This window comes from Rhodanobacter sp. IGA1.0, from assembly GCF_040208325.1.
In the GTDB taxonomy this organism is placed as follows: Bacteria; Pseudomonadota; Gammaproteobacteria; order Xanthomonadales; family Rhodanobacteraceae; genus Rhodanobacter; species Rhodanobacter spathiphylli.
Window position 1 is genome coordinate 3,118,291 of sequence record NZ_CP157948.1, and the last position, 57,671, is coordinate 3,175,961.

General features: G+C 66.0%; 43 protein-coding genes (1 of these 43 running past the window's edge). 15 read left to right on the forward strand and 28 right to left on the reverse strand.

Annotated features, from left to right (window positions below):
- Positions 1–750 precede the first annotated feature (750 nt).
- The 6 genes from ABNK63_RS14090 to ABNK63_RS14115 all read right to left on the reverse strand — a co-directional run bounded on the left by ABNK63_RS14090 (position 751) and on the right by ABNK63_RS14115 (position 9,293).
- Positions 751–1,866: an acyltransferase gene (locus tag ABNK63_RS14090; RefSeq protein WP_350015980.1), complete on the reverse strand. Its 1,116-nt coding sequence runs from the start codon at positions 1,864–1,866 to the stop codon at positions 751–753.
- A 195-nt stretch (positions 1,867–2,061) separates the two neighbouring features.
- Positions 2,062–2,484, reverse strand: coding sequence for a hypothetical protein (locus tag ABNK63_RS14095; protein ID WP_157582081.1), 423 nt, complete (start codon positions 2,482–2,484; stop codon positions 2,062–2,064).
- A gap of 167 nt (positions 2,485–2,651) precedes the next feature.
- On the reverse strand, positions 2,652–5,885 hold the full coding sequence (locus ABNK63_RS14100) for a DUF4915 domain-containing protein (RefSeq protein ID WP_350015981.1): 3,234 nt from the start codon (positions 5,883–5,885) through the stop codon (positions 2,652–2,654).
- Positions 5,878–7,245 carry an ABC transporter ATP-binding protein gene (locus tag ABNK63_RS14105; RefSeq protein WP_350015982.1) on the reverse strand — a complete coding sequence of 456 codons (1,368 nt, stop codon included), beginning with the start codon at positions 7,243–7,245 and terminating at the stop codon, positions 5,878–5,880. The genes ABNK63_RS14100 and ABNK63_RS14105 overlap by 8 nt, the downstream gene beginning before the upstream one ends.
- The gene (locus ABNK63_RS14110; RefSeq protein WP_350015983.1) at positions 7,235–8,065 is read right to left on the reverse strand and encodes an ABC transporter permease; all 831 of its coding nucleotides are present in this window, start codon (positions 8,063–8,065) and stop codon (positions 7,235–7,237) included. Before ABNK63_RS14110 ends, ABNK63_RS14105 begins: the two co-directional genes overlap by 11 nt.
- Positions 8,066–8,126: 61 nt before the next feature.
- Positions 8,127–9,293: a PLP-dependent aspartate aminotransferase family protein gene (locus ABNK63_RS14115; protein ID WP_007807584.1), complete on the reverse strand. Its 1,167-nt coding sequence runs from the start codon at positions 9,291–9,293 to the stop codon at positions 8,127–8,129.
- Between the two features lie 251 nt (positions 9,294–9,544).
- Between ABNK63_RS14115 and ABNK63_RS14120 the strand changes: the two genes are divergently transcribed.
- Positions 9,545–11,941 (forward strand): CmcI family methyltransferase, encoded by a 2,397-nt coding sequence (locus ABNK63_RS14120; RefSeq protein WP_350015984.1) that lies wholly within the window; start codon positions 9,545–9,547, stop codon positions 11,939–11,941.
- Complete coding sequence (locus tag ABNK63_RS14125; RefSeq protein WP_350015985.1) at positions 11,938–12,822, forward strand: class I SAM-dependent methyltransferase; 885 nt, start codon at positions 11,938–11,940, stop codon at positions 12,820–12,822. Before ABNK63_RS14120 ends, ABNK63_RS14125 begins: the two co-directional genes overlap by 4 nt.
- A gap of 28 nt (positions 12,823–12,850) precedes the next feature.
- On the opposite strand, the gene ABNK63_RS14130 is transcribed toward ABNK63_RS14125, so the two are convergent.
- From ABNK63_RS14130 to ABNK63_RS14155, 6 genes are read right to left on the reverse strand one after another with little or no spacing between them, the layout of a single operon-like run.
- On the reverse strand, positions 12,851–14,941 hold the full coding sequence (locus ABNK63_RS14130; RefSeq protein ID WP_157582078.1) for a GSCFA domain-containing protein: 2,091 nt from the start codon (positions 14,939–14,941) through the stop codon (positions 12,851–12,853).
- Positions 14,938–15,636 (reverse strand): hypothetical protein, encoded by a 699-nt coding sequence (locus tag ABNK63_RS14135; protein ID WP_007807576.1) that lies wholly within the window; start codon positions 15,634–15,636, stop codon positions 14,938–14,940. The genes ABNK63_RS14130 and ABNK63_RS14135 overlap by 4 nt, the downstream gene beginning before the upstream one ends.
- Positions 15,637–15,671: 35 nt before the next feature.
- A complete protein-coding gene (locus ABNK63_RS14140) occupies positions 15,672–18,068 on the reverse strand; it encodes a glycosyltransferase family 2 protein (RefSeq protein WP_007807574.1) in 2,397 nt (798 codons plus the stop codon).
- Positions 18,065–19,696 carry a class I SAM-dependent methyltransferase gene (locus ABNK63_RS14145; RefSeq protein WP_007807573.1) on the reverse strand — a complete coding sequence of 544 codons (1,632 nt, stop codon included), beginning with the start codon at positions 19,694–19,696 and terminating at the stop codon, positions 18,065–18,067. The genes ABNK63_RS14140 and ABNK63_RS14145 overlap by 4 nt, the downstream gene beginning before the upstream one ends.
- Positions 19,686–21,068 carry an ABC transporter ATP-binding protein gene (locus ABNK63_RS14150; protein WP_157582075.1) on the reverse strand — a complete coding sequence of 461 codons (1,383 nt, stop codon included), beginning with the start codon at positions 21,066–21,068 and terminating at the stop codon, positions 19,686–19,688. Before ABNK63_RS14150 ends, ABNK63_RS14145 begins: the two co-directional genes overlap by 11 nt.
- Positions 21,046–21,900 (reverse strand): ABC transporter permease, encoded by an 855-nt coding sequence (locus tag ABNK63_RS14155; protein WP_202946800.1) that lies wholly within the window; start codon positions 21,898–21,900, stop codon positions 21,046–21,048. The genes ABNK63_RS14150 and ABNK63_RS14155 overlap by 23 nt, the downstream gene beginning before the upstream one ends.
- A gap of 173 nt (positions 21,901–22,073) precedes the next feature.
- On the opposite strand from ABNK63_RS14155, the gene rfbB reads away from it, so the two are divergent.
- The 5 genes from rfbB to ABNK63_RS14180 are packed head-to-tail and all read left to right on the forward strand — an operon-like array spanning position 22,074 to position 26,946.
- The gene (gene rfbB / locus ABNK63_RS14160; RefSeq protein ID WP_350015986.1) at positions 22,074–23,144 is read left to right on the forward strand and encodes a dTDP-glucose 4,6-dehydratase; all 1,071 of its coding nucleotides are present in this window, start codon (positions 22,074–22,076) and stop codon (positions 23,142–23,144) included.
- Positions 23,141–24,031, forward strand: a complete 891-nt coding sequence (gene rfbA / locus ABNK63_RS14165; protein WP_007807565.1) for a glucose-1-phosphate thymidylyltransferase RfbA — start codon at positions 23,141–23,143, stop codon at positions 24,029–24,031. Before rfbB ends, rfbA begins: the two co-directional genes overlap by 4 nt.
- Positions 24,028–24,585 (forward strand): dTDP-4-dehydrorhamnose 3,5-epimerase, encoded by a 558-nt coding sequence (rfbC, locus tag ABNK63_RS14170; RefSeq protein ID WP_007807564.1) that lies wholly within the window; start codon positions 24,028–24,030, stop codon positions 24,583–24,585. Before rfbA ends, rfbC begins: the two co-directional genes overlap by 4 nt.
- Positions 24,582–25,517, forward strand: coding sequence for a dTDP-4-dehydrorhamnose reductase (gene rfbD, locus ABNK63_RS14175; protein WP_350015987.1), 936 nt, complete (start codon positions 24,582–24,584; stop codon positions 25,515–25,517). The genes rfbC and rfbD overlap by 4 nt, the downstream gene beginning before the upstream one ends.
- Positions 25,518–25,533: 16 nt before the next feature.
- Positions 25,534–26,946, forward strand: coding sequence for a mannose-1-phosphate guanylyltransferase/mannose-6-phosphate isomerase (locus ABNK63_RS14180; protein ID WP_350015988.1), 1,413 nt, complete (start codon positions 25,534–25,536; stop codon positions 26,944–26,946).
- A gap of 238 nt (positions 26,947–27,184) precedes the next feature.
- Here the strand turns inward: ABNK63_RS14180 and ABNK63_RS14185 are convergent, their stop codons facing one another.
- The 4 genes from ABNK63_RS14185 to ABNK63_RS14200 all read right to left on the reverse strand — a co-directional run bounded on the left by ABNK63_RS14185 (position 27,185) and on the right by ABNK63_RS14200 (position 33,434).
- Positions 27,185–28,750, reverse strand: coding sequence for an NAD(P)/FAD-dependent oxidoreductase (locus tag ABNK63_RS14185; protein WP_350015989.1), 1,566 nt, complete (start codon positions 28,748–28,750; stop codon positions 27,185–27,187).
- Positions 28,751–28,941: 191 nt separating this feature from the next.
- On the reverse strand, positions 28,942–30,996 hold the full coding sequence (locus ABNK63_RS14190; protein WP_040673176.1) for an FAD-dependent oxidoreductase: 2,055 nt from the start codon (positions 30,994–30,996) through the stop codon (positions 28,942–28,944).
- A gap of 5 nt (positions 30,997–31,001) precedes the next feature.
- The gene (locus ABNK63_RS14195; RefSeq protein ID WP_007807555.1) at positions 31,002–32,315 is read right to left on the reverse strand and encodes an amino acid permease; all 1,314 of its coding nucleotides are present in this window, start codon (positions 32,313–32,315) and stop codon (positions 31,002–31,004) included.
- A 48-nt stretch (positions 32,316–32,363) separates the two neighbouring features.
- Positions 32,364–33,434, reverse strand: coding sequence for an aromatic ring-hydroxylating dioxygenase subunit alpha (locus ABNK63_RS14200; protein WP_350015990.1), 1,071 nt, complete (start codon positions 33,432–33,434; stop codon positions 32,364–32,366).
- 278 nt (positions 33,435–33,712) lie between these two features.
- Here ABNK63_RS14200 and ABNK63_RS14205 point away from each other — a divergent pair, with 278 nt between their 5' ends.
- A complete protein-coding gene (locus tag ABNK63_RS14205) occupies positions 33,713–35,731 on the forward strand; it encodes a sulfotransferase (RefSeq protein WP_350015991.1) in 2,019 nt (672 codons plus the stop codon).
- A 77-nt stretch (positions 35,732–35,808) separates the two neighbouring features.
- Positions 35,809–38,331, forward strand: coding sequence for a TonB-dependent receptor (locus tag ABNK63_RS14210; RefSeq protein WP_350015992.1), 2,523 nt, complete (start codon positions 35,809–35,811; stop codon positions 38,329–38,331).
- Positions 38,332–38,414: 83 nt separating this feature from the next.
- Here the strand turns inward: ABNK63_RS14210 and glmS are convergent, their stop codons facing one another.
- From glmS to ABNK63_RS14235, 5 genes are all read right to left on the reverse strand, one after another.
- Positions 38,415–40,244 (reverse strand): glutamine--fructose-6-phosphate transaminase (isomerizing), encoded by a 1,830-nt coding sequence (gene glmS, locus ABNK63_RS14215; protein WP_007807548.1) that lies wholly within the window; start codon positions 40,242–40,244, stop codon positions 38,415–38,417.
- A gap of 110 nt (positions 40,245–40,354) precedes the next feature.
- Positions 40,355–41,725, reverse strand: coding sequence for a pyridoxal-phosphate dependent enzyme (locus ABNK63_RS14220; RefSeq protein WP_007807546.1), 1,371 nt, complete (start codon positions 41,723–41,725; stop codon positions 40,355–40,357).
- Between the two features lie 155 nt (positions 41,726–41,880).
- A complete protein-coding gene (locus ABNK63_RS14225; protein WP_007807544.1) occupies positions 41,881–42,108 on the reverse strand; it encodes a YdcH family protein in 228 nt (75 codons plus the stop codon).
- Between the two features lie 325 nt (positions 42,109–42,433).
- Positions 42,434–43,075 carry a hypothetical protein gene (locus ABNK63_RS14230; RefSeq protein ID WP_325127951.1) on the reverse strand — a complete coding sequence of 214 codons (642 nt, stop codon included), beginning with the start codon at positions 43,073–43,075 and terminating at the stop codon, positions 42,434–42,436.
- Positions 43,072–43,632 carry a DUF4398 domain-containing protein gene (locus ABNK63_RS14235; protein ID WP_350015993.1) on the reverse strand — a complete coding sequence of 187 codons (561 nt, stop codon included), beginning with the start codon at positions 43,630–43,632 and terminating at the stop codon, positions 43,072–43,074. Before ABNK63_RS14235 ends, ABNK63_RS14230 begins: the two co-directional genes overlap by 4 nt.
- A gap of 85 nt (positions 43,633–43,717) precedes the next feature.
- On the opposite strand from ABNK63_RS14235, the gene ABNK63_RS14240 reads away from it, so the two are divergent.
- A complete protein-coding gene (locus ABNK63_RS14240; protein ID WP_007807540.1) occupies positions 43,718–44,830 on the forward strand; it encodes a PilT/PilU family type 4a pilus ATPase in 1,113 nt (370 codons plus the stop codon).
- A gap of 213 nt (positions 44,831–45,043) precedes the next feature.
- On the opposite strand, the gene maiA is transcribed toward ABNK63_RS14240, so the two are convergent.
- A complete protein-coding gene (maiA, locus tag ABNK63_RS14245; protein ID WP_350015994.1) occupies positions 45,044–45,706 on the reverse strand; it encodes a maleylacetoacetate isomerase in 663 nt (220 codons plus the stop codon).
- Between the two features lie 171 nt (positions 45,707–45,877).
- Between maiA and ABNK63_RS14250 the strand changes: the two genes are divergently transcribed.
- Together ABNK63_RS14250 and ABNK63_RS14255 are read left to right on the forward strand one after the other, a co-directional pair.
- Positions 45,878–47,062, forward strand: coding sequence for a phosphoglycerate kinase (locus ABNK63_RS14250; protein ID WP_007807536.1), 1,185 nt, complete (start codon positions 45,878–45,880; stop codon positions 47,060–47,062).
- Entirely contained in the window at positions 47,062–47,700 is a 639-nt protein-coding gene (locus ABNK63_RS14255) for an HAD hydrolase-like protein (RefSeq protein WP_350015995.1), read from the forward strand. The genes ABNK63_RS14250 and ABNK63_RS14255 overlap by 1 nt, the downstream gene beginning before the upstream one ends.
- A 62-nt stretch (positions 47,701–47,762) precedes the next feature.
- Here ABNK63_RS14255 and tkt read toward each other — a convergent pair whose 3' ends face one another.
- Entirely contained in the window at positions 47,763–49,772 is a 2,010-nt protein-coding gene (gene tkt, locus ABNK63_RS14260; protein ID WP_007807532.1) for a transketolase, read from the reverse strand.
- Between the two features lie 222 nt (positions 49,773–49,994).
- Here tkt and ABNK63_RS14265 point away from each other — a divergent pair, with 222 nt between their 5' ends.
- Both ABNK63_RS14265 and ABNK63_RS14270 read left to right on the forward strand, forming a co-directional pair.
- Positions 49,995–50,642, forward strand: coding sequence for an outer membrane beta-barrel protein (locus ABNK63_RS14265; RefSeq protein WP_350015996.1), 648 nt, complete (start codon positions 49,995–49,997; stop codon positions 50,640–50,642).
- 176 nt (positions 50,643–50,818) lie between these two features.
- Entirely contained in the window at positions 50,819–51,418 is a 600-nt protein-coding gene (locus ABNK63_RS14270) for a porin family protein (RefSeq protein ID WP_007807528.1), read from the forward strand.
- 101 nt (positions 51,419–51,519) lie between these two features.
- Here ABNK63_RS14270 and ABNK63_RS14275 read toward each other — a convergent pair whose 3' ends face one another.
- From ABNK63_RS14275 to ABNK63_RS14290, 4 genes are all read right to left on the reverse strand, one after another.
- The gene (locus ABNK63_RS14275) at positions 51,520–52,524 is read right to left on the reverse strand and encodes a class I fructose-bisphosphate aldolase (protein WP_007807526.1); all 1,005 of its coding nucleotides are present in this window, start codon (positions 52,522–52,524) and stop codon (positions 51,520–51,522) included.
- A gap of 143 nt (positions 52,525–52,667) precedes the next feature.
- Positions 52,668–53,114, reverse strand: coding sequence for an energy transducer TonB (locus ABNK63_RS14280; RefSeq protein ID WP_007807524.1), 447 nt, complete (start codon positions 53,112–53,114; stop codon positions 52,668–52,670).
- Positions 53,115–53,208: 94 nt separating this feature from the next.
- A complete protein-coding gene (pyk, locus tag ABNK63_RS14285) occupies positions 53,209–54,678 on the reverse strand; it encodes a pyruvate kinase (protein ID WP_350015997.1) in 1,470 nt (489 codons plus the stop codon).
- Positions 54,679–54,757: 79 nt separating this feature from the next.
- A complete protein-coding gene (locus ABNK63_RS14290) occupies positions 54,758–55,570 on the reverse strand; it encodes a S1/P1 nuclease (protein ID WP_350015998.1) in 813 nt (270 codons plus the stop codon).
- Between the two features lie 221 nt (positions 55,571–55,791).
- Between ABNK63_RS14290 and gap the strand changes: the two genes are divergently transcribed.
- A complete protein-coding gene (gene gap / locus ABNK63_RS14295) occupies positions 55,792–56,793 on the forward strand; it encodes a type I glyceraldehyde-3-phosphate dehydrogenase (protein ID WP_350015999.1) in 1,002 nt (333 codons plus the stop codon).
- 72 nt (positions 56,794–56,865) lie between these two features.
- Here gap and ABNK63_RS14300 read toward each other — a convergent pair whose 3' ends face one another.
- On the reverse strand, positions 56,866–57,671 hold the 3' end of the coding sequence (locus ABNK63_RS14300; protein ID WP_007807515.1) for a cbb3-type cytochrome c oxidase subunit I. The gene runs 1,504 nt beyond the window's last position; only the last 806 of its 2,310 coding nucleotides appear in the window; its start codon lies off the right edge, out of view; it ends in the stop codon at positions 56,866–56,868.

Here is a 57,671-nt window from a genome sequence, read left to right on the forward strand (position 1 = left end):
TCGATCTGAGTCCGCAACACTTTTCCGAATGCCAGGGCACCCGCGTGGCTGTCCATGTCAGGTGGAGCGTCCCGGCAACGACTCCCAAACCCATAAGCATCTACGTGAATGGGGTTGGCTTGCCGGAGACGCTGTGGACCGGCGGCGGAACCAGTGGACAAGCCGATACAGGCAAGTGGATGTTTGACGGGTCATCCCTTTCACTTCGAGACGGCAATGGCGCGCTCCTGGCGAGAAGAACCATGACCACGGAACCGTGCAGTCAACGTAGTCAGGGGACGGCCACGCCCGATTGATCAGCGCTCAATCGCAACAAGCCCCCTGGGGGAAGGATGCCTGCGACCACAGATGCATCCGTCTGCGTGAAATGGAATCTTTCCGCGGGCCGACTTCGTCCGGCATGCTCCTTTCGAAGCGTCGTCAACCGTTCCTTTTGACGCTCCTGCCTCCAACCCCGCAAGGTCGCATCCAAATTCGACGGCAAGGAAGGGTGACTGGGAAGCCACGCTGTGACAAATGCAAAGCCAAGCCACAGCGCCGTGGCAGGTCGATTCGAGCCCCTTCAACCATGCCGGACCAGCTCGATCCGGCGCTGATTGCGCGACGCCGCAGAACGACAACTTCCGCAAATCCCCCTGGTCCTGGCTGCGAAGGCTCGCAGGCTACGTCGATGTCAGCTGGAGCGACAGAGTCCGTTCGCGCAGCCCGGCGGAAGTTTCGGTCGGTTCCGACAGAAGCCCGCTGCGAGCATCATTTCAGGCGCAGCATTTGCTTCTCAAGCAACGTCCACGACCCGTATCCCATTACCGTCGCCATTGCCAACGACGAACCCACGTGCAGAGTCAGTCCCGCGCCCGGGAAGATATGGGCAACTGCCTGCTGGCACGGCCAGCCCCAAAGATAGATTCCATAGGACGGATCACCAAAGCGTTCCAGCCAGCGCCACGGGGGCATCAGATAGGCAATGAACCCCACCACACCAGCCAGGGCCAGTGCGAAAACCATCGGGTAGGGCGGCAAATGCCGCACCAGCACCGCGGCCAGCACAAGCGCTACCACCAGTTCCAGGCTGACCCGAATGCTGGCGCGATGCAGATATATGCATACACCCAGCATGAAGTACCCCGCCAGCCGGAGCCAGGTCTGGTTCAACGGAAAAAGTTCCGGGTGGACCAGCCCCGTCAGAAACAGCGCCGCCAGCACCAGGGTAGCGACCCGAACTGACGCAAACAGGCCAATCGCGCCCAAGATTCCAAGCAGAACATACATCCGCACTTCAGCGGGCAGGGTCCATTGCGCACCATTGATGGCGGCTGTCTTTGCGCCATCCTCAAACACGCCAGGCAAAGTCCAGACCATGTTGGACGACATCTTCAGGTTGGTGGCGATGTAATTCCACACGCCGCCATGGTGCAGATACTCGGCGGATGGCAAGCTGGTAAACATCAATCCGTACACTGTGGCCAGCAGCACTACATTCAACACGAATGCGGGATAGACCCGGAGAATGCGCGCTTTCGCAAACTTGTAGAAGCTACGCTGGCGGATGTAGCTGCCAGTCACAAGAAAGCCGCTGATCAGAAAGAAGATGTTTACAGCGATGTCGCCACTGTAGATCCCCCAGCCCAGCCTTACGAAAATGTCTCTTGTGCCAACCGATGGCGCAATGGCGGACGCATGCCCGTAGATGACGGCCGCTGCCGCGGCGATGCGCAGCACGAGGAAATTGTCCTGGCGGCGAGCCAGACCCTCTTCCACGGTGATTGAACTGCGAAGAAAGGCCCACAGCCGATCGAAGTGACGAAACATCCAGCGGCCCCGCCGCTTCGTCATGAAATCAGTACCGCTACCCACAGGCGTATCCACATTCTTTCCTTGACGCTGCATTATCGATGAAGCCATGCACGAGCGTCGCGGCACGCGCATTCGCCCGAGCAGGCATGCATGGGCTCCGCGCCGCGGCCCGGCTGTACTGACTCATGAAGCAATGCTGGGCGGTCGTCATGCTCCGCCCCCGTTCCTCCGGCGTTCGATATCCGATGATGAGCAAGCGCTCATTCCTCAGTTCGCACAGTTCTTCCCGGTCTTCACCGTATAGGAAACCAGCTCCACACCGGTTTGATCGTCGTAGACATGGAACCTGGTGCCTGCAACGACCCAATTGCCGGCCCGCGAACTGCCGCCAAACCCCGCCTTGGCAAAGAGCTTTTCCTCGGGGTTTGCAGGATTGTCGGTAGTCACCCTCGTGCTCCTGATCGAGGGATCGATTCGTTGCCAACTGACCACGGGGTCGATGGTCGCTCCGACTTCGCAACTGTCCACCGTCCCCGGAACCAGCTGCAACGTCGCCCTGGGCGGCGCATCGCTCTTTGCAACTTCGGTCTTGGTGCCCATGGATCCGGGAGCAGGCGATTGCTCCTGGCTGCAGCCCATCAGCGCGACCGACAACAATGCCCCGAAAGCCAACACGCCAATTCTACTCATCATCCAATCCTCGGTAAGTTCTCGGTCAAGGCCGACGTGCAACGAAAATTGCGCCAGAACGCCCTGTCAGCGACATTCTGGCGCGCTGATCCAATCACCCATGCGCAATTCAGCCGGAGAAGTTCTGGCCAGGCCGTCATCAGGCAGCTGGATGTGCGCGCCGGGGGTCACGCATTACCCGCACCACCGGGACGACCTTCGCCGTACCCCTCCAGCTTGTCCCTCAGCAGCGTGGTGCTGGCCGCGATGAGGCTCGCGTACTGGGTGTTTTGAAAGCCCCACAGCGTGGAATGAAGCTCTTCCTTGTGTCCAACGAGGAAGGGCAGCGTCGTGACGATCCTTATTGATCGGGACCGTTCCAGATATCGGTCAATCGTATTGGTGGCCGCATCCCTGTTGCCCTCGTCCCATGAAGCGATGGCATCGTAGGTGCTTGCGTTGTAGACGTTGAAGACCATGCTGATCAGCCTGTCCGTCATGACGAACTGCATGCCATTGCGCTCATAGGCTCCCAGGATTTCCAGATCCGCATGCACGTCGGCCATGAGGCCGGAGAAAACGTCCCAATCATCAGGGGCCGCACGCAAATGCTCCTGGATGGCAGCCCAGCGTGAATCGAAGCCCTGTGGAAATTCCACGTCATCCTCGCAGATCGCCACGGACGGCAGGCCCTGTTGCCTTGCAAGCATGATCATCAGCTTGTAGCTCATCGCACAGCCCAGCCAGCCCTGGCAATGACGCAGGCCCGTGAAGCGCACGAATCCGAAGCGATTGTCACGATCGAAGCTTTGGGATCGCCGCACGAACTCCGGCAGGCTCAGGCAGATCCTGTCGCCCGGCAGATTCATGTGCCGGCCGGCGACATTCCAGAACTCGTCGAAAGTGATGTTGTCCGTCGCAAGCAGGAAGCGATAGAACTGGGCATCGAACTGATTGGGCAGTCCGCGCAAAATCTCCTCATTGCGTTGCAGCCGCTGCTGACGCAGCTCTTCGTTGCTCAACCAGAAGCGGACCCTCTCCACCATTCCGGCGCAGTCATCCACATCGACGAAATCGACCACATCAGCAAGTTCGCCGTGCTGATCCATGTCGACCGAGCGCTCCGACACGACCAGCTTGCCCAGCGAAAGGCATTCCCACAGACGGGTAGTCTCAAGAAGCGCTCCCGCGTAATAGTGAATGTTCACTACCAACTTGGCTCGGGCCAGCTCGTCATGCAGGGCATCGCCAAAAAGATCGTTGATCACCTTGACCTTGCAGACCCTGCTCAATTCCGCGATGAACTCGCGGCGACGCGCGTTCTGGATGTCCCCGTAGAAAATCACGTCGTAGTCTGTGGACGCCGCCGTCGAATCGCTCCGATACTGGTCCAGGTACCCAATCGGCACGTGGTACATCTGCTGCGCATACAGCCCCATGTTCTGGAGCTTGGCGATATTCGCCAGCGAATAGTCGAAAATCGCAAAAGAGTTTTCCAGCCGGCGCACGTATTCCTCGGTGAACCAGCGCGAGCTGACGGACTGCTCCATCTGAAAGGAAACATACAAGCCCGGAAGCTGTTCGAACATCTGGGGACAGACGACAAAATGGGGCACATCGTCGTAGCCGGCCTCCGGCATCTTGTAGATGATGCGAGACGGTATCTCGACCCGCCGCAGGGCTGCCGCGATTTCTTCGGCCACGTAGGTACAGTGCGCCGTGGTGAGGATCACGATGGGCGAATCGCTTCCGCGAAGGTCGAACACCGGCCTGCGGGCAGACACCGGAACCGAAATTTTCGCCGCATCCGAATGCGCACCCGGATCCATGGCTTCGGGCACCCTTTTCAGCTTCCATCGACGTCCCGAAACCTCAGCATCCTTTCGAGCGACCGATGTTCGTTCGCCCTTGGCCGATTTGCGCGCGCTGCGCGCGTCGAACGCGAGCTTGATGGCCCGCGCCGGCCAGGTCAGCTTCCACGAACGGGAAGATTCCATGTCCGCCACGCGCGCCTGACTCCACTGCAGCTCGTTCTTCAACGTCAGCATCCTGGAATAGGCGGCATCCGCCTCTCGACCCATCTCGCTGATCCGCTGCGCCTGGGCGTCCACCTCTTCACGAAGCCGTTGAACGACTTCTGCCTGCAGACGCGCCTCCTCCATCAGGGTGGCGATTCGACTTTCATTGCGCTGGATCGTGTTCGACGAATCGAGCCTGAGCTCGACCAGCAGGCTCTCCAGCCGCCGGATTGCCTCGTCACGCGCCCGCACTTCCGCATCCCTGTTGCGAACTTCCTCGTCACGACGCTGGATCTCGATATCCCTGGCCTGAATCACATCTTCCCTGCTCTGGAGATGGAGATCCTTGCCATGCACGGTTTCGAGCAGACCGTAGATCTTTCGCTCGTTCTCGCGGATCGCCTCATCGCGACTGTCGAGCTGCCTGTCCTTGTCGCATATCAGCGCGTCCCGTGCAGCCAATTCCAGACGCAGCTCCTCGGCCCGTCGCTCGCCGACCTCAACCGATCTCCTGAGGTGCGCGCCTCCAGCTTCGAGCGCCGCCACCTGCTCGCCAAGGAAGCGGCTCGCGTGGGATGCAAGGCGGGCAAGGATCGCGGGCAAATCGACCGGGTCCACATGCTGGATGCTGAAAATTTCGTTGGCCGGCAGCGCATGGCGGGCCAGCTCCTCCCAGGTTCCGGCGTCAAGAGCGACAACGACGGCGTGGGCTATCGGACCCAGTTCCACATTCCTGGACCTGCTCAGCCCCACATAAAGGACGTTCCCGTGGAGAAGCATTCCACGCGTGTATCCATCGAATTTCTTCGAGCGCAGCAGATGGCCGCTGTCGTCGTATTCGCGGATTTCGAAATTCTCGGAGTTCGCCAACAGCAGCTTGTCTCCAGCGGCCAGCAGGCTGTGCGGTTGACTCAAGCCCGTGATCAGCTTTTCCCCGGTATCGAGATCCTGCACGAAACCACTTTCCCGGGACCGCTGCTTGTATTCCTTGTGCAATCGCAGGTCGCCGAAAGCGCTGAAGACAAGGCGGCTACCCCAGCGCGTCAAGCAGTTGACATGCCACGAGTCCCGCTCCCCAGGAAGCGTCCACCGCTGCCGTTCCTGCCCCCGTTCATCCAGTTTGACGATCTCGTTGTCGTCGGTTTTCACCACGTAATGAAACTGCTCTTCCAGCAGCACATCATGAATGTCACCGAAGTCTTCTCCGGACGTCACGCCGCATTCCTCACCGTCCGCGTATCGCACCAGTCGCGCGGGCTGGAGTCCCCGCAACATCTGCCTCCCACGAATCACGAAGCCGGTCGTGTCCAGGCCATCGAGCTTGTATGTCGTCCCTTGATGGAGGAGAAACAGGCCTCCGTCATTCGGGCAGGCGATCAGGAGATTGGTGAATGCGTCATACATGGAACGTCACTCGCGGCTCGACATTGAAGTCAACCATCTCCGTCGACTTGTTGTCCTCTACGGGAAGAACCCGAAACGCGATGGCGTCCGCGATGCGGTGCAGCAGCGTCTCTGCCTCTTCTTCCACACCAAACACGCCCGCATTCATGAAATAGACACCGGGATTGAGCATGCAATCAAACAGGAATTCGACGACGGCATGCTCTCCCACGCGTTCAACCATCACCCCATCCTGGATGGTGGCCTCGGATAGGGTGCCGCATATGTGAAGGCCGGTGACGCTCTTGATCAGGCAGCCAAAACGGACCTTGAACAGCGCCTTGCTGAAGCTGACCTTGTAACAGAACCGATAGCGCCTGCCGCGCACCAGTCCGTTGACCTGGCGCCCCGCCTCCGTCAGCAGCATGGCATCGCTTATGTGAGCGCCGCGCGGCGCGAATTCCACCGTGCTCGAAGGTTTCAGGTCAGCGTCGAAGGTTTCCTGCGCACGCTCCGAAACGACAACTTCCGATGACCCGCCGCCAATCGCGCCACGTGACTCCGGCGCATGGCTGTTGCGACGGATTTCCTCGCGTATCGCTGCTGCCTGATCCGTCGGCGAATACAGGAGCTTGTGATAGCGATTGATGATCTCCTTGGGTCGGCCCTGCGCCAGCATTTCGCCGGCATCCATCAATACGGCGCGATCGCACAACTCGATGACCGCTCCCGCCGAATGGGAAACGAAGAGGATCGTGGCCCCCTTGTCGCGTATCGCTTCAATGCGGGAAAAGCACTTCCGCTGGAACAGCTCGTCACCGACCGAAAGAGCCTCGTCCACGACCAGTATCTCGGGCTCGACACTGACCGCTACCGCGAATGCCAGGCGGATGTACATGCCGCTGGAATAGGTCTTGACCGGCTGCTCAATGAACTCGCCGATGTCGGCAAACGCGGCGATATCATCGAACCTGGCGTCAATCTCTTCTCGGCTCAGACCGAGCACCGTGGCATTTAGATAGGCGTTTTCGCGCCCCGTGAACTCCGGGTTGAAGCCCGAGCCGAGCTCGAGCAGCGCGGCAATCCGGCCACGCACGTCCACACTACCGGCTGTCGGCGTAACGGTCCCGCAGATGATCTGCAACAGCGTTGATTTGCCCGAACCATTGCGCCCGACGATGCCGACCGTCTCGCCACGACGCACGTCGAAATCGACGCCACGCAGTGCCCAGAACTCCTTGAAATAGGCGCGCTCGGGCCGGCGAAATTGCCGCTGCAATGTTGGCAGCGTCATCTGCTTCAGGCGATCGACCGGTTGGGCGTAGATCTCGTAGCGCTTTGTCAACCCTTCGACATGGATGCTCAATTCATCAGAGGACATCGGCGAACCCCTTGCGAGTACGCTGGAACCACACGAAGGAAGCCCAGGCGAACAGGCCTGATGCCAAGGCATACAGTGCGAGATAGCTCCACATCGGCGGCTTGCCCCAGATCAGGACATCCTGGGATGCCTCCACGATCACCGTCAGCGGGTTCAGATACAGCAGATCACGATATTGCGGCGGCACCAGTTCCTTCGGGTAGAGGATCGGGGCCAGGAACATCAGCGCCGTGGTGATGATCCCGATCGCCTGTTTCAGATCGCGCAGGAATACGCCGAACGACGCCAACAACCAGACGGTACCGGCAACAAACGGCAGGAAGACCGCGACGATGACCGGCAGGAACACCACGGTCCAGGGAATGAATCCGTTCACGAAGATCGCGATGACCAACAGGGCGATCGTCGAAATGAGCAGGTGGAAAAGCGCCGCCCCGACAACGCTCCATGAAAGGATCTCCAGCGGAAAGACCACCTTCTTGACGAAGTTGGTGTTGCTGATGATCAGGGTCGGGGCACGGTTGGCGCATTCGGCGAACAGGGAGTTGATGTTCAGCCCGGAAAACAGCACCAACGCAAAGGCAAAGTGTCCGCCGAGCTGGGCGCTCCAGCGAGCCTTGAAAATCACCCCGAAAACAAAGGTGTAGATGAGCAGCATGACCAGCGGATTGACAAATGACCAGAACAATCCCATCAGCGACCCGCGATAGCGATCGGAAACATCGCGGCGCGCGAGCTGCATGATCAGGTTGAAATGGCGCACGAGCGCACGGTATGGCGACAGCGGGTCTGCCAGCCGGTATCTGTTGATCATGATCATGCGGGGCGGGACTCTCCGGCCCGGTTACCAGGATTGCTGACGAAACCCCGCGCAGAAACCGTCAGGCAAGGCATCGCTGCAGTTCCTCGCGCAGATCCACCAGGTCCTCCACGCCCACCGACAGCCGGATCAGCCCGTCGCTGATGCCCAGCCGCTTGCGGTTGGCTGCCGGCACCGAGGCGTGGGTCATGATCGCCGGATGTTCGATCAGGCTTTCGACGCCGCCCAGCGACTCGGCCAGCGCGAACAGTTCGCAGCGCTCCAGCATGCGACGGGCCTTCTTCAGGCCACCCTTCACCTCGATCGTGATGATGCCGCCGAAACCGTGCATCTGGCGCTTCGCCAGCGCGTGCTGCGGATGGCTTTTCAGGCCCGGATAGATCACCCGCTCCACGGCGGGATGCTTTTCCAGCCACTTGGCCAGCTCCAGCGCGCTGTCGCAATGCGCCTTCATGCGCAGGTGCAGGGTCTTCAGCCCGCGCATGGCGAGGAACGCATCGAACGGGCCGGCCACCGCACCGACCGAGTTCTGCAGGAAGCCCATCTGCGTGGCCAGTTCCCTGTTGCCGGCGACCACGATGCCGCCGACCATGTCCGAATGGCCGTTGAGGTACTTGGTGGCCGAATGCAGCACCAGGTCGGCGCCGTATTCCAGCGGCCGCTGCACCATCGGCGAGCAGAACGTGTTGTCGACCACCAGGATCAGGCCGTGCTTCTTGGCGAATGCGGCAACCTTGCCCAGGTCGACCAGCTTCAGCATCGGGTTGGTCGGCGTTTCCGCCCAGATCATCCTGGTGTTCGGCTTCAGCGCCGCCTTCATCGCCGCGGTGTCATTCAGGTCGACGAAGCTGAAGTCCAGCCCCGCCGAGCGCCGGCGCACCTTCTCGAACAGGCGGTAGGTGCCGCCGTACAGGTCGTCCATCGCGATCACGTGGCTGCCCGAATCGAGCAGGTCCAGCACGGTCGCCGCGGCGGCCAGTCCCGACGCGAAGGCGAAGCCGGCGACGCCGCCTTCCAGATCCGCCACGCAGCGCTCATACGCCATCCGGGTCGGGTTCTGCGTGCGCGAATACTCGTAGCCCTGGTGCACGCCGGGACTCTTCTGCACGTAGGTCGAGGTCGCGTAGATCGGCGTCATGATCGCGCCGGTGCTCGGATCAGGATGCTGGCCGGCGTGGATGGCGCGGGTGCCGAGGCCGTGCGGGGCTTGCTTGCTGCGTTTGTTCATGATGATCCGTGATATCCCCGGGGCGGGATCTGCTGGCAAAGCCGCTATCTTACTCGTCGCGGCGCACCCTGCCGAACCTCGACGGGTGCATCCATTCATCGAAGCTTACGGATGGGAATGCGTGAATTTTGCGTCGAGCATGCGCTCGCGTATTGCACATCGCACCGGGACACGCGATCTTTGGCTTTCGCAGCCTTCCTCGTCGACCTGACTCGTCGAGGGGCTTTCGTTCCAGTCGAGACCCGTTGATGATGAACAGCCCAATCACTTTCCCGTCCGCATTGCTGCTGGAGGGGGTCGTGGACGGCGTCACCAATCACACCGTGCACGGCTGGGCCTGGTTCCCGGATGATCCGGTGCGAGCGGCCAGCATCGAAGTGCGCGCCCACGGCGCCGTGCTGTGCCGCGGCGAGGCCGACACCATGCGTGCCGATCTCGTCGCCGCCGGGAAGCGCAACGGCTATTGCGCCTTTGCGCTTCGTCTGGAGGCGACGCTGCCCGAACCCGGCACTGCGCTGGAAGTCGTTGCGGTGGAGGCATCCGGCGTCCAGCCACTGGTCGGCAGCCCGGTGGTGATGCCTGCAGCCGCGCCTGCCGAAAACAGCGACATCCTGCCCATCCCGTTGCACCGACCGGGCCTGCACGGGTCGCTGGATCAGTGCGGGCCCGCGCGTATCCGCGGATGGCTGCGCTGGACAGACGGCACCCAGGCATCGCCGAACCTGGTGCTTCGCGAAGGCAGCCGCGAATGGATGCGTTTTGCGGCCAATCAGTGGCGGCCGGACATTGCCGAACTGCATCAGGGCGACGGTTGCTGCGGCTTCGATCAAGCGCTTCCCGACGAACTTCGCGACGACCGCCTGCACGAGCTGCGGTTGTGCCTCGCCGACGAAGAGGCGTCGCCGTTGGCCATGCCGTTCCGGGCGATGACCTCGCCAGCTTCGCCGGAGAAACTCGCCACCCGCGCGAAATTGCCGCCTCCGCTGTCGCGCCAGGTGGTCGCGGAGCCGCTCACGCTGTCCGTCGTCGTCAACTTCTACAACATGCAGCGTGAAGCGGCGCGCACGCTCACCTCGCTGACCCGCGCCTATCAGGCCGATTCCGCGGATCTCGATTATGAAGTTCTGTGCATCGACAACGGTTCGCAACCGCCGCTCGACCCCGACTGGGTGGCCAGCTTTGGCCCGGAATTCCGGCTGGTGCGGCCAAGCCGCCAGCACGCCTCGCCTTGCGGTGCGCTCAACGAGGCCGCGTTGGCGGCGCGTGGCAAGTATCTGGCGGTGATGATCGATGGCGCCCACGTACTCAGCCCCGGCATATTTCGCGAGGCGCGCCAGGCCTGGCGCGAGCATGCCGGCGCGGTGGTCGCGGTGCGCCACTGGTTCATCGGCGGCGACCAGCGCTGGCTGACCCTGGTCGGCTACAGCCGTGAGCAGGAAGACAAGCTGTTCGAACGCATCCGCTGGCCTCTGAACGGCTATGACCTGTTCCGCATCGGCACGCCGATGAGCGAGAACCCCGAGCCCTGGTTCGACGGCCTCAGCGAGAGCAACTGCCTGATGCTGCCCACGGAGCTGTATGACCGCATCGGCGGCTTCGACGAGGCTTTCGATCAGCCTGGTGGCGGGTTCGCCAACCTCGACCTGTGGCGTCGGACCTGCACGGCTGCCTCCGCACCACTGGTCGCACCCATCGGCGAGGCCACCTTCCACCAGTTCCACGGCGGCACCACCACCAATGTGGATGACGTCGAAAAGGACTTGCGCGTGCGCGCCTATGCCACGGCCTACCGCACGCTGCGCGGCGAAGACTTCGCCATGATCGAGCGGGGCCAGCTCACCTTCCGTGGCCAGCTGCGTTCCGAGTTCGCCACCGGCATGCGCCAGCGCACGCTGATGCCGATGCGACTGGGCGTCACCGACGAAGTGCGCCCGGGCAAGCTGGCCGCCCACTTCGATGACGGCGCCCAATCGCACCTGCTGTCCGTGTATGCCGAATGCGGTCTGCAGCGCGATGTGCGCTGGCTGGGCCAGCCCACCGGCATGGCGCCGGCCGACCTGAACAGCTTGCAGGACATCATCCATCAGATCCGGCCCGATGCCGTGATCGGCGTGGGCGTGGAGCGAGGCCTGATCGCCTATCTCGACAGCGTGCTGCAGGCCGCCGGGATCGGGGGCGCGCGCATCCTGCACGTGGCGGACGACGCGGTGGCGACGTCCGCCCGGATCACCGGCATGGTCGGCACGCCTGCGGATGCCGCCGCCCCGACCGCGGCCCGGCTCTGGGCCGGCACGGCCGAGACCGTGCTGGTGCTGCACGCCGCCGGCGATGCGGGCCGCTTCAACGGCGACACCTTGGCAACGTGGGGGAAACTGGTTTCCCATCGCTCGTACATGATCTGCGTGGGCACGGTTTTCGGCCAGCCCTGGCTGGGCTACTCGACGCGGCAGCACTACAAGACCCTGCGCGAGTTCAGCGAAGGCAACCCGATGTTCGTCATCGACCGCAGCTGGACGCGACAGCTGATCACCACCTGCCCCTATGGCTACCTGCGCAAGATCGGCGGCGGCGTCAACGCAGCCAGCTACGATGCCGCGCTGGACGAGCTCGGCACCGACACGCCCCTGGATCTGGAGAACATGCAATGAATCGTTTCTGGCAGCGCTACATCCGTCCGATCTTCGAGACGGTGCAGCCCCGGCAGATCATGGAGATCGGCGCCGAATACGGCTGGAACACCCGCCAGATCCTGGCGTTCTGCCGTGACAACGGCGCGCATGCCGACATCATCGATCCGGCGCCGCTGCCGAGCCTGCGCGAGGAACTGGCCAGGTTCGGTCCAGCGGAATACCGCTTTCTCGCGCTGAAGAGCCTGGCCGCCATTCCGCAACTGGAAGCACCCGACATCGCGCTGGTCGACGGGGATCACAACTGGGCTACGGTGTTCAGCGAACTCAACCTGCTGCAGGCGCGCGCCGAGCAATGCGGCAAGCTCCCGCCCATCGTGCTGTGCCACGACGCGGCCTGGCCGTATGCGCGACGCGACATGTATTACAGCCCGGACGACCTCGACGGCTGGCAGCGGCACCCTTACAGCTACAAGGGCATGCTCCCGGACCAGTCCGAACTGACCGAGCAGGGTGTCAATGGCTGGCTGGCGAATGCCACGCATGAGGGCGGGCCACGCAACGGCGTACTCACGGCCATCGAGGACTTCATCGCCAGTTCGTCCACCGAATGGAGCCTGCGCAAGCTGCCGTTCTTCAACGGCCTGGCCATCGTGGTGCCGGCGCCGCGCATGACGCCTGCGCTGCAATCACTGATCGACGGCTTCTTCGGCGGCGACGCCATGCTGGAAGCCAGCAAGGCGCTGGAATCGGACTGCATCCAGTTGCGCGCGATGCTGTGCCGGGCAGAGGCCTGCCTGACCCGCCGCACCGAGGCGCTGGAACGCGCCCGCGCGCTGATCGATGCGCAGCAACAGCGCATCGCCCAACTGGAGAACCGGGCGGTCGCCGGCATCGACTGAAGCGGCGACCGGTCAGGCCATGCCGCGCCTACAGCCGGAGCGGCACCTGGTTGGCGGGGTACGCCGTGGGCGCGAAGAACCATGACTCGATCGCGTAGCGATCCCGGCTGATCGCGGCCGGGATGCCGGTACGGTGCACGAAGAAGTGGTCGAACAACAGGGCGTCGCCGGGTTCGAATTGCGGACTCCTGGTGCCACCGGCCCCGGCAACCTGGCGGACCATTTCCGGCCCCACCGACCAGTCGAAGCTGGCGCCATGGCTGCCGGTCGGCAGGATGCGATCCACGCGCTGCGGGAGCACCTCCAGGCCGGAAGCCTCGACCCCACAGGGCGACAACGCCATCCAGATGTTGAGGCTCCTGATCTCGGTGCCCATGAACGCGCCGTCCTGGTGCCAGTCCGATGCCCGGATGGTGCTGGGCACGCAACGCAAGGTGGATTTGCCCACCGACATCATCGCGGGCTCGCCGAAATAGTCGGACACCACGCGGGTGATGCCCCGGCGCTCGAGCAGCTCGGTGAGTTCATAGAGCATGCGCGGGGAGTCTGCCAGCCAGACGCCGCCGTTGCCCTCGACCCAGGGACGGGCCACGCCGAGTTCGCAATCGGCGGGCAGCGCCAGGCGGGAGTACCAGGTGTCGGGAAACTCGCCCTGGCCTCCATCGTGCCAGGCCTGGCAGGCATCCAGTGACCGCTTGACGCCTTCAGCCAGCATCGCGGCTGTCGCCGTATCGAACAGGCCACGCACCAGCAATGCGCCGTGCTTGCGGACGCCGGCTGCCACCGTGCGGGCGTCGAGCTCGCCGGCCTGCACTTCGGGAATGCCCTCGACGTGCTCGAAGCGGTCCGCGGCATCTCCGGCCCAGCGATCGGGCACGGTGGAAACAGGCACCCCGGCCTGGTAGGCCTCGAAGCGGCAGGTCGCGAGGAGACGCTCCAGGCGTGCATCCTGATGCCGGCGACGGGCAGCGGTCAGACAGGCGATGGCCTCGTCGTGATGTCCCTGCGCCCGGCATGCATCGGCGAAGTTCAACGCCGCATCGGGCGAGTCAGGCGCGTTCATCGGGAGTTCTCCAGTGGACGGATCCAGTCGTTGTTCGTCGCAGAGGACATCGACTAACCGCCGGCTCTGCGACAGGAAGTCATCCTCTTCGGGCGGCACGGCGGGCGAACCGGTGCCGTCCAGCACATGTTGCGAGAAGAGTTCCATGACCCGCCGCACGCCCGGCTCAAGAATGGTGCGGCGGTCCGGCGCGAGGTATTCGCCGCCACCTGCAGTGATGATTTCGTAGGCAGGAAAGTAGTAGGCCCCGTCCTGCCGCGCCAGGGTCTCCGCCGCCACCCGCAGCACGGATTTGGAATACGTCGTCGCTGCCAGTACATGCTGCGACTCGGCGGTGGCCGCCAGCGGAACCGGCGAGACGGTCAGGATCAGGCGCAGGCGCGGATTGATCGCGCGCACCTCGCTGATGAAGGCGCGGAGATCCTCCACTACCTCCTGCACACCCAGATTGACCAGCACGTGCCGTTCGGCGTCAAAGCGCCCCGCGGCGACACCGGGGCACACCGGATAGGCCGCACCATCGAGGCGGGAAACCCAGCACTCGGTGAGCCCCAGCGTGAACACGAAGACGTCCATTTCCGAGAAGGCGCGGCGAACCGCGGCAAAATGCTGCCGGCGATCCTCGGTGTACTCGCGCATCGAGCTGAACCCGCCCGGCTGGATCGTGGGCCGGAACGGATCGAACCAGCCACCGTCCTGCTGCCAGCAATCTTCGACCGGTTGCATCCGTCCGGTCGCCCGTCGCCACAACTGCAGCAACTGGCGCGAGGTGTAGATGTTTCCGTAACGCGCGGCGTAGACGCCATAGCCATACGCCTCGGCCAGCCTTGCCGGCATCAGCGGATGCGCCGGCTCCGTCTCGAACAGGGGGTAACCCTGGTCGCGCAGGTGACGCGCCACGTGCTGGGCGAAGCAACTGCCGGCCGTGACGATCTTCGCATCGCTGCCGATCCGCCAGGGCGGCGGCAAAACAGGATCGATGACGGCAAGCTCGCGGCCGGCCATCGCCCGACTCCATCGTTGCCGATCCGGTGCGGAAGCATAGGGATGGGTCACGCCCGTTGCCTCATCTGCGCCAGCACCAGTTCACCGTAAGCATCATTCGCATGTGCACCGTCGCCATAATAGCCGTCAAGCATGAAGCCGTCGGCGTCACTCGTCCCGGCCGGTGCCTCGACAAAAGTGACGCCGTTGCCGCTGCACCATGCGCGGAGAATCTGCGAGTGCAGCCGCCACAGCTTGTAGCGCAACGCCGCGGGTGAAATTTCCCTGCAGCGGTCCGGAAACATCACCCACGGCACGTCGGCATGCATGCGCAGGGCGTCGGCCGAGGGCGGTGGCGGCTCGATGTGGAACATCGCCCCGCTGGCCAGCCGGCGAACCTCGCCCATCAGGGTCAGATATTCGTCGGTCATGGATTGCAGAATCCGCCTGACCGCGGTGGCCGGCAACACTTCGGCCGCCGGGTCGAGGGCCAGGTCCGGCTCGTCGGGCAGCACGAAATCGAAACGCCGCGGATGCACCAGCATGCCAAGCACCACGTGCGCCCCGCCGCCCACGAAGGAGAACACGGGACCGGCGTGTCCGATCAGCGCCTCGCGGATGTCTTCGGCGAATCGCGGCTGGCCGCCATCGTTGACGATCGCTCCGGGCAAGTCCCAGAAGTTGAACGCGCGCAGCGGGACCCCCGCAGTGACGGCGGCGCGCGTCACGCACGCAAGATGGCTGTGGCCTATGCACAGCAGTGGCATGGACTCCTCCAATCGACAGGCTCCCGACCCGGCCATCAGTGCACCGGAGTACCGGCGTGCGCCCTGGGCTGGTGCGCGGCCTCGCCAGGAAGCTGCACCCCGGGCTTCGCCTGGCGCCAGTCCCGTGGCGGGAAGGCCAGCGTGAACGGTTCGCCGCGCAGGGTCAGGTTGGGGTTGTACGCCGGGTCCCGTTCAAGCTCGACACCCCAGCGCTGGCGCATGAAACCCACCTCGCGCTCGAAGCGTGCCTGCTTCTGCGGCGTGTCTTCGTGTCCCCGCGAGGCGGACTCGTGATGGTACAGCTCGGCATGAGGCGTCCACACGTTGCTGAAACCGGCCCGGCGCAGGCGCAGACAGAAATCCACGTCGTTGAAGGCCACTTGCAACGTGGCGTCCAGACCACCCACCTGCTGGTAGACCTCGCGTCGCACCATCAGGCAGGCGGCGGTCACGGCGCTCATCGTCTGGGTCAGTCGTGCACGCGCCATCTGCCCCGAATGCCCGCGCGGCATGCCGCAGTAAGGATGCGCCGCAACTCCATGCACCCCCGTCACGACCCCTGCGTGCTGGATCGTGTCGTCCGGGTAATACAGCATCGCGCCGACCGCGCCCACGTGGGGGCGCATGGCGTGGCTGGCCAGTTCCTCCAGCCAGTCCGGGGTGATCACCTCGATGTCATTGTTGAGCAGGCACACCAGCGTGGAAGCGCACTCGCGCACCGCCTCGTTGTTGATGACCGAATAGTTGAATGGCCGGTCATGCGCGCGCACGCTTACATTCGGCAGCGCCGCGAGCCGGGCAAAGTAGGCGATCGAGGCCGGCTCGACGGACTGGTTGTCTACCACCACGATTTCATAGTCCGGATAGGTCGTGCGCTGGAGAATCGATTCCACGCAGCGGCGCAGCAGGTCGATCCGGTCCCGCGTCGGCACGATGATGCTGATCCGCGGTGCCGGCTCGGGCAACGGATGGCGAACCCGGAAGGCGCCATGAATGCCTTCGATCTCGTGCACCTCGGCGGCCAGCCCCTGCCGCGCAAAGTGCTCCTGCACTGCGCGCAGCCCCGCCGTGTGCGCGTAGCCCTTCTGATCCACGCCCTGCGCCGTGGAGCCGTCGATGGCGCGCCAGTGATACAGCACCATCGGGATGTGCCCGATCTGGTCGGGCCGCAGTTGCTCGCTGCAACGCAGCGCAAGATCCCAGTCCTGACTGCCCTCCAGGCCCTCGCGGAACCCGCCCAGGTTGGTCAGCAGCTCGCGTGAATAGACGCCCAGATGGCTGACGCAGTTGTGCCCGCACAGCAGGTCGGGATTCCAGTCCGGCTTGAAATACGGATCGTAGCGCCGGCCCTCGGCGTCGATCTTGTCTTCGTCGGAGTAGGCCATCTGCCACTGCGGATGCTCGCGCAGCGCCTCGCTGACCGTGGCGATCGCCTGCGGGTGCAGTTCGTCGTCGTGATCGAGCAGGATGACATGGTCGCCGGTCGCCAGCGCCAGCGCGCTGTTCGAGGCCGCCGAGATATGCCCGTTGCATTCGCGCCAGTGGATCTGGATGCGCGGGTCGCGCGCGGCGTACTCCTCCAGCACGTTGCGAACCTGGGGCTCAGCGGAGGCATCGTCGGCCACGCACAGCTCCCAGTCGGGACTGGTCTGCGCCAGCACGCTGTCGAGGCAGCGGCGCAACCAGACTTCCGCCGTGTTGTAGGTCGGCAGCAGGATGGAGATCAGCGGATTGCCGGCTCGCGAAGCAGGCGCTGGCTGCCGGTCGTAGAGCCGAAGCCAGCGCTCGTAAGTCGGTGCCTTGCCGCCGCGCCGGGTATAGCGTCCATGCAGCCAGCTCGCGAAGGCGCGACGGCCACCGCGCTGGCGCAACTCGGCCCAGGCTTCGCGCCGGAGGGCACCAACCTGCCCGCCCTGCGCTTCGTGTGCTTCGGCCACCGAACGCCACATGTGCCAGCTGGCTGCAATTCGGCCCAGTCGCACCAGGCTCATGTTCCGCGCGCGCAGCCTGCATGGTTCACTGGCCGGATCGAGCCGCAGGCGATGGATGTCGTGCGTCAGCAACACCACGCCGCTGTGCCGCCTCCGGCCGGGGTCGAAGAAGCCCAGGCGCAGCGACCAGTCCTCATGCATGCCCCATCCATAGTCGAAGTACAGGGTCGGCTCCAGCCGGTCGCCATCCAGATCTTCCAGCTCGATGGACAGCAGGTACCAGCCCGCCCGGACCGGGAAGCGCTGACTCACGCACTCGAACTGGGGGTCGTTGCCGTCGGACTGCCAGCCGCCCTGCACCTCCTCGATCGGCTGCAGCTGATGCAGCGGGCGCAGCGCAACGGCTGGCCCGTGCAGATGCCGCGCCGCGCGGCGCAGGCGCCGCAAAAGCCTGCGCAGCAAGCCGCCGCGCTCGATCCGGGGTTCGCCGCCCGAAGTCATCGCGCGCGTCCCAGCAGCCTGCGCATCCGCGCAACGAAGCCCCGCGCGGCAAGCGCATCCACCCCCTGTTGCAGGCGTTCGAGCGCCGCTTGCGTGTCGAGCTGTTGCCGGGCCGACTGCTTCACCAGCACTTCGAGTTCGCTCCTGACCGCTGCTGCCTCGTCCATCCGGACCTGCTGCTGGGCCTGCTGCTGGGCCAGGCTGGAGGCAAGCCCCTGCAGCTGCTCGCGCTGGTGCGAGAACCCCAGCAGGAGGTGCTGCAACTGCTGCCGCCGTTCGGCCAGTTCGGCGGACTGCTCCCGCAGGGCCTGGCCTTGTTGTCCGAATTCGCCGCTCATGGCCAGCAACTGCTCCCGCTGGCCGGCAAACTCGCGCAACAGGTTCTGCACATCGATCCGCTCACGCGACAGATGCACCATTTCGACGATCGATTCCGATTGCCGCTCGAGCAGGCGATGAAGCGCCGGACGATCGATCACCACTTCGTACTCGACCCGGATCGCGACCTCCAGCCATTCGCCGGGAAGTCGCTGCGGCAGCGCGCTGCCGATCTCGAATTCAAGATGGGGATCGCTGTCAAAGCTGGCCAGACGCACGCCATGTGTCGCCTGCGATGGCAGCAACTCGCCGTGCACATGCCCCAGCCGGCCGGGCAAGCCGCTCAATTCATGCCACGCTTCGTCAGCTTGCGCGCGCCACGCGACACGACCCAATCCGTAGATGCCGGGATGGTCCGCCGGATCGATCCGCAGGTAGTCCGGCGTGGTGTCCGCGGGCAGCCGGAATTGCAGGTCCAGCACGCCCTCGAGCGCATCCGGTGCCATTGAGACCATGCGGCTTTCGTCGTAGCTCTCGTCACGCCGGCGGTAGTACAGATGCGTGCCGGGTGGCGGCGCCTCGACCGGCGTTCCCTCGACCGGATGGCCATCCGCGTCGACCAGTTTGCCGCCCAGCGCGGCAAAGAATCCCCGCACGGCCTGCGGTGCTTCCGCTGCCCTGCGCATGAACGCGGCGAATGACGGCGGGATCCGTGCACCCACCGCCACCACGCCGAGGCCATGGCTGTGTTCGAACGCGAAAGACGGGTAGCGCGCGGCCAGTTCGTCAAAAAAGCGCCACACGCCGAAGTCGCGCCCACGTTCCCCGGTATCGTGCAACAGCACCACCGCGCGTTCGCTCAGCCGGGGCAGCCAGGTCTCGAAATCGTGACGCACGGCATCGTAGGTATGGAGCCCATCGATGTGCAGCAGGTCGATGCTCCCCTCGGCAAACTGCCCGACCGCATCGTCGAAGCGTGCACGCAGCAACCGCGAAAAGTCGCCGTAGAGCGGATCATGCCGCGCGCGCAACGCCTGATAGACCTGTTCTCCATAGTGCAACGCATGGGCGTCGCCCTGCCAGGTATCGACGGCGCTGCAACGGCAGTCCAGCTCAAGCGCCCGCACGGCCTGGCAGAACGCCATGTAGGAGTTGCCCGAATGCGTGCCGAGTTCGACCAGGGTACGCGGGCGCAGCAGGTCGACCGCCAGGAAGGCGAACGGAATGTGGCCAGCCCATCCATACGGTGGCACCAGACGCGGGTTCAGCAGAAGCAGTGGATGCTCTTCGAGGAGAAAGTCAGGCGTCATCAGTCAACCGTTCAACACGAATGTCCAGCATCGGTATGCCGATCAGTCCGGCTACCATGGAACCACCCTCGGCGGTAAAACGCAGCGCTTCATGCAGCCAGTGCTGCACGACGTGCTGCTCCTGCGTTCCCTCGGAAACACCTGCGGCCACAAAATATTCCCCGGGTATCAGCCGCGGCATCACGAACTGGAAGTTGGCGCAAAACCGCTGCCCCGCGCTGACCGCGAAGTCGCCCCCGTGGCTGATGGCCGTATTGTCGCCGAACATCAGCTGCCCCAGACGGTTCTTCACGTAGAACCCGGTGATCGCATTGTCCAGGGCTTCATCGGCGATCAACTCGATCCGGAGCGTCACACATTCACCGGCCAGTACCAGGGCGACATCGCGTCCCTGCTCGTTGCAGATCGAGACATGCACGATGCGGACCTTGCACTCGCCGAAGCCGTCCTCCTCCGGCTGGAAGGGGAATATTTTCATGTCGTTGCGCAACGCGGAGCGGTCGATCAGCTCCTGACGCGGATCGACCTGGCGTCGGGTCGAAGGCTGGGGGCGTTCCTGCAGCTTATGCCCCTGCGCCCCGATCCCGTGCTGCCGTTCGACCAGCGAGGCCTCGATGTAGGCTTCCATCACCTTGCGTGCCGTGCCGATCTGCTGCACCCGGCCGTGTTCGAGCCAGATCGCGCGGTCGCACAGGCTGGTCACCGCGCTGCCATCGTGGCTGACGAACAGCATGGTGCCCCGCTTGCGGAACTCACGCAGGTAACGCATGCACTTCTGCATGAAGAACGCATCGCCCACGGCCAGCGCTTCGTCGATGATGAGGATGTCCGCGTCCACGTGCGTCACCACCGAGAACGCCAGCCGCATCACCATGCCGGTGGAGTAGCTGCGCACCGGCTGGTCGACGAAGTCGCCGATCTCCGCATAGGCGAGGATGTGCTCGATGCGGGCATCGATCTCGTCGCGGCTCAGGCCCAGGATGGCGGCGTTCAGATAGACATTCTGGCGACCGGTGAAGTCGGGATTGAATCCGCTGCCCAGTTCCAACAGCGCCGCCACCCGGCCATGGATGCCGGCGCGCCCCTCGGTCGGCTTGAGCGTCCCGGCGATCAGCTGCAGCAAGGTGGATTTGCCGGCGCCGTTGCGACCGACGATGCCAAGGGTCTCCCCGCGATGAACCTCGAAGTCCACCTCGCGCAGGGCCCAGAACTCACGGTAGAAGCGTCGATTACCACCCAGCAGGCTCTGCCACATCCGGTGCACCGGCTTGTCGTAGAGCTGGTAACACTTGCCCAGCCCACGCACCTCGATCGCCACGTCGACGGCGGTGCCCGGCATGGGGACGGTTTCAGAGGACATCGGCGAATCCATCGCGCGTGCGCTGAAACCAGGCAAAGCCGAACAGCGCCACGGCGATCGCCACCAGGGTGTAGGTGCCCAGTGCTGCCCAGTCCGGCGGCTGACCGAACAGGACGATCTGGCGCGTCTGTTCGATCATCAGGGTCAACGGATTGAACGCGAGCCAGTCACGATACGGCTCATGCAGGGTCGAGGCAGGATAGAAGACCGGGCTGAGAAACATCAGCATCGCCGAAAGCACGCCGGCCACCTGGGCGATATCGCGGATGAACACACCGAGCGAAGCCATCAACCAGCTCACGCCGCAAAGCAGGAGGACGTACGGCGCGTACACCAGTGGCAGATACAGCACCACGACAGGAATCGCATGCTGCGAGAGCAGCACGAACAACAGCAGGACCAGCAGGCTCAGCGCCGCGTTGAAAAGGGACGATGCGACCATCACGCACGGCAGGATGGACAGCGGGAAAACCACCCGCTTCACCAGGTTGCTCTGCGAAACGATCACCGACGGCGCCCGCATCAGGCACTCGGCCAGCAGCGAGTGGATGATCATGCCGCAGAAGATCATCAGCGAAAAATCGACTCCGGACTTCATGCCGGGCCAGCGCATGCCGAGGAAAACACGGAAGGCCAGGGTATAGACGGCCAGCATCAGCAACGGATTGATGAAGGACCAGAGCAGCCCCAGGAAGGATCCGCTGTAACGCCCTTCCACGTCGCGTCGGGCCAGTTCCCAGAACACGTCTCGCCGCGCCCAGAGGCGGCGCGGCAGGGACAGATTTGCCAATTCCATCGTCTCTCCAGATGCTGCTTCGGACACCACGCCATGCACGCGCGACATCAACCCTCAATGAACCCGTCCCGCCGGCAGCGTCCTTACTTGCCTCCATCAATGGCAAACTATCGGGGCAAACGCCTCATGCTGGCGGAGCCAGCCACGGGTTCGCGCATGACGTTTCGCCGATCCACCATTCGCTCGCGGATGTATGCCCATATGACACCAAAGAAGGCCCGATGAACAGCCCATCCAGTCACGTCCCCCTGCTCATGGTCACCGGCGGAGCCGGTTTCATCGGTGCCAACTTCGTCCTGCAGGCCATCGCCGATGGTCTGCGCGTGGTGAACCTGGACAAGCTCACTTACGCCGGCAACCCCGACACGCTTGCCTCGCTGGACGGGAACGAGCGGCACGTGTTCGTGCAGGGCGACATCGGCGATCGTGAACTGGTGGCGAAACTGCTGGCCGAGCACCGGCCCGACGCCATCGTCAATTTCGCCGCCGAGTCGCACGTGGACCGCTCGATCGACGGCCCGGCCGAGTTCGTGCAGACCAATGTGGTGGGCACGCTGGGCCTGCTCGAATGCGCCCGCGACTACTGGCGCGGCCTCGAGGGCGCTGCCCGCGACGGCTTCCGCTTCCTGCACGTGTCGACCGACGAGGTCTACGGCTCGCTGGGCGCCGAGGGCAAGTTCACCGAGACCACGCCGTACGCGCCGAACTCTCCGTACTCCGCGTCCAAGGCCGCCTCCGACCACCTGGTGCGGGCGTTCCACCACACCTACGGGCTGCCGGTGCTGACCACCAACTGCTCGAACAATTACGGGCCGTACCAGTTCCCCGAGAAGCTGATCCCGCTGGTGATCCAGAAGGCGCTGGCCGGCGAGCCCCTGCCGGTCTACGGCGACGGGAAGAACATCCGCGACTGGCTGTTCGTGGGCGATCACTGCAGCGCGATCCGCCGCGTGCTGGACGCCGGCCGCCTGGGCGAGACCTACAACGTGGGTGGCAATGCCGAGCGCGAGAACATCACCGTGGTGAAGACCATCTGCGCCCTGCTCGATGCTCGCCAGCCCCTGGCGGACGGGCGCCCGCGCGAATCGCTGATCACCTACGTCAGGGATCGCCCCGGCCACGATCGCCGCTATGCGATCGATTCGAGCAAGCTGCAGGACGAACTGGGCTGGCGACCGACCCACAACTTCGAGACCGGCATCGCGCAGACGGTGGACTGGTATCTCGCCAACCAGTCGTGGAGCCAGCGCGTGCTCGACGGCAGCTATCGCATGGAGCGCCTCGGCTCATGAGCAGCACCCGGAAGGGCATCATCCTCGCCGGAGGTTCCGGCACCCGGCTGCACCCGATCACCCGCGCGATCAGCAAGCAGTTGCTGCCGGTGTACGACAAGCCGATGATCTACTACCCGCTGGCCACGCTGATGCTGGCCGGCATCCGCGAGATCCTGATCATCAACACGCCGCACGAGCAGGCGATGTTCCAGCGCCTGCTGGGCGACGGCTCGCAGTGGGGCCTGGACATCCGCTACGCGGTGCAGCCGTCGCCGGACGGGCTGGCCCAGGCGTTCACCATCGGCCGTGATTTCGTCGACGGCAAGCCGAGCTGCCTGGTGCTGGGCGACAACATCTTCTACGGCCACGGTTTCACCGAGCGCCTCAAGCGTGCCGCGGCGCGCGAACACGGCGCCACCGTATTCGGCTACTGGGTGAAGGACCCGCAGCGTTACGGCGTGGCGGAATTCGACGCCGACGGAAAAGTGGTCGGGCTGGAGGAAAAGCCCGCCGCACCGAAATCGCACTACGCCGTCACCGGACTGTATTTCTACGACGCCCGCGTCTGCGACTACGCCGCGGCGTTGCAGCCGTCGCCGCGCGGCGAACTGGAAATCACCGACCTCAACCGCTGCTACCTCGACGACGGTTCGCTGCACCTGGAGCAGCTCGGCCGCGGCTTCGCCTGGCTCGACACCGGCACCCACGAATCGCTGATGGAAGCGGGCAACTACATCGAGACGATCGAGAACCGGCAAGGCCTGAAGGTCTGCTGCCCGGAGGAGATCGCCCACCTCAACGGCTGGATCGACGACGAGCAGCTGCTGGGCCTGGCCGCGCCGCTGGCCAAGACCGGCTACGGCCAGTACCTGCAGGGCCTGGTGCGCGAGGGACACGCCCGATGAAGGTGATCCAGACCAGCCTGCCCGGCGCACTGATCCTCGAACCGCAGGTGTTCGGCGATGCCCGCGGGTTCTTCTACGAAAGCTACAACGAGGCGAAGTACCAGGAGGCCGGCGTCGATCACCGCTTCGTGCAGTCCAACGTGTCGCGCTCGGCGCGCGGCGTGTTGCGCGGCCTGCATTACCAGTGGCCGAATCCGCAGGGCAAGCTGGTCAGCGTGCTCGAAGGCGAGGTCTATGACGTGGCGGTGGACATCCGCCGCGGCTCGCCCACTTTCGGTCAGTCGATCGGCGTGATGCTGACGGCCGACAACCATCGCCATTTCTGGGTGCCTGAAGGCTTCGCGCACGGCTTCTGCGTGTTGTCCGAGTTCGCCACCTTCAGCTACCAGTGCACCGCGCTGTATGACCCCAGGGCCGACGCGGGCATCCGCTGGAACGACGCCGCGCTCGGCATCGACTGGCCGATCAGCTCGCCGCTGCTGTCGGACAAGGACGGCAAGACGCCCCTGCTCGCCGACGTGCCAGCGGAGCGCCTGCCGGTCTACGTGGCATGAAGTTCCTGCTGCTCGGGGCCAACGGCCAGCTCGGCCGCAGCCTGCTCGATCACGGCGGCCTCGCCGCGCGTGGCGAGCTGGTCGCCGCCAGTCGTGATGGCGTGCTGGCCGGCGGCGGCCACGGCGAGTTCGCCGACCTGTCGAGCCCCGCATCCCTGCCCGCCCTGCTCGACCGCGTGCAGCCCGACGTGATCGTCAACGCCGCCGCCTACACCGCGGTCGATCGCGCCGAGCAGGAGGAGGCCCTGGCCACCCGCGTCAACGGCGAGGCGGTGGGCGTGCTCGGCCAGTGGGCCGCGGCCCGTGGCGCGCTGGTGATCCACTACTCCACCGACTACGTGTTCGACGGTCGGCAGTCGCAGCCGTACGCGGTCGATGCAGCCACCGGCCCGCTCGGCGCCTATGGCCGCAGCAAGCTGGCCGGCGAGCTCGCGCTGCGCGACAGCGGCGCCGACCACTTCATCTTCCGCACCGCCTGGGTCTACGCGGCGCACGGCCACAACTTCCTGCGCACCATGCTGCGCCTGGGCGCCGAACGCGACGAGCTGCGCGTGGTGGCCGACCAGCACGGCGCACCCACCGACACCGGCTTGATCGTGGACGGAACACTCGCCGCACTCGATCGCTGGTTGTCGTCGGATCGTGTGCAACGCGATGCACTGGCCGGCACCCATCATCTTGTCGCCAGCGGCGCGACGACCTGGCACGGTTTTGCCAGCGCGATTTTCGCCGAGGCCACCACCCACGGCCTGCTGGCACGCGCGCCTCGCGTGCTCGCGATCGACAGCAGCGAATTCCCCACGCCGGCCGTGCGTCCGGCCTGGTCGCTGCTGGACAATGGCGGTTTCCAGCGGCATTTTGGCCTTGCCCTGCCGGACTGGACGCAGGGCTTGCGCGATGTCGTGCGCCAGCTTGCCTCATCCATGCACTGAACGAGATCCTGCCACCATGTTGATTCCCCTCATCCTCAGCGGTGGCAGCGGCACCCGGCTCTGGCCCGTCTCGCGCAAGAACCTGCCCAAGCAATTCCTCGCGCTCGCCGGCAAGGGCACGCTGTTCCAGCAGACCATCGCGCGCACCCGCCAGCTGCCCGACGTCGCCGCGCCGATCGTGGTGGCCAGCGAGGATCACCGCTTCCTCGCCGCCGACCAGTTGCTGGAGGCCGGCATCAGGGATGCCAGCATCGTGCTGGAACCGCTGGCCCGCAACACCGCGCCGGCGATCGCGCTGGGTGCCTTGCAGGCCTTGCAACGCGACCCCGAGGCCATGCTGCTGGTGCTGCCGGCCGATCACCTGATCGGCGACACCGACGCCTTCGTCGAGGCCGTAAGACAGGCGCAGCCACTGGCGGCGCAGGACTGGCTGGTGACGTTCGGCATTCGCCCGGACCGGCCGGAAACCGGCTTTGGCTACATCCGCCGCGCCGACGCGATCGACCGCCACGGCTATCGCGTCGGGCAGTTCGTCGAGAAGCCCGACCTGGCCACCGCCCAGTCCTACCTGGCCGATGGCGGCTACGACTGGAACTCCGGCATGTTCCTGTTCAAGGCCGCGCGCTACCTGGAGGAGCTGGCCGCGCACGCGCCGGCGATGCTGGAAGCGGTGCGCATGGCGCATGCGAAAGCCACGGTCGATCTGGACTTCGTGCGCATCGACCGTGACGCGTTCGCCAAGGTGCCCGACGACTCGATCGACTATGCCGTGATGGAGAAGACCCGCCGCGCTGCGGTGATCCCGGTCAGCTGCGCATGGAGCGACATCGGTTCGTGGTCGGCGCTGTGGCTGACCGGCGACAAGGACGCCGACGGCAACCTGCGCGAAGGCGACACCCTGGCGGTGGACACGCATCGTTCGCTGCTGCGCTCGCACGAGCGCCACCTGCTGGCCACCGTGGGCGTCGATGACCTGATCGTGGTGACCACGCCGGACGCGACCCTGGTGGCCCACCGCGACGCCGCGCAGGACGTGAAGAAGATCGTCGAGCAACTGAAGGCCGCCGGCCGCAGCGAACACTCGCTGCATCGCGTGGTGCACCGCCCCTGGGGCAATTACGATTCGCTGGAGGAAGGCGAGCGCTTCCAGGTCAAGCGTATCCAGGTCAAGCCCGGCGCTTCGCTCAGCCTGCAGAAGCATCATCATCGCGCCGAGCACTGGATCGTGGTCTCCGGCACCGCCGAGGTCACCTGCGACGACAAGGTGTTCCTGCTCGGCGAGAACCAGAGCACGTATATCCCGCTGGGCAGCAAGCACCGCCTGCGCAACCCCGGCAAGGTCGTGCTGGAACTGATCGAGGTGCAGTCCGGCAGCTATCTGGGTGAGGACGACATCGTGCGTTTCGACGACGTCTACGGGCGGGTCTGAAAGGTTGTGATTTTTTCAACCTCGAAGCCCGGCCATGGATGGCCGGACGCGGATCGGTCGCGCAAGTGACTGACTCGCGTGAGCACGTCCGGGCACGTACCGGACGTGCGATGGAAGAAAACCACAGGAAGTGGTTTTCTTCCCAGGCTCTGAGCGCGACGGCCGCTGCGGCAGCGGGCCACGGATTCGCTGAAACGGCAAGCTCGAATTGCCCCATGGCTGCCGACCGCCACGTCGTTCAGGCCGTCTGCGCGCACGTCGCCGACGCGGGCCAGGAGCCCGTCCCGGCGGTGCGCATCACGGCTTGGGCCGCCCATTCGCCGGTCTCGCAGCCACCTTCCATGAAGCCCTGGTTGTCGAACGCGCAATGCTCGCCGGCGAAGTGCAGGTTGCCCACGCGCTCGCCGATGGCGCCACGGATGCCGGTCCACTGGCCTGGCAGGAAGCACGCGTAGCTGCCCAGGGTCCACGGGAACGTGGGCCAGTGCATGCGCGCCTCGCGCGCCCCGTCCCTCGCCGCGGACAGTCCCGGGAACACCGCTTCCAGTTGTTGCACGGCGGCGGCAGCCTGCTGCTTCGCGCTGCCGCTTCCCAGCTCGACGCCATGCCGCCCGCCGGTGAAGTTGGTCAGGATGCCGGCCGTACCAGGCTGCATGCGGCTGGTTTCCCAGGTGGTCTGCAGCGGCAGGTCGGCATAGATGGCGCCACCGCTCTGGTGGCGCGTGTGCCAGACCCGCTCGTTGAAGCCGATCATCAGCTTGGCGTTGGTGCCATAACCGAGTTCGGCGATCGCACGGCGTTTCACCGCCGGCAACGCCGCGTCGATGCGTACGCGGCGCAACGTGGTGAAGGGCAAGGCCAACACCACCCGTTGCGCGCGCACCTCGAATGCGCCGGCATCGCGCTTGAAGCCCAGCACGTAGCGGCCATCGGCGCCCTGGCCGAGCGATTCCAGCACGCTGCCAGTGTGGATGGCGTCGGCCAGTCCGGCGCCCAAGCGCTGCACGATCAGGTCGTTGCCGCCGCGCGCGTGGAAGCGCTCGTCGCTTTCGCCGAAAATGCGGAAGTGGTCCCGACCCGGATCAATGAAGGTGAGGAAATTCAGCGCGGACTGTTCGTCGCAGTCCAGTCCCATCTCCGTCGTGTAAGCCACCTCGATCAGGGTGCGCAGCCAGCCGCTGGCGCCCTGGCGATCCAGCCATTGCGTGATCGTTTCGCGATCCAGTCGCTGCGCGCCGCCGGGCGTGGCTGCGGTGATTTCCTCCTCTGGCAAGGTCGCCGCGTCGCGGGCGATCGCCGCGGCCAGCGGCGCGAATTCGCGCAGGATGTCGTCCTCGCCGTAACGCCGACCATGGCAGAACCAGATGTCGCCGAGCGCAGCCGTGGGATCGCGCGACAGGTCGTCCAGTTCGATGCCCAGCTCACAGGCCAGCGCGCGGACATGCACGTGGCCGGTGTCGATCAGCTCGCCGCCCAGTTCGCACACCTGGTTGTCGGCGAAGTGGCCGCGCAGGCTGAGCATGCGCCCGCCGATGCGCTCCTGTGCCTCGTACACGCGCACCGGCACGCCGGCCTGGCGCAGCCGGTGCGCGCAGGTCAACCCGGCCACGCCGGCGCCGACCACCACCACTTCATCCGTGCCGGTGGCGCGAAGGGGCATCGGCACGCGTGCGCAGGCACCCAGCATCAGCGCCGCGGAAGCCACCGCCGATTGCCGCAGGAATCGGCGCCGCGCATGATCCACCCGCAAGCTGCGTTCGCGCGCAATCGCCTCGTCCAGCGGCTCGCCCGTACTCCGGGACACGGCCGCAATCGCCGCGGCCCGCCGCAACACATCGACCAGCGCCGTCCGAGCCATCGTCTTACCCCCAGTCGGTACACCCCCGCGCACGGGCGCAGCCTACGCCGAATCTGCCACCGCATCGATTGCAACGACAGGTATCCCGGGGCCACTCCCGCCGGCAACCGCGATGCGCCCGTGCGCCTGCGCGATCGTCATTCGATATGGAAATGGCGTTTGAACGGGACGCCGACCGCGGCCGGCTCTTCCAGCTCACGGGCGTAGCGATGTCCCGCATAGACCGCGTGGGCGATCAGGCCCGGCGCCTCGGCGTCGCCGATGCAGCGCAGCGATTGCAGGGCGGCGGCAGGCCAATCGGACTCGCGCCGCAACAGCTCCTGGTACAGCGCATCGTCGGGCAGGCGGGCGGTGACCGTGACGACGGCGTCGCAGGCCAGCGCGCGGCGCTGGTGGTCCCACACGTTTTCGAGGACGAGCGTGCTGCCGGCGTAGCCGACGATGTCGTGCGACACGATCGCCTCGATGCCGAGCTTGGCCATCCGCTTGCGGATGTGCCGGTAGTCCAGCGTGTGCTGGCTCCATGGCGCGACGCTGTCCTCCGGCGTCAGATACGCCACTTCGCAACCGCGCAGGCGCAAGGCTTCGGCCGCGATGCCCGCGTGGTAGAAACCGTCATCGTCGAACACCACCACGCGGCCCTCGGGCAGATGGCCGTCCATCAGGTCGTCGGGGGTGTAGATGCGCGCACCGTCGACGAAGCCGTCGATGGCTGCGCCGTGGCTGCGGCCGTAGCCGTCGCGGCGCCAGTGGCAACCGGTGGCGATCACCACGTGCTCGGCGCCGAAATCGAGCACGTCCTGCGCCGTGAGCACGGAATCGAGATAGACGGCTATATTCGCCAGCTTGCGGATCTGGCCGACGCGCCAGTCGCGCACGCGCGCCCATTCGGCCAGCCCCGGCAGGCGCGCTTCGCGGGTGACGCGACCGCCGAGTTCCTTGCGCGCCTCGGCCAGGCTCACTTCGTAGCCGCGCTGGCCAAGCGCGCGCGCCGCTTCCAGTCCGGCGGGCCCGCCACCGACCACCAGCACGCGCGCCGCCGAGCGCTTCGGTGCGATACGTTCGGGATGCCAGCCCTTGCGCCACTCCTCGCCCATGGTCGGGTTCTGCGTGCAGCGGATCGGCGAGATGGTCATGTCGCCGGAAACGCAGATATTGCAGCCGATGCATTCGCGGATGTCGTCGACGCGGCCTTGCTCGACCTTGCGCGGCAGGAACGGGTCGGCGATCGACGGGCGCGCGCAGCCGATCATGTCGAGCACGCCGCGCTTCAGTTGCGAGACCATGGTGTCGGGCGAGGTGAAGCGGCCCACGCCCACCACCGGCTTGCTGGTGGTCTGCTTGACGAAGTCGATGAACGGCTCCTGCGCACCTTCCGCGGCAAACCGCGAGGGCACCGAATCGTTGTACCAGGCGGCCACGTTCACGTCCCACAGGTCGGGCAGCTCGGCCAGCATGGCCACGATCTCCCTGGCCTCGGCCCGTTCGACGCCGCCCGGGCCCAGCAGCTCCTCGGTGGCAAAGCGCAGCGCGACGGCGCAGGTGTCGCCCACCGCGTCCTTGGTGTCCTCGAGCACCTCGCGCAGCAGCCGCACGCGATTCTCCAGCGAGCCGCCGTATTCGTCGCTGCGCTGGTTGCGCCGGCGCTGCAGGAAGTGCATCGCCAGCGACAGGTCGTGCGCCGCATAGACGTAGATGATGTCCATGCCCGCGCGCCTGCCGCGGATCGCCGCCTCGCGATGCCAACGGCGGTACTCGCGGATGTCGTGCTTCGTCATCGCCCGCGCCTGGTGCGGGTAGCCGTACTTGGTCGGCTGGTGCGACGGCGCGATCAGCACTTCGCGCGAATACAGGTTCGACGCCGTCGGCCCGTTGTGGGTGAGTTCCAGCGCAGCCAGCGCGCCGTGCGCATGCACCTTGTCGCACATCAGTGCCAGCGCGGGGATGTCGCGGTCATCCCACAGCCGCGCTTCCACGTACGGCGTGAGATCGCCGCTGGGGTGGATCTCGCACTCCTCGGTGGAGACCACCGCCCAGCCGCCCTCGGCCTTCATCTCGCGCATCGCCGCATGGGCCAGCGGCATCGCGTGGCCCATGCCGTTGCAGTGCGGCACCTGGAAGAAGCGGTTCTTCGCGGTGACCGGGCCGATCTTCACCGGTTCGAACAGGATGTCGTAGCGGGGGTCGCGCATGGTGCTCAGGCCTCGGTGGCGGCGACCGGCTTGCGCCGCCACCGCATGAAGACATACAGCGGCAGGCCCGCGGCGATCAGGCCCAGCGCATACACGAACGGTCCGCCGCCGATGCCGACGAAGGCGAATACCACATACGCCAAGCCGATGCCCGCCACCAGCAGCACGCGGCGCCCGCTGCAGCCCGGCACGCCCCGCCGCCACAGTACCGCCAGCGCCAGCGCACAGGCCAGGTACAAGGGCAGGTTCGCCGCCGTCACCATCAGGGTGATGAAGGTGAATGCCGCCACCAGCGAACTGCTGTAGCTCATCCACACCATCACCGAGGCCAGCGTCGCGGTGATCAGCAAGGCGGCAACCGGCGCGCCATGGCGATTGCTGCGCGCAAGCAACGGTGGCAGCACGCCGTTGTCCGCCATGGTGCGGGTCAGTTGTCCGGCCAGCAGGGTCCAGCCGTTGAGGGCGCCGAGTCCGCTGATCACCACGAACAGCGCCAGCCAGCGACCCGACCCGGCGTGGCCGAACGTGTCCATCAGCAGCGCGAATGGCGCGCTGGCGTTGGCCAGCACGTCCTGCCGCAGCAACAGCAGCGGCACCGTCGACACCACGACGTAGATCAGCGCGACCACCACCGCGCCCGTCATCGTGGCGCGCGGAATGGTACGGCCGGGGTTGTCCACGCGGCTGGCCGGAATGCTGGCCGATTCGATGCCCAGCATCGCGAACAACGCGATGGTGGAAGCCGCCATCACGCCACCAAGCGTCACCGGGGTAGTCGGCGGATGGGCCGCATAGCTGCCCGGCGAGTTCAGCAACACCCAGCCGCCAAGCACGGCGATTGCCAGCATCGGCAGCAGCTTCAGCGTGGTGGTGACGATCTGCACGATGCCGCCGGTGCGCACGCCGAGCAGGTTGACCAGGGTGAACAGCCACACCAGCACCAGCGCGAACCATACCGGCGGAATGACGCCGAGTGCCGGCATCACCACGGTGACGTAGCCCACCACGCCGGTGGCCAGCGCCGCGTTGGTCAGCCACAGCGACACCCAGTACGCCCACATCGACATGTAGGCCGGCAGCTCGCCCAGCGTGTCGCGGACATAGCCGTAGGGGCCATCGGCAGCAGGCAGCGCCGCGGACAGATGCGCGAATACCCGCGCCAGGGTGAGGCAGCCGAACAGGGTGATGCCCCAGCCGATCAGCGCGTTGAAACCGAACGGCGCCAGCGACGAGGGCAGCAGGAAGATGCCCATGCCGATCACGTTGCCGACCACCAGCGCGGAGCAGGTCCAGAAGCCGATCCGGCTGCGGTCACGCATCCCGACGTGCGCCTGTCCGCTTCGGTGGCAGCGCATGCGGCGACGGACTCATGCAGATTCGCCGGCCGGCCCCGCATAGGCCGCGCGCAACAGGTTCTGGAAATGCCACACGCCGCTTTCGCGCTTCGGGTTGAGCCGGCCCGGCGTGTACGCGCCGGAGGCCAGTCCCCGCTGCACCGCCTCGCAGATGCCGATGTCCTCGTTCTGCACCTCGTCGCTGAAGCTGCGGTCGGCCTCCATGCGCGCCTGCGCCGCGGCGTCCTGCGCGTAGTAGTAGTCGAACACGATGCGGCAGCGCCCCGGGCCCAGCGGCAGGATGCGGTTGGTCTGCAGGCGGCCGGGCATGATGTTGAGCATCATGTTGGGGTAGACGAAGTAATAGAACGCCTCGCCGTCCCCGTAGATGTCGGTGCTGTTGCGCAATGGCGAAGACTGCAGCGAATACCAGGCGAACAGCTCGGTGTCGTAGGCGCGGTAGTCGAGCACCTTCGACAGGCCCGGATGCACGTGCGGCAGGTGGTAGCCCTCGAGGTAATTGTCGACGTAGACCTTCCAGTTGCAGTCGATGTCGTAGGTGTCGCGGCGCAGGTAGCGCATCGCCGCCAGGTCGATCGGCGCGATGCGTTCGGCGATGCCGCCATGGACTTCCTCGAACGGCGGCACGGCGGCGTCCAGCGCCACGAACACCAGCCCCTGCCACTCGTGCACGCGCAACGGCGGCAGGCGGATTTCCTCCACGCGGAAGTCGGCGGCGTCCTGCATTTCCGGCGCGCTGCGCAGCTGGCCTTCCAGCGTGTAGGTCCAGCCGTGGTACTTGCAGTGCAGCGCCCGCGCGCCCTTGCCGTCGCACAGCGCCAGCGGACCGGCGCGGTGGCGACAGACATTGGGAAAGGCCCGCAGCACGCCGTCCTGGCCGCGCACCAGCAGCAGCGGCACGCCACCGACCTGGTCGACCACGTGGTCGCCCGGCTCGGCCAGCTGTTCCTGCCGGGCCACCAGTTGCCAGCTGCGGCCGAACACCGCGCGCTGCTCCATCGCCAGCATCGCCTCCCCCGCGTAGTAGCGCGCCGGCAAGGCGTGCGCCCGTTCGAGCGGTTCGACGACGGTGTCGGTGTGCATGGATTGCTTTCCCCCGGTTGGATGGCCGCGAACAACCGGCCGATGCGACCCGCCCGGCCCGGCGGAAGCGTCCGGCTGAGCCTAGCGCTTGTGTCGAACCGGCGGCAACCGCAGCTGCGCCGTGCCCGCCGGTGCCACTATCTACCAGCCGGATTCGGTTGTAGATTGCGGCGAACCCCGCGAGAGGCCGCTACCTCCATGCCAGGCGCCGTACCGCTGTCGTCACTCCGGACCGTCGCCCCGCGTGGGCCGTTTTCGTCGCCGCCACGAGGCGACGCATGACCGCGGCGTCGGCCAGCGGCACGCTGGAGCAGGCGCTGGCACACGCGGAGCGGCTGCTGCAACGCGACCCCGCACTGGCGGTGGAACAACTCGAAGAAATCCTGCACGCAGTCGGCGCCCATCCGCTGGCGCTGCAACTGCTGGCCGCCGCGCGCCTGCGCCAGGGCGATGCCCGGGCCGCGCTCGACATCCTGCTTCCGCTGGTGCCTGCGCAACCGACATGGGCGGCGCTGCAGCTCGACCTGGGCGTGGTGCTGGGTCGGCTCGGCCGCGGCGAGGAGGCGATCGCCGCGCTGCGCCGCGCGGTCGCGTTGCAACCCGATTTGCCGCAAGCCTGGCGCGAACTCGGCGACCACCTGATGGCCGCCGGCGAGCAGGATGCGGCGGACGCCGCCTATGCCAGGCACGTGCTGCATTCCACCCACGACCCGCGCCTGATGGGTGCCGCCGTGGCGCTCGCCGAAGGCCGCGTCCCGCAGGCCGAGGCGCTGCTGCGCGAGCATCTGAAGCAGGCGCCCACCGACGTGGCGGCGATCCGCATGTTCGCCGAGGTCGCCGCCCGCGTGGGCCGCAACGAGGATGCGCTGAACCTGCTCGCGCGCTGCCTCGAGCTGGCCCCCGGCTTCGACGCCGCACGCCAGCACTACGCCATGGTCCTGCATCGCAGCAACCAGCCCGAACAGGCGCTCGCGCAGATCGAACACCTGCTGGCCAACGAGCCGCAACACCCGGCCTACCGCAACCTCAAGGCGGTGGTGTTGTGCCGCATCGGCGATTACGAGCCGGCCATCGCGATCTACGCCGACCTGGTGCAGAACTACCCGGACAACCCGCGGGTGTGGATGAGCTACGGCCACGCGCTGAAGACTGCCGGCTTCGGCGAACGCGCGATCGCCGCCTACCGGCACAGCCTGCAGCACCTGCCTTCGTTCGGCGAAGTCTGGTGGAGCCTGGCCAACCTGAAGACCTTCCGCTTTAGCGCGGCCGACCTCGCCACCATGAGCGACCAGCTGGCGCGCAGCGACCTGTCGGACGAAGACCGCCTGCACCTGGAGTTCGCCATGGGCAAGGCGCGCGAGGATGCCGACGCCTGCGCGGATTCGTTCGCCCACTACGCGCGCGGCAACGCGATCCGTCGCGCGCAGCTGCACTACAGCGCGGACGAGACCAGCGCGCGGGTGGCCCGCACCTGCGCCCACTACACCGGCGAGTTCTTTGCCGCGCGCGCGGGCATGGGCTGCCCGGCGCGCGATCCGATCTTCGTCGTCGGGCTGCCGCGCGCCGGCTCCACCCTGATCGAGCAGATCCTGTCCAGCCACAGCCAGGTCGAGGGCACGATGGAGCTGCCCGAAGTCGCCTCGATCACCCGCGGCCTGCGCCGGCAGGGCCAGGGTGACGGCGTGATGCCCTACCACGATGCGCTGGCCGCGCTCGACGCCGACGCGCTGCGCGCGCTCGGCGAGCGCTACCTCGCGCGCACCCGCATCCAGCGCAAGACCTCGGCGCCGCTGTTCATCGACAAGATGCCGAACAACTTCATGCACCTCGGCCTGATCCAGCTGATGCTGCCGAACGCCCGAATCATCGACGCGCGCCGGCATCCGCTGGCGTGCTGCTTCTCGGCGTTCAAGCAGCACTTCGCGCGCGGGCAGAGTTTCAGCTACGACCTCGAGGACGTCGGTCGCTATTACCACGACTACGTCCGCCTGATGGCGCACTTCGACACGGTGCTGCCCGGGCGCATCCACCGCGTGTTCTACGAGCGCATGGTGGCGGACACCGAGGGCGAGGTGCGTCGCCTGCTGGATTATTGCGGCCTGCCGTTCGAGGACGCCTGCCTGCGCTTCTTCGAGAATCCGCGGCCGGTGCACACCGCGAGTTCCGAGCAGGTGCGCCGCCCGATCTATCGCGAGGGCGTGGACCACTGGCGCCGCTTTGCGCCGTGGCTGGGGCCGCTGGAACAGGCGCTCGGGCCGGTGCTGGACAGCTATCCAGAGGTGCCGGGCTTCACCTGAGAAGTTGGGGGTTGGGTTGGTTTGCCGTTCACCGGATGAGGGGAAATCGCATGCATGCAAGCAGTTCCAGACAGGCCATGAACGCCCGACGGGCGACGTTGATCCGGTTGCCGCTGGCGGCCGCCATCTGCCTCGCCATGGCGGCGCCCGCCATGGCGCAGGACACCGGGCAGCCCACGCCGCCCGACACCACGTCATCGACGAAGCAGAAAGCCACCACGCTCAGCGTGGTCACGGTGACCGCGCAGAAGCGCACGGAGAACCTGCAGAAGGTGCCGATCAGCATGGACGTGCTGGCCACCGACCAGCTCGAAGCGCTGCACGTGAAGAGTTTCGACGACTACGTGAAGTACCTGCCCAGCGTGACCTTCCAGCAAGGCGGTGGCGGCATCGCCACCGGGCCCGGCTTCGTCTCGATCTACATGCGCGGCGTGACCAGCGGCGGCAACACCAACCACTCCGGCTCGCAGCCGAGCGTGGGCGTCTACCTCGACGACCAGCCGGTGACGACGATCCAGGGCCCGCTCGACATCCACATGTACGACATCGCCCGCATCGAGGTGCTGGCCGGCCCGCAGGGCACGCTGTACGGCGCCAGCGCCGAGGCCGGCGCCCTGCGCATCATCACCAACAAGCCCGACCCCAGCGGTTACGCGGCCAGCTACAGCCTCGGCGTGGACACGCTCGCGCACGGCGGCATCGGCTACACGGGCGAGGGCATGCTCAACCTGCCGATCAATTCGACGGCCGCGATCCGCCTGGTCGGCTGGCGCGAGCACGATGCCGGCTACATCGACAACAAGGCCGGCTCGCGTACCTTCCCCACCTCGGGCATCACCATCAGCAACGCGCCGGGCTGCACGGCGAGCGGAAGCTCGTCGTCGTCGGCATCCCAGTGCGTCGGCCATGCAAAAGACAACTACAACGACGCCAACATCACCGGTGCGCGCGCCGCGCTGAAGGTCGACCTCGACGACAACTGGTCGATCACGCCGATGCTGATGGGGCAGCAGACCATCTCGCACGGCAACTTCGCCAGCGACCCGGCGGTGGGCGACCTGGCCGTCACGCACTTCTATCCCGAGCGCGTCAACGATCGCTGGTGGCAGGGCGCGCTGACCGTGCAGGGCAAGATCGGCAACTTCGACCTGACCTATGCCTACGCGCACCTCAAGCGCAACCAGGAGGAGCAGACCGACTACAGCGACTACGGCTTCTGGTACGACGCGCTGTACGGCTCCGGTGCATCGTTCTATGACAACAACGGCGCACTGGTGAATCCGTCGCAGCACATCAGCGATCGCGACGGTTACACCAACAGCAGCCACGAGCTGCGCCTGGTGTCACCGGCGGACGATCGCCTGCGCCTGGTCGCCGGTGCGTTCTGGCAGAAGCAGAAGCACGACATCATGCAGAACTACCAGGTCGACGGCCTGGCCGACGTGCTCTCCGTCAGCGGCTGGAACGACACCATCTGGCTGACCCGGCAGATGCGCTACGACCGCGACGAGGCACTGTTCGGCGAACTGTCCTGGGACTTCATCCCCGACGTGCTCACCGGCACCATCGGCGAGCGCTATTACCGCACCAGCAACCAGCTGTACGGCTATTTCGGCTACGGCGCGGGCTTCTCCTCCAGCCAGGGCGAGGCCGCCTGCGTGTCGCCCGATCCGTTCATGGGCGCACCGTGCCTGGACTTCAACAAGAAGGTGAAGGAAAGCGGCAACCTCACCAAGTTCAACCTGACCTGGAACATCAGCGACACCAAGATGATCTACGCCACCCGCTCCGAGGGCTTCCGCCCCGGCGGCGTCAACCGGCGCGGCACCTTGCTGCCATACCACGCCGACTTCCTGATCAACCAGGAGCTGGGCTGGAAGACTTCGTGGCTGGACAACCGGGTGTCCTTCAACGGCGCGGTGTTCCGCGAAACCTGGAACGACTTCCAGTTCCCGATCCTCGGCGCAAACGGCCTCACCGAAATCAAGAACGCCAACTCCGCCCGCATCGAAGGTCTCGAATCGCAACTGAACTGGCAGGCCTCCTACAACCTGCAACTGACCGCCGGCTGGGCGATGTACCGGGCGCGGCTGACCGCCAACTACTGCGGCTTCACCGACGCCAGCGGGCGCCCGATCACCGACTGCCCGCCCGGCTCGCTCAACCCGCAGGACGGCAGCGTAGTGTCGGGACCGCTGGCGCCCAAGGGCACCCAGCTGCCGATCACGCCGAAGTTCAAGGGCAACCTGATCGCGCATTACAGCTTCAACATCGGTGACAGCGACGCGTTCGTGCAGGCGGCACTGGTCCACGTCGGCAAGCGCACCACCGACCTGCGCCTGAGCGAGCGGGCGCTGCTCGGCGACCTGCCCGCCTACACCACGCTGGATCTGTCGGCCGGCGTGCAGAAAGGCAGCTGGTCGGCCGACGTCTACATCAACAACGCGTTCGACAAGCGCTCGGCGCAATACAAGTACACCGAGTGCGGCGTCGACGTCTGCGGCGCGCACGGGGTGGTGACGTCATACCCGAACGGTCAGGTCTACACCGGCTACAGCCTGCCGCGCACGATCGGCATCCGCTTCAAGCAGGAGTTCTAGCTGCCGGACGGCGAAGGCCCCGGCGTGGTGGACCGGGGCCTTCACATGCGACGGCACATCCCGTGCCGGGGTGAAACGCGGAATTACTCGACGGTGACCGACTTGGCCAGGTTGCGTGGCTGGTCGACGTCGGTGCCGCGCAGCACGGCCACGTGGTAGGCCAGCAGCTGCAGCGGCACGGTGAACACCGCCGGGGCAATGAAGCTGCCGCCGGATTCCACGCGCAGCATCGTGCCGTGGGCGGCCATGTCGTCCATGCCGGCGGCACCGTCGGCGAACACGATCAGGCGACCGCCGCGGGCACGCACCTCCTGCAGGTTGGACTTCAGCTTGTCCAGCAGCGGGCCGTTCGGCGCCACCGCCACGATCGGCATGTTCTCGTCGACCAGGGCCAGCGGACCGTGCTTGAGCTCGCCCGCGGGATAGGCTTCGGCGTGGATGTAGGAGATTTCCTTGAGCTTCAGCGCGCCTTCCAGCGCGACCGGATATTGCGCGCCGCGACCCAGGAACAGGGCGTGCTGGCGGTGGATGAATTCGGCCGACAGCTCGATGATCGCCGGCTCCAGCTGCAGCGCGTCCTCGATCGCCCGGGGCAGATGCTGCAGCTCGGCGCACAGCGCGGCGTAGCGCGCATCATCGAGCCCGTTGCGGCGAGCCAGCTCCAGCGCCAGCAGGGCGAGGCCGGCCAGCTGGGTGGTGAAGGCCTTGGTCGAGGCCACGCCGATCTCGGGGCCGGCACGGGTCATCAGCTTCAGGTCGGCCTCGCGCACCAGCGAGGATTCGGGCGAATTGCAGATGACCAGGGTGCCCAGATAACCGCGGCGACCCGACTCGCGCATCGCGGCCAGCGTGTCGGCGGTTTCGCCGGATTGGGAGATGGCGACGAACAGCGTGCCGCTCGGCACCACCGCCTCGCGATAACGAAATTCGCTGGCCACTTCCACGCTGACCGGCAGGCGCGCGAATTCCTCGATCCAGTACTTGGCGACGAGGCCGGCGTGGTAGCTGGTGCCGCAGGCGATGATGTGCAGGCCGCGGGTGGCTTGCAGCAGCGCGTCGCTGTCGATGCCGAAGATGTTCGGCAGCACGCCATGCGGGCCAATGCGCGCCTCCAGCGTGTCGGCCACCGCACGCGGCTGCTCGAAGATCTCCTTCTGCATGTAGTGGCGGTATTCACCCCGCTCGACCGCATCCTTCGACAGCTCGCTCTCGTGCACCTCACGCTCCACCGGTGTGCCGTCCAGGCCGAATACCTGCACGTGGTCGCGGGTGATCTCGACCACGTCGTCCTCGTCGAGATAGAGCATCTTGTTGGTGACCTGGATCAGCGCCTGCGCATCGGAGCCCAGGAAGTTCTCGCCGATGCCGAGGCCGACCAGCAGCGGCGCGCCGCGACGTGCACCGACCACGCGGTCGGGTTCTTCACTGCTGAGCACGGCAATCGCGTAGGCACCTTCCAGTTCGCGCACGGTGGCCAGCACTGCCTCGCGCAGACTCACGCCCGCCGCGTAGCGCCGGTCGATCAGCGCCGCCATCACTTCGGTGTCGGTGTCCGAGGTAAACACGTGGCCACCCGCCTGCAGTTCGGCGCGCAGGCTGGCGTAGTTCTCGATGATGCCGTTGTGCACGATGGAGATGCGTCCGGCCATGTGCGGATGCGCGTTCGCCTCGCTGGGCACGCCGTGGGTGGCCCAGCGCGTATGCGCGATGCCGGTGCCGCCGGGCAGCGGATCGGCCAGGTACAGCGCCTCCATTTCGCGCACCTTGCCCTTGGCGCGCGCCCGCCGGATCTCGCCGCGATCGATCACGGCCACGCCGGACGAGTCGTAACCCCGGTATTCGAGCGCCTTCAGGCCTGCGATCAGCAGCGGCGCGACATCACGCTGGGCAACGGCAGCAACAATTCCACACATCGAGCAGGTTTCCTTGGGTGAAAGACGGGACCTCCGGCCCCGTCGGGGGATGAGTGATTATGCGTGTGCGACCTGACTGCAGCCTTTCGGGCATGTGGCGGGCCGGGTCATCAGTTCACCTTGCGACGCAACCAGTTCAGCAGGTCGATGCGGGTGATCAGGCCGAGGAAGTCGTCGCCGTCGACCACGATGGCCACATGGCCGCGCTCGAACACCGGCAGCAGCGACTCGACCGGCGAGCGCACGTCGAGTTTCTGCAGGCTGGTGATCATGGCACTCGACACCGAATCGCGGAAACGCGACTCGTCGGCGTGCACGTGCATCAGCACGTCCGACTCGTCGACGATGCCCACCAGCTTGCGGCCGTCCATCACCGGCAGCTGCGACACGTCGTACAGCTTCATGCGGTTGTAGGCGGTGATCAGCAATTCGTTGGGGCCGACCACCACGGTGTCGCGCTGGGCGAACGGGCGCAGCAGCAGGTCGCGCAAGTCGCCGTGCTGCTCGCGCTCGATGAAGCCGTTGTCGAGCATCCAGTAGTCGTTGTACAGCTTGGACAGATACTTGTTGCCGGTGTCGCAGACCAGGGTCACCACGCGCTTCGACGTGGTCTGCTCGCGGCAGTAGCGCAGCGCCGCGGCCAGCAGGGTGCCGGTGGACGAGCCGCCCAGCACGCCTTCCTTCGCCAGCAGCTCGCGGGCGGTGAGGAAGCTTTCCTTGTCGGGGATCGCGTAGGCCTTCTTCACCCGGGTGAAGTCGCTGATGCCCGGCAGGAAGTCCTCGCCGATGCCTTCGACCATCCAGCTGGCCGACTTGGTCGAGAGCGTGCCCTCGTTGATGTATTCGGCAAGGATGGAACCGACCGGGTCGGCCAGCACCAGTTCGGTCTGCGGCGAGTGCTCGGCGAAGAATTTCGACAGGCCGCTCAGCGTGCCGGACGAACCGCAGCCGAGCACGATCGCGTCGACCTGGCCGTCCATCTGCTCGAGGATTTCGGGCCCGGTGGTGGCGATGTGCGCGGCCGGGTTGTCGGGGTTGCCGAACTGGTTGATGAAGTACGCGCCGGGCGTCTCGCGGGCGATCCGCTCGGCCATGTCCTGGTAATACTCGGGGTGACCCTTGGCCACGTCGGAACGGGTCAGCACCACCTCGGCGCCCATCGCCTTCAGGTTGAAGATCTTCTCGCGGCTCATCTTGTCCGGCACCACCAGGATCAGGCGGTAGCCCTTGGCCTGCGCCACCAGGGCCAGGCCAAGGCCGGTGTTGCCGGCGGTGCCTTCGACCAGGATGTCGCCCGGGCGGATGCGGCCGTCCTTCTCGGCACCCTCGATCATCGACAGGCCGATGCGATCCTTGATCGAGCCGCCGGGGTTGGCGCTCTCCAGCTTGAGGAACAGCTGGCACAGGCCGGTGTCCAGGCGCTGGGTGCGGACCATCGGGGTGCGGCCGATCAATTCAAGAACGCTCTGGTGAACCGTCATGGGGGCTCCGTGATGTGGTTGCGACGGGATGAAGACCGTCGCGACAAGAGGGCCATGATACCCGAGCGCCCGCAGCGGACAGTGCAAACGCGGCGGCCCCGGCACCCTTTCCGTCTGGCGGAAGGGCCCGGGGCCGCGTTCGCGAACAACCGAGTTCAGTGGACGAGATGCGCCCGGTCTGCCCACATGCGTTCGAGTCGGGCCTTGGCCAGCAGTTTTTCCTTCTTCATGCTGGCCAGGGTCATGTCGTCGATGGGCAGCACGCCGATGTCGGCGTCGTGCACCTTGCTGTCGAGTTCCCTGTGATGCTGGTAAAGCCGCCGGAATTCCGCATCGGCCTTCATCAATGCCTCGACATCATCACGCTGCTGGTTTTCAAACATGGTCCGACCTCCTCGCGAGTTGACGTGCGGACGCTACCGGCCGTCCGCAGACGGTGAACCGGGGCGCGCACCCTCGATCCGCGCCGGAATCCCGGATGCGGAGGAAGCTTTCGAAGCGAGGAATGCGTGCATGGTTCGGTCAATGACCCACGGGGTCGGGATGCCCCGTGGGACTTTGACCCTACTCCCCCGCCAGAGGGGGTGCAAGCGTTTCGAGGGCACTTTCGAGAAGCGTGGAAAGTTCCGTAAAAAACTGCCAAAACAGTCTTTTACATCCACTCAACGACTTTCTTCCGCGACCCTAACGGGGTTCGGAAACGACCGCTCAGCGATGCTGGCCGGACGGCTTGGCATCGGTCGCGGAAGGCTTGTCCGCGCTTTCCATCTGCGAGCGCAACGCCTTGGCGGCCTGGGCCGCCAGCTCGGCCTGCCGCTTGGCGGCGCGTGCCACCTTGCTCTGCGCCGCAGCCAGCTTCTTCGCCCGATCCGCTTCGGCCCGGGCCTGGTCGGCCGCCTGCGAATACTCCAGCCCTTGCGCCTGCAGCCGGGCCGCCTCCTCCTGCGCCAGCTGGTATTGCAGGCGCTGCCGCTCCAGCTCGCGCCGGGCCAGCTCCGCATCACGGCGACTGTTGTCCAGCAGGATCTGGTCGTGTTCGCGGTCGAGCTGGGTCAGCTTGACCTGGGCGTCCTGCACCTGGGCGGCAGTCTTGGCCAGGTCGACGCGACGTTCGGCCAGATAGAGCGCATGCGGCCGTTCGCGCGAGCCGGCCTGGGCCAGCCGGTTGATGGCGTCGCGGGCACGGGCCTGTTCGGCCTGGGCGTAGGCGCCAAGGCTGGGATCGCTGGCGAGCTGGTTGAGGCTGCCGGTCAGGCGGTTGATGTCGATGTCGTCCTGGCGGGCATGGGCCGAACCCAGCGTAGCCAACGCCAGCGCGATGGTGGCGAGGATGATGGCGGAATGCCTCATGGCTGACCTCCCGCGGGGTCCACCGCAGGCTGTTGTGCGTTGTCCGGCACGGTCTGGAAACCGTCACCGGCCGGCGCGGACAGCGCCGAGGACGGCGGTGCCGGCATGTCTTCGGTGGGCTGGGCGGCGCTGGGGGAAGGCGCCGGAGCAGGCGCCTCGGCCGCCGCGGTCGCGGCCTCGCCCTGGGCCCGCAGGCGGCTGTTTTCCTGCATCTTGCTCTGGATCTGGGCGCGCGCTGCGCCCAGGCGGGCCTTGGCCTGGGCCAGTTCCGCGTCGGCGCGGGATTCCTCGGCCAGGTTCGCCGCGTCGGCGTACTTGCGTTCGGCCATGGCCGACTGCGCCAGCTGGAACTTGTCCTGGGCAAACCCGAGGTCCACCGGCGCATAATCGGCCGCGCCGGCGTCGCGAGCCATCTGCAGCTGGGTCTGTGCCATGTTCATCGAGTCATTGGGCGGCGGCACCGAGGCGCAGCCAGCCACGAACAGGGCCAGGACCAGGGCGATCAGAACGGTGCGGCCGGGCCGGAAATGTCCGGCCGGCAGGGAAAAGATGTGCATCACATTCCTCATGGTGTGTCGCAGCGTATTGTGGGCGGGCATAATCCATCATTGCAACGCGCATTTCGCAAACTAGGGGTTTTTCGTGGACATCGGTTACTTCCTCAAGCTTATGGTAGACAAGGGCGCGTCGGACATGTTCCTGTCCACGGGGGCCCCGGTGAATATCAAGGTCGAGGGCAAACTGTATCCGCTGGGCAATACCGGCCTTCCCAGCGGCATGGTCAAGAAGATCGCCTACTCGCTGATGGACGAAGGCCAGGTGCCCCAGTTCGAGCGCGACCTTGAATTGAACATGGCGCTGGCGGTGAAGGAAGCCGGGCGCTTCCGCATCAACGTGTTCAAGCAGCGCGGCGAAGTGGGCATGGTGATCCGCGCGATCAAGAGCGAGATTCCCAGCATCGAGCAGCTGCAGCTGCCGAAGATCTTCCGCGACCTGATCATGGAGCCGCGCGGCCTGATCCTGGTGGTCGGCGCCACCGGCTCGGGCAAGTCGACCACGCTGGCGGCGATGCTCGACCACCGCAACACGAATTCCTCCGGCCACATCCTCACCATCGAGGATCCGATCGAGTACCTGCACCGGCACAAGAAGTCGATCGTCAACCAGCGCGAGGTGGGCCTGGACACCCACACCTATCACGAGGCCCTGAAGAACGCGATGCGCGAGGCGCCGGACGTGATCATGATCGGCGAGATCCGCGACACCGACACCATGGAGGCGGCGATCGCCTTCTCCGAGACCGGCCACCTGTGCCTGGCCACGCTGCACTCGAACAACGCCGACCAGACGCTGGAACGCATCCTCAACTTCTTCCCCGAATCGGCGCACAAGAACGTGCTGATGAACCTGGCGCTGAACCTGCGCGCGGTGATCAGCCAGCGCCTGGTGATCGGCAAGGACGGCCGGCGCATTCCCGCCGCCGAGGTGCTGCTGAACACCCCGCTGATCCGCGACATGATCCGCCGCGGCCAGACCCACGAGATCAAGGAGGCGATGGACCGCAGCCTGCAGGAAGGCATGCAGACCTTCGACCAGTCACTGTACCGCCTGTACAAGGAAGGCCGCGTGGACCTGGACGAAGCGCTCAACAAGTCCGACTCGCGCGACGGCCTGGCCCTGAAGATCCGCCTGGCCGAAGGCGGCACCAGCGACGAGGAACTGGCCGGCAACGACCCGTACGGGATGGGCTTCTAGAAAAGCGCCCCATGGCCGCCGCAAAACCCCTTCTCCCCGCCGGGGAGACAAATCGGCAGGATTGCCGATTTGCACGGCGACAGCCGCCCGAAGGGTGAGGGCCAAGGATGGCCCGAATGCAGGTGGCCCGAAGGGTCGGATGAGGGGTCACGGTTGCGGCAGATCCCCACCCCCGACAAAGCGATCGCGCACAAGGTGCGCTCCTGCACGTTCTCAAGGCGCGTCCGGCTGAGCCTCCGGCGCAGCCCGCTGGAAGGCTTCCAGCTCGTTGCAGGCGCGGTGGATGCGCGCGATGGTGGGGTAGTCGTCCATCGGCAGTTTCCAGCGCAGCGCGTTGTATACCTGCGGAATCAGGCAGGCGTCGGCCATGCTCGGCGTCTCGCCGTGGCAATAGCGGCCCGTCGCGGCGCTGTCGGACAGCTGCTCCTCGATCGCCTTGAAACCCACGGCCATCCAGTGACGCGACCAGGTCGCGCGCTGTTCCTCGCTGGCCCCGAATTCGGCTTCCAGCTGTTGCAGGACACGCAGGTTGCCCAATGGATGGATGTCGCAGGTGACCGCCATCGCCAGCGCCCTGACCTGGGCGCGACCGCGGGCGTCCACCGGCAGCAGGGCCGTTTCCAGTTCCGGGTGCATCTCGTCCAGGTATTCCATGATCGCCAGTGACTGGGTGATCACCCGATCGCCATCGAGCAGGCACGGCACCATTTCCTGCGGGTTGAGTGCCTTGAAGGCCGGCGCATGCTGCTGACCGCCGTCCTGCACCAGGTGCACCGGCCGGGTTTCGTACTCCAGCCCCTTGAGGTTGAGCGCGATGCGCACGCGATAGGCGGCGCTGGAGCGCCAGTAGCTGTAGAGCACCAGACCGGTGGCCATGAGCAGTCCCCCTCTGCACGATGATGGCAAGCAGGCGACAGTGTGGCCCGGGCCGGGCCGGCCCGCAACGCCCCGTCGCCGGTGCCCCGGTTTGCATCGACACGACCGGGACCGGACAATACCCGGCTGCCGCCGTTCGCGGTGAACCCCGACCACCACTGGAGTCCTGCCGTGTCCGTCACCCGCATGAGCGACCTCGATTTGCGCGACCAGCGCGTGCTGATCCGCGAAGACCTGAACGTGCCGTTCGACGACCACGGCCAGATCACCTCGACCCAGCGCCTCGACGCCGCCCTGCCAACCATCCGGGCCGCCCGCGATGCCGGCGCCCGGGTCATGGTGATGTCGCACCTGGGCCGACCCAAGGAAGGCCAGTTCGACGCCGAGTCCTCGCTGGCTCCGGTGGCGCTGTGGCTCGGCGGCAAGCTGGATCAGCCGGTGCGGCTGGTTTCCGACTACCTGGCCGCCGGCGTCGAGGTCGGCCCCGGCGAGGTCGTGCTGCTGGAAAACTGCCGCATGAATGTCGGCGAGGGCAAGGACGACGAAGCGCTGGCGAAGCAGTATGCGGCGCTGTGCGACATCTTCGTGATGGATGCCTTCGGCACTGCACACCGCGCCCAGGCCTCGACCCACGGCGTGATCAGGTATGCCCCGGTCGCCGCCGCCGGCCCGCTGCTGTGCGCCGAGCTCGACGCGCTGGGCAAGGCGCTGGAACATCCGGCCCACCCGCTGCTGGCGATCGTGGCCGGTTCGAAGGTGTCGACCAAGCTGACCCTGCTGGACAACCTGATCGGCAAGGTCGACCAGTTGATCGTGGGCGGCGGCATCGCCAACACCTTCATCGCGGCGATGGGCCACTCGGTCGGCAACTCGCTGGTGGAGATGGACCTGATCGACGCGGCGAAGAAGGTGCTGGCCGACGCGAAGCGACGTGGCGCCGAAGTGCCGATGCCGGTCGACGTGGTGGTGGCACCGACCTTCTCCGCCCAGGCGCCGGCCACGGTGAAACCGGTCGACCAGGTCGGACCGGACGAGATGATCCTCGACATCGGCCCGCAAACCGCGGAGATCTACGCCGCGCTGATCGCCAAGGCCGGCACCGTGGTGTGGAACGGTCCGGTCGGCGTGTTCGAGTTCGACGCCTTCGGCAAGGGCACCGAGACCCTGGCCCGCGCGATCGCCGCGTCGGACGCGTTCTCGATCGCCGGCGGCGGCGACACCCTGGCCGCGGTCGACAAGTACGGCATCGCCGACCAGGTTTCCTACATCTCCACCGGCGGCGGCGCGTTCCTGGAATTCCTCGAAGGCAAGGAACTGCCCGCAGTCACCGCATTGAAGGCGCGGGCCGCCAAGTAATGCTCTGCCTGTTCGACCTCGACGGCACCCTGATCGATTCCGAGCATGGCATCACCGCCTGCGTGAGACACGCGCTGGCCCGGCTCGACGTGCCGGCGCCCGCGCACGAGGACCTGCGTCGCTGGATCGGTCCGCCGCTGCGGCACAGCTTTGCGCCCTTGCTGGATCACGATCCCGAGCGGATCGAGGCGGCGGTGGATTACTACCACGAGCGTTTCAACACGCTGGGCTGGCGGGAACACGAGATCTATCCGGGCATCGAGGCGCTGATCGAACGGCTGCTCGGCGCCGGCCACCGACTCGCCGTGGTCACCAGCAAGCCGCACCGCCATGCCGCGCCGATCATCGCCCACCTGCCGTTCGGCGACGCCTTCCTGCGCCTGTACGGCCCGCATCCGGGCAGCGCACACAGCGAGAAGGCCTCGATGATCGCCGAGGCGCTGGCGGACTTCGACAGCGACCCGGCAGACGCCGTGATGATCGGCGACCGCCACTTCGACATCGACGGCGCAGTGGCCAACCGCGTGCGCGGCTTCGGCGTGCTGTGGGGCTTCGGCAACCGCGAGGAACTGGAGCAGGCCGGCGCCAGCGCGATCGCGGCGACACCGGACGACCTGGCCCGGCTGCTGCTCGCCTGAGCTTGCCGGCGCGTAAAAAAAGCCGCGGCATGCCGCGGCTTTTTTTGTGGAGAAGCCCGCGCTCAGCGCACGACGCGCTTCACTGCATCGATCACGTGCGACACGGTGAAACCGAAGTGCTCGAACAGCTGCGGCGCCGGCGCGGAGGCACCGAACGTGGTCATGCCGATGACCTCGCCGTCCAGGCCCACGTACTTGCACCAGAAGTCGGCGGTCGCCGCTTCCACCGCCACGCGGGCTCGGCACCAACCGGGCAGCACGCCTTCGCGGTATTCCAGTGGCTGCGCGTCGAACACCTCGGTGCACGGCATCGACACCACGCGCACGGCCACGCCCTGCTGGGCCAGCGCGCGCGAGGCTTCCATGGCCAGTTCCACTTCCGAGCCGGTGGCGATCAGGATGGCCTGGAACTTCGTGTCCAGCGGATCGGACAGCACGTAGCCGCCGCGCTGGATGTCGGCGACCTGCTGCTCGCTGCGCTGCTGATGCTTGAGGTTCTGCCGCGAGAAGATCAGGCACGACGGCGCGCCCTTGCGCTCGATCGCCGCCTTCCACGACGCGGCCGATTCCACCGCGTCGCACGGACGCCACAACTGGTTGTTCGGGATGTAGCGCAGGCTGGCCATGTGCTCGACCGGCTGGTGGGTCGGACCGTCCTCGCCCAAGCCGATCGAGTCGTGGGTATAGACGTGGATCGCGTGCGCCGGGATAAGCGCGCTCATGCGCACCGCGTTGCGCGCGTAGTCGGAGAACACCAGGAAGGTCGCGTCGTACGGGATGAAGCCGCCGTGCAGGGCAAGACCATTCGCGATCGCGGTCATGCCGAACTCGCGCACGCCGTAGTAGACGTAGTTGCCCTTGCCGCCGGCGCTGTCGCCGTTGCCGGCGTCGAGGCTGCCCTTCCACTTGGTGAGGTTGGAGCCGGCCAGGTCGGCCGAGCCGCCGATCAGTTCGGGCAGCAGCGGGCCGAACGCGTCCAGCGTCATCTGCGAGGCCTTGCGCGAGGCCACTTCCGGGCCTTCGGCCTGCAACTTCGCGATATACGCCTGCGACTTTTCCGCCCAGTCGGCGGGCAGCTCGCCGGCGAGGCGGCGCTTGAACTCGGCGGCCAGCTCCGGATGCGCGGCGGCGTACTTCGCGAACGCGTCGTTCCAGCCCTGCTCGGCCTCATTACCTGACTTTTTGTGATCCCAGCCGGCGTAGATCTCGGTCGGGATTTCGAACGGGGCGTACTTCCAGCCCAGCTGTTCGCGGGCGGCGGCGATCTCGTCCTTGCCCAGCGGGGCGCCGTGGCTTTCTTCCTTGCCCTGCTTGTGCGGCGCGCCGAAACCGATGATGGTCTTCGCGCAGATCAGGGTGGGCTTGTCGTGCTGCGCCGTGGCGGCAGCAATCGCCTTGCTGATCGCCTCGGCGTCGTGCCCGTCGACGCCGCGGATCACGTTCCAGCCGTAGGCCTCGAAGCGCGCCGGAGTGTCGTCGGTGAACCAGCCGTGCACTTCGCCGTCGATCGAGATGCCATTGTCGTCATAGATCGCCACCAGCTTGCCCAGCTGCCAGGTGCCGGCCAGCGAGGCGACTTCGTGCGAGATGCCCTCCATCAGGCAGCCGTCGCCGAGGAAGACGTAGGTGTGGTGATCGACCACTTCGTGGCCGTCACGGTTGAAGTGCGCCGCCAGCACCTTCTCCGCCAGCGCGAAGCCGACGGCGTTGGCCAGGCCCTGGCCCAGCGGGCCGGTGGTGGTTTCCACTCCCGGCGTTTCGCTGGCTTCCGGATGGCCGGCAGTCTTCGAATGCAGCTGGCGGAAGCGCTTCAGCTGCTCCATCGGCAGGTCGAAGCCGGTCAGGTGCAGCAGCGCGTACTGCAGCATCGAGCCGTGACCGTTGGACAGCACGAAGCGATCGCGGTTGAACCACTTGGGGTTGGCCGGATTGAACTTCAGGAAATCGTTCCACAGCACCTCGGCGATGTCGGCCATGCCCATGGGCATGCCCGGATGACCGGACTTGGCCGCCTCCACGGCGTCCATGGCAAGGGCGCGCACGGCGTTGGCGAGTTCGCGGCGGGTGGTCATCGGCAGTCTCCGGCGGGTGCAAAACATCTATTGTCGCCGATCGACCGTGCGCTGTCGTCTGCGGCTTTCCGATTAATCACCGCTTAACCCCGACACCCCACGGTTCGGCAAGCTTCAGTCTCGACCCACTATCAATGTGCCCGCAGCGCCATCCCCGAGCGCTGCCCGACCCGTGCGTTTCGCTGAACGCGCCGTGGTCCGGATCAAAGAAGAGGAATCCCCATGAACAAGCATCTATTCGCACTCGCCATCACCACCACTGCACTTTGCACAGTCCCGGTCTTTGCCCAGGACATCCAGTCCACGACCGGCACGACCGACGCCGCCACCAGCGGCAACTTCCAGCCCGGCCAGCCAATCGGCAGCGGCAACTGGTTCCTCAACGGCAGTGTCGGCCAGGCCCATATGCGCGTCGGCCCCTATAACGACCACCCGACGACCTACGCCATCAACGGCGGCTACCGCTGGAAGGTCGGCCCGGATGTCGGCCTCGGCGTGGAGGTCGGCTACAACGACCTAGGCAACTTCAAGCTGAAGAACGCCTTCAACAGCAACGACGTCAACCTGACCGACCGCCGCAACGCGCTGCGCGGCTGGACCGCCGGGGTCAACGGCAAGATCAACGTGTGGCAGGGGCTGTATGTCAGCGGCCGGGCCGGCGTGTATGGCTGGAAGGGCCACGGCTACGCCAACCAGGACATCAACCGGCATGACCTCGACCAGGTCGACTGGTATGCCGGCGTGGGCACGGGCTACGACTTCAACCCGCATTTCAGCCTGGGCTTGTCTTACGACTACTACCGCGCCAACAAGGATCGGGTCGGCCTGACCTCGGACACGGCCTCGCTGACCGCCGAGTACCGCTTCTGATCCGTCCCGAACCGTTTTCGTTAACGCCGGCTTAATACTGAACTAATCGGTATTGAATCTTTCCCGGCCCGACCCATCTAAGTCTCCGTGTCGCCGGCCACCTTGGACAGCGCACCACCAGCAGCGGCCATTCCCCCATCGGGCCGACTGCCATGACAACAAACTGGAGAAGCTCCATGAAAATGAACAAGACCCTGATCGCCCTCGCCCTGGCCACTGCTGGCGTGTTCGCCGGCCCCGCCGTGTTCGCGCAGAGCGCGCCCACCCACAATGACGGCTGGTTCATCAACGGCAACGTCGGCCAGACCTCGATCAACCATGGTGCGTACGACGACAACGACACCGGCTATGGCATCAACGGCGGTTACCGTTGGGCGGTGAGCCCGTCGGTCGCGCTGGGCGCCGAGGTCGGTTACAACGATCTGGGCAACATCCACGCCAAGAACATCTTCAACAGCCAGCCGGTGGTCGAGGATGGCAAGTCGCAGCTGCACGGCTGGACGGCCGGCGTCAACGGCCACTTCAATGTCACCCCGAACTGGTACGTCAGCGCCCGCGGCGGCATCTACGGCTGGAAGGGCCACGGCCTCAGCAACGACGCCAACCCGGTTCGCAAGGGCCTGGACGACACCAGCTGGTACGCCGGTGCCGGCGTGGGTTACGACTTCAGCAACAACGTCAGTGTCGGCCTGAACTACGACTACTACGACGCGAAGAAGGACCGCGTGGACCTCAGCACCGACATGGTCTCGGTCAGCGCCGAATATCGCTTCTGATCGGTTGTCGGCTCAAGGTAAAAAAACGGGCGCCGCGAGGCGCCCGTTCTCTTTGTAGCGTGCTGCTTCCCGCGATCACCGACGATCGCGGGAATTCGACCTCAGCCCTTCCACTGACCCAGCGCCGCCAGCCCGTTGTCACGGGCGCGGGCGTGCACGGTTTTCTGGGCGTCGGCGTAGTTCGCCTTCATGTCCTTCGCCCACAGCTTCAGCGCGGCCTGCTGCATCGCGCGGCCGTAGGAGAACGACAGCGGCCACGGATGCGGACCGATCTGGTTCATCGCGTTGAGGTGGGCGGTGGACTGCTCGTCGGTCTGGCCGCCGGAAAGGAACACGATGCCCGGCAGCGAGGCCGGCACGGTGGACTTCAGCACGCGCACGGTGGCCTCGGCCACTTCCTCGACGTCGACCTGCTCGTCCGAGTCCTTGCCCGGGATGACCATGCTGATCTTCAGGATGGTGCCTTCCAGCATCACGTTCTGCTCGTACAGCGCGTTGAACAGGCTGCGCAGCACGGCCTCGTGCACTTCGTAGCTGACCTCGATGCTGTGGTCGCCGTCCATGATCACTTCGGGCTCGACCATCGGCACCAGGCCCGCTTCCTGGCACAGCGCCGCATAGCGCGCCAGCACGTGGCAGTTCGCCTCGATCGCGGTGGAGCTGGGGTTTTCTTCGGTGATGTTGATCACCGCGCGCCACTTGGCGAACTGCGCGCCGAGCTTGGCGTATTCCTGCAGGCGTTCACGCAGGCCGTCGAGGCCTTCGGTGACGACGTCGCCGGGGAAGCCGGCCAGCGGCTGCGGGCCCTTGTCGACCTTGATGCCGGGGATGATGCCCAGCTTCTTCATGACCTGGGTGAACGGCACGCCGTCCCTGGTCGACTGGCGGATCGTCTCGTCGTACAGGATCGCGCCGGAGATGTGCTCGTTCAGGCCCGGCGTGGTCAGCAGCAGCTCGCGGTAGGCGCGACGGTTCTCCTCGGTGTTCTCGATGCCGACGGCCTCGAAACGCTTCCGGATGGTGTTGGTCGACTCGTCGATGGCGATGATGCCCTTGCCGGGCGCGACCATCGCCAGGGCGATGCTTTCGAGATCTTCAATACTCATGACGACTCCGTGGTGCGGCCGGCTTCACGCCCGCACATGGTTGAAGCCGCCTCGAAGACGAAGCGGCATGGTTCAAAACGGCAATTATAGGCCAGATTCACCGGCCGGCGCGTCAGACGGCCCCGCAGCGGCCCGCGACCGCCTCAGGGCGTGTAGCCGGGCAGCTTGCAGGCATCCATCAGCTGCTGGCGCTGGGCCGGGTCCTTGGGCGCGTTGAACGGCACGATGTAATAGGTGGCCACCGGCTCACCGATGCGGTTGTTCAGCGACGGGCCGTAGCGGAAGTTGGAAACCGCGCTGCGCGCGACCGGCCCCAGGTCGCTCTTGGGCACCACCTTGACCACCTGCACGTTCATCGGCACGCCGTCCGAACCGACCGTATACGTCACCGCCGCGCAGCCGGGCTTGTCCAGGTTCAATCCCGTATTGGGCACATCCATCTGCACCTGGGTGTTGAGCAGGATCCAGTAGCGATAGAGGTCCTGCTGGTCGATCTTGCGCGCCTGGCCCTGGGCGAACACCGGGGCGACGACGCCAAGCGCCAATGCCAGCAACAGTCCTTGGCGCAACGGGCGGAAATGGGTCTTCATGGCGTTTCTCCAGCACGGGTGGGCAGTTCAAGTTTAGTCGACCGCTTGTTCAGCGACAGTCAGCACGACCCGGCCAGACAGCAAGCCGTCAGCATCACAGGTCGCGCAGGCACTCCACCATGCCGTCGCTGCCGACCGAAAGCAGCTTCAGCGTATTGGTGCCGCCGCCCTGGCCGACGTGGTCGCCCTGGGTCAGCACCACGCGATCGCCTTCCTGCAGGCGACCTTCGGCGAACAACTGCTGCACCGCCGAGCGTGCGGTGGCGACCGAAGTCAGGCCCTCGTGGGAGAACGCCACCGGCTGCACGTCGCGCAACAGCAACATGCGCCGACGCGAGCCGGCCATCGGCGACAGGGCAAAGATGGGTACGGCGCTGCCGTAGCGCGACAGCCATTGCGCGGTGGCGCCGGATTCGGTCAGCGCCACGATCGCCCGCACGTCGAGCTGGCTGGCCAGCATCATCGCGGCCAGCGCGATCGCCTGGTCGGTGCGATCGAGCATGTGGCCGGTGGCGGTCAGGTCCTCCTTCGGCTCGAACTGGCGTTCGGCGCCCAGGCAGATCCGGCGCATCGCGGCCACCGCCTTGTCCGGATGCGCGCCGGCGGCGGTTTCCTCCGACAGCATCACCGCGTCGGTGCCGTCGATCACCGCGTTGGCCACGTCGAGCACTTCGGCCCGGGTGGGGATCGGCGAACGCACCATCGACTGCAGCATCTGCGTGGCGGTGATCACCGCGCGGTTGCGCTGCACCGACTCGCGGATGATCTTCTTCTGCAGGCCGGGCAGCTCGGCGTCGCCGATCTCCACGCCAAGGTCGCCGCGCGCCACCATCACCACGTCGGACGCGTCGATGATTTCGCCCAGCACGGGGATCGCATCGGCGCGCTCGATCTTCGCCACCAGCGCGGCGTTGCCGCCGGCCTCGTGCAGCAGGCGGCGCGCCTGGTGCATGTCCTCGGCCGAACGGACGAACGAGATCGCCAGGAAGTCCGCACCGATCTCGGCGGCCAGCTTGATGTCGGACTTGTCCTTGTCCGACAGCGCCGTCACCGACAGTCCGCCGCCCTGGCGGTTGAGTCCCTTGCGGTTGGACAGCCTGCCGCCGATCAGCACCTGGCAGCGTACCTCGGCGCCGACCACGTCCAGCACGGTCAGCGCGACGAGTCCGTCGTCCAGCAGCAGCACGTCGCCGGCCTGCACGTCGCCGGGCAGGCCGTAATAACTCACGCCCACGCGCGAGGCGTCGCCGGGCGGCGCATCGGGCCGGCAATCCAGCACGAAGGGCGCGCCATCGGCCAGCTCCACCGGCCCGTTGGCGAACGTCTCGATGCGGATCTTCGGGCCTTGCAGGTCGGCCAGGATGCCCACCTCGCAACCGGCTTCGCTGGCTGCGGCACGCACCGCATTGGCGCGCGCCCGATGATCATCGGGCTGGCCGTGCGACAGATTCAGGCGTACCACGTTGACGCCTTCGGCGATGACTCGCGCCAGCATGCCCGGCGCGTCGGTGGCGGGACCGAGGGTGGCGACGATCTTGGTACGGCGCAGCGGATTCTCGTTCATGGGTCGAGGCTAGCAGATGAATGGCAGCGCGCCACCCCCATGCATTCGTATGCATGAAGACGGTGACGCGGACGGACGGCTATTTGCCCAGGGCGAGGTTCAGTACCGCCGCCAGCCGACGGCCGGCCTGGCGCAGGCGCAGCTCCGCCTCGGGCAGCTCGGCCCGGACGTAGGCCTTGTCGATCGCATGCCCGGACGGATAGAAGCCCGGCTCGGCGGTGATCCGGCAGGATTCCTCGGCCCACTGGGCGTAGGGGTTGTCCAGCGGGGCGATCGGCGCGGGCAGCGCGACCGGCACGGCGGAATCCAGCCGCTCCGCGTACTGCTGCCAGTCCAGGTCGCGGCTGTAGAGCATGCTCGAATCCCACACCTTGTGCAGGTTGCTGCCCTTGCCCTCGAACTGCACCTGGAAGGTGTTGCCACCCTTGTCGTCGCGATAGCCGGCATGCAGCGGCTGGTGGATGTCGCCGACAAAATGCACCACGAATTTCAGCGCGTTGCGCCGCGCCTTGTCGTTCTGGCTGCGGTCGCCCAGCACGCCGACGTAATACTGCAGGGCCGACACCACACAGTTGCCCTTGCCGCAATCGCGCGGCGGCACGTAGTCGCAGGCGCTGCCGCCGCGGAAATTGATGTAGTGCTGGCCGCGGGTCTGCTTCCACAAGGCCGCCATCGCCGGATCGTCCTGCATCTGGTCCGGCCAGTTGGCGATGTCGGCCAGCGAACTGGTGTGCTCCGGCGCCAGCAGGCGCACGACCTCGGCTTCGGCGGCGGGACTCAGGTGGCGCTGCGCCAGTTCGGCCACCACGCTGTGACCCAGCGGCCCCCATGCCTGTGCCGGCGCGATGACGAGACAGGCCAGAAAGACGGCGGCGCGGCGGGCGAAGCTCATGGTGGTTGATCCGGCGGAATGATGTCCGCAGCATGCCACAGACGGCTGCGGCTTTTTGCCGCTCGCCGTGCCCCGTGCACGGCGCCAGCCGGTGCCATGCCATGCGGCCTCTCCCGGCCTGCCGCGGCGGTCGGGCAACCCGGGCGGATTGGCTGTAAAATGGCCGTTTCCCGGCCGCTGCCGCGGCCTTGCCTGCCATCCCCAAGAGAGGACGTTCACTCATGACCATCAAGGTCGGCATCAACGGCTTCGGCCGCATCGGTCGCAACGTGCTGCGCTCTGCCGTGCAGAACTTCGGCAACGATATCGAGATCGTGGCGATCAACGACCTGCTGGAGCCGGACTACCTTGCCTACATGCTGAGCTACGACTCCGTGCACGGCCGCTTCAAGGGCGACGTGAAGATCGTGGACGGCCACCTGGTTATCAACGGCAAGACCATCCGCCTGACCCAGGAACGCGACCCGACCAACCTGAAGTGGAATGAAGTGAACGCCGACGTGGTGATCGAGTCCACCGGCCTGTTCCTGACCAAGGAAACCGCGCAGAAGCACATCGACGCGGGCGCGAAGAAGGTGATCCTGTCCGCGCCGTCCAAGGACGACACGCCGATGTTCGTCTACGGCGTCAACGACAAGACCTACAAGGGCGAGGCGATCATCTCCAACGCCAGCTGCACCACCAACTGCCTGGCGCCGATCGCCAAGGTGCTCAACGACAAGTGGGGCATCAAGCGCGGCCTGATGACAACCGTGCACGCGGCCACGGCCACCCAGAAGACCGTCGACGGCCCCAGCAACAAGGACTGGCGCGGCGGTCGCGGCATCCTGGAAAACATCATCCCGTCCTCCACCGGCGCGGCCAAGGCGGTCGGCGTGGTGATCCCCGAGCTCAACAAGAAGCTCACCGGCATGAGCTTCCGCGTGCCGACCTCGGACGTCTCGGTGGTCGACCTCACCGTCGAGCTGGAAAAGGACGCCAGCTACGCCGAGATCTGCGCCGAGATGAAGGCGCAGTCGGAAGGCGCGTTGAAGGGCATCCTCGGCTATACCGAAGACAAGGTCGTGGCCACCGACTTCCGCGGTGAGACCTGCACCTCGGTGTTCGACGCCGACGCCGGCATCGCCCTGGACAGCACTTTCGTCAAGCTGGTCAGCTGGTACGACAACGAGTGGGGCTATTCGAACAAGTGCCTGGAAATGGTGCGCGTCATCGCGAAGTAATCCGCTGATTCGCAGACACCGAAGCCCGCGCCGATCCTGGTCGGCGCGGGCTTTTTCATGTGCGATCGAAAATCAGCGTGTCTCCGCCCGCGCGTCCGCACGGACACCAAGCCAGCCCTTGATCGAAGCGATCACCAGCGGGATGGCGCCGAAGCCGATGAAGATCAGGTCACCGGGCAGGCGCAGCCATTCGACCAGGTGCGAACGCGGCATCGCCACGTACTCGGCGCTGCGCGCATGCCAGTAGCCGTGCTTCAGCACGTCCCACAACTGCATCACGCCACTGGGAAACAGACTCATCAGGATCATCAGCATCAGTCCGATGTTGGTGCCCCAGAACGCCACCCTGACGTACTTCTCGATACCGGGCCACCGCGCGTCGCTGCTGGCCTGACGCAGGCAGAACACCATCAGCGCGACGGCCAGCATGCCGAACACGCCCATCAGCGCCGCATGGCCATGGGTCGGCGTGATCTGCGTGCCCACTTCGTAGTAGCTGACGATCGGCAGGTTGAGGAAGAAGCCGAACATGCCCGCGCCGACGAAGTTCCAGAAGCCCACCGCCATCAGGAAATAGAACGTCCACTTGTGCGGCACCGCCACGGCCTTGCCGCACACGTCGCAATCGCCGCGGGTGGTGCGCACGAAGTCCCAGGCGTCCAGCGTCAGCAAGGTCAGCGGCACCACTTCGAGTACCGAGAACAGCGCCGAAAGCGACATGTTGAAGTTCGTGTGGCCAGTGAAATACCAGTGGTGCCCGGTGCCGATCAGGCCGCCCAGGAAATACAGGATGGCGTCCAGGTAGATCACGCGCAAAGCCACGTTGCGCCGGGTCAGGCCCAGTTGATAGAAGGTCAGCGCCACGATGGTCGTGGCGA

What these genes read in the sequence shown, in the direction of transcription:
- ABNK63_RS14140 (WP_007807574.1), bottom strand. Translation starts at nt 18,068, where the DNA reads ATGACTTCGGGCGGCGAACCCCGGATCGAGCGCGGCGGCTTGCTGCGC.
- glmS (WP_007807548.1), bottom strand. Translation starts at nt 40,244, where the DNA reads ATGTGTGGAATTGTTGCTGCCGTTGCCCAGCGTGATGTCGCGCCGCTG.
- ABNK63_RS14110 (WP_350015983.1), bottom strand. Translation starts at nt 8,065, where the DNA reads ATGATCATGATCAACAGATACCGGCTGGCAGACCCGCTGTCGCCATAC.
- ABNK63_RS14230 (WP_325127951.1), bottom strand. Translation starts at nt 43,075, where the DNA reads ATGAGGCATTCCGCCATCATCCTCGCCACCATCGCGCTGGCGTTGGCT.
- ABNK63_RS14205 (WP_350015991.1), top strand. Translation starts at nt 33,713, where the DNA reads ATGACCGCGGCGTCGGCCAGCGGCACGCTGGAGCAGGCGCTGGCACAC.
- ABNK63_RS14150 (WP_157582075.1), bottom strand. Translation starts at nt 21,068, where the DNA reads ATGGATTCGCCGATGTCCTCTGAAACCGTCCCCATGCCGGGCACCGCC.
- ABNK63_RS14200 (WP_350015990.1), bottom strand. Translation starts at nt 33,434, where the DNA reads ATGCACACCGACACCGTCGTCGAACCGCTCGAACGGGCGCACGCCTTG.
- maiA (WP_350015994.1), bottom strand. Translation starts at nt 45,706, where the DNA reads ATGGCCACCGGTCTGGTGCTCTACAGCTACTGGCGCTCCAGCGCCGCC.
- rfbD (WP_350015987.1), top strand. Translation starts at nt 24,582, where the DNA reads ATGAAGTTCCTGCTGCTCGGGGCCAACGGCCAGCTCGGCCGCAGCCTG.
- tkt (WP_007807532.1), bottom strand. Translation starts at nt 49,772, where the DNA reads ATGACCACCCGCCGCGAACTCGCCAACGCCGTGCGCGCCCTTGCCATG.
- ABNK63_RS14225 (WP_007807544.1), bottom strand. Translation starts at nt 42,108, where the DNA reads ATGTTTGAAAACCAGCAGCGTGATGATGTCGAGGCATTGATGAAGGCC.
- ABNK63_RS14195 (WP_007807555.1), bottom strand. Translation starts at nt 32,315, where the DNA reads ATGCGTGACCGCAGCCGGATCGGCTTCTGGACCTGCTCCGCGCTGGTG.
- ABNK63_RS14235 (WP_350015993.1), bottom strand. Translation starts at nt 43,632, where the DNA reads ATGCACATCTTTTCCCTGCCGGCCGGACATTTCCGGCCCGGCCGCACC.
- ABNK63_RS14135 (WP_007807576.1), bottom strand. Translation starts at nt 15,636, where the DNA reads ATGCCACTGCTGTGCATAGGCCACAGCCATCTTGCGTGCGTGACGCGC.
- gap (WP_350015999.1), top strand. Translation starts at nt 55,792, where the DNA reads ATGACCATCAAGGTCGGCATCAACGGCTTCGGCCGCATCGGTCGCAAC.
- pyk (WP_350015997.1), bottom strand. Translation starts at nt 54,678, where the DNA reads ATGAACGAGAATCCGCTGCGCCGTACCAAGATCGTCGCCACCCTCGGT.
- ABNK63_RS14105 (WP_350015982.1), bottom strand. Translation starts at nt 7,245, where the DNA reads ATGTCCTCTGATGAATTGAGCATCCATGTCGAAGGGTTGACAAAGCGC.
- ABNK63_RS14275 (WP_007807526.1), bottom strand. Translation starts at nt 52,524, where the DNA reads ATGAGTATTGAAGATCTCGAAAGCATCGCCCTGGCGATGGTCGCGCCC.
- ABNK63_RS14290 (WP_350015998.1), bottom strand. Translation starts at nt 55,570, where the DNA reads ATGAGCTTCGCCCGCCGCGCCGCCGTCTTTCTGGCCTGTCTCGTCATC.
- ABNK63_RS14125 (WP_350015985.1), top strand. Translation starts at nt 11,938, where the DNA reads ATGAATCGTTTCTGGCAGCGCTACATCCGTCCGATCTTCGAGACGGTG.
- ABNK63_RS14120 (WP_350015984.1), top strand. Translation starts at nt 9,545, where the DNA reads ATGAACAGCCCAATCACTTTCCCGTCCGCATTGCTGCTGGAGGGGGTC.
- rfbB (WP_350015986.1), top strand. Translation starts at nt 22,074, where the DNA reads ATGAACAGCCCATCCAGTCACGTCCCCCTGCTCATGGTCACCGGCGGA.
- ABNK63_RS14280 (WP_007807524.1), bottom strand. Translation starts at nt 53,114, where the DNA reads ATGAAGACCCATTTCCGCCCGTTGCGCCAAGGACTGTTGCTGGCATTG.
- ABNK63_RS14190 (WP_040673176.1), bottom strand. Translation starts at nt 30,996, where the DNA reads ATGCGCGACCCCCGCTACGACATCCTGTTCGAACCGGTGAAGATCGGC.
- ABNK63_RS14095 (WP_157582081.1), bottom strand. Translation starts at nt 2,484, where the DNA reads ATGAGTAGAATTGGCGTGTTGGCTTTCGGGGCATTGTTGTCGGTCGCG.
- ABNK63_RS14100 (WP_350015981.1), bottom strand. Translation starts at nt 5,885, where the DNA reads ATGTATGACGCATTCACCAATCTCCTGATCGCCTGCCCGAATGACGGA.
- ABNK63_RS14210 (WP_350015992.1), top strand. Translation starts at nt 35,809, where the DNA reads ATGAACGCCCGACGGGCGACGTTGATCCGGTTGCCGCTGGCGGCCGCC.
- ABNK63_RS14145 (WP_007807573.1), bottom strand. Translation starts at nt 19,696, where the DNA reads ATGACGCCTGACTTTCTCCTCGAAGAGCATCCACTGCTTCTGCTGAAC.
- rfbC (WP_007807564.1), top strand. Translation starts at nt 24,028, where the DNA reads ATGAAGGTGATCCAGACCAGCCTGCCCGGCGCACTGATCCTCGAACCG.
- ABNK63_RS14180 (WP_350015988.1), top strand. Translation starts at nt 25,534, where the DNA reads ATGTTGATTCCCCTCATCCTCAGCGGTGGCAGCGGCACCCGGCTCTGG.
- ABNK63_RS14220 (WP_007807546.1), bottom strand. Translation starts at nt 41,725, where the DNA reads ATGACGGTTCACCAGAGCGTTCTTGAATTGATCGGCCGCACCCCGATG.
- rfbA (WP_007807565.1), top strand. Translation starts at nt 23,141, where the DNA reads ATGAGCAGCACCCGGAAGGGCATCATCCTCGCCGGAGGTTCCGGCACC.
- ABNK63_RS14155 (WP_202946800.1), bottom strand. Translation starts at nt 21,900, where the DNA reads ATGTCGCGCGTGCATGGCGTGGTGTCCGAAGCAGCATCTGGAGAGACG.
- ABNK63_RS14255 (WP_350015995.1), top strand. Translation starts at nt 47,062, where the DNA reads ATGCTCTGCCTGTTCGACCTCGACGGCACCCTGATCGATTCCGAGCAT.
- ABNK63_RS14270 (WP_007807528.1), top strand. Translation starts at nt 50,819, where the DNA reads ATGAAAATGAACAAGACCCTGATCGCCCTCGCCCTGGCCACTGCTGGC.
- ABNK63_RS14265 (WP_350015996.1), top strand. Translation starts at nt 49,995, where the DNA reads ATGAACAAGCATCTATTCGCACTCGCCATCACCACCACTGCACTTTGC.
- ABNK63_RS14115 (WP_007807584.1), bottom strand. Translation starts at nt 9,293, where the DNA reads ATGAACAAACGCAGCAAGCAAGCCCCGCACGGCCTCGGCACCCGCGCC.